The organism is Streptomyces sp. NPDC038213, assembly GCF_055600495.1.
Map to the genome: position 1 here is coordinate 1 of NZ_JBVJYM010000016.1, position 54,992 is coordinate 54,992.

General features: G+C 73.8%; 52 protein-coding genes, 1 tRNA gene and 2 pseudogenes (1 of these 55 running past the window's edge). 30 read left to right on the forward strand and 25 right to left on the reverse strand.

The window, feature by feature from the left end; all coding sequences use genetic code 11:
* Positions 1 to 975: 975 nt before the first annotated feature.
* Positions 976 to 2,001: an AraC-like ligand-binding domain-containing protein gene (locus tag ACZ7JZ_RS21665; RefSeq protein WP_470941578.1), complete on the reverse strand. Its 1,026-nt coding sequence runs from the start codon at positions 1,999 to 2,001 to the stop codon at positions 976 to 978.
* Between the two features lie 189 nt (positions 2,002 to 2,190).
* On the opposite strand from ACZ7JZ_RS21665, the gene ACZ7JZ_RS21670 reads away from it, so the two are divergent.
* From ACZ7JZ_RS21670 to ACZ7JZ_RS21705, 8 genes are all read left to right on the forward strand, one after another.
* A complete protein-coding gene (locus ACZ7JZ_RS21670) occupies positions 2,191 to 3,159 on the forward strand; it encodes an alpha/beta hydrolase (protein WP_470941580.1) in 969 nt (322 codons plus the stop codon).
* An 89-nt stretch (positions 3,160 to 3,248) separates the two neighbouring features.
* The gene (locus tag ACZ7JZ_RS21675) at positions 3,249 to 3,977 is read left to right on the forward strand and encodes a GPR1/FUN34/YaaH family transporter (protein ID WP_470941582.1); all 729 of its coding nucleotides are present in this window, start codon (positions 3,249 to 3,251) and stop codon (positions 3,975 to 3,977) included.
* Between the two features lie 79 nt (positions 3,978 to 4,056).
* Positions 4,057 to 5,946, forward strand: coding sequence for an amidohydrolase (locus tag ACZ7JZ_RS21680; protein ID WP_470941586.1), 1,890 nt, complete (start codon positions 4,057 to 4,059; stop codon positions 5,944 to 5,946).
* A 145-nt stretch (positions 5,947 to 6,091) separates the two neighbouring features.
* The gene (locus ACZ7JZ_RS21685) at positions 6,092 to 6,691 is read left to right on the forward strand and encodes a hydrolase (RefSeq protein WP_470941870.1); all 600 of its coding nucleotides are present in this window, start codon (positions 6,092 to 6,094) and stop codon (positions 6,689 to 6,691) included.
* A 19-nt stretch (positions 6,692 to 6,710) separates the two neighbouring features.
* Positions 6,711 to 7,238, forward strand: coding sequence for a DoxX family protein (locus ACZ7JZ_RS21690; RefSeq protein ID WP_470941588.1), 528 nt, complete (start codon positions 6,711 to 6,713; stop codon positions 7,236 to 7,238).
* Positions 7,235 to 8,083: an alpha/beta fold hydrolase gene (locus tag ACZ7JZ_RS21695; RefSeq protein WP_470941589.1), complete on the forward strand. Its 849-nt coding sequence runs from the start codon at positions 7,235 to 7,237 to the stop codon at positions 8,081 to 8,083. The genes ACZ7JZ_RS21690 and ACZ7JZ_RS21695 overlap by 4 nt, the downstream gene beginning before the upstream one ends.
* 42 nt (positions 8,084 to 8,125) lie before the next feature.
* Entirely contained in the window at positions 8,126 to 8,998 is an 873-nt protein-coding gene (locus ACZ7JZ_RS21700; RefSeq protein WP_470941591.1) for an alpha/beta hydrolase, read from the forward strand.
* Between the two features lie 69 nt (positions 8,999 to 9,067).
* Entirely contained in the window at positions 9,068 to 9,985 is a 918-nt protein-coding gene (locus tag ACZ7JZ_RS21705) for a ribosome-inactivating family protein (RefSeq protein ID WP_470941593.1), read from the forward strand.
* Positions 9,986 to 10,338: 353 nt separating this feature from the next.
* Here ACZ7JZ_RS21705 and ACZ7JZ_RS21710 read toward each other — a convergent pair whose 3' ends face one another.
* A complete protein-coding gene (locus tag ACZ7JZ_RS21710) occupies positions 10,339 to 11,328 on the reverse strand; it encodes an AraC-like ligand-binding domain-containing protein (RefSeq protein ID WP_470941595.1) in 990 nt (329 codons plus the stop codon).
* 157 nt (positions 11,329 to 11,485) lie between these two features.
* Here ACZ7JZ_RS21710 and ACZ7JZ_RS21715 point away from each other — a divergent pair.
* Together ACZ7JZ_RS21715 and ACZ7JZ_RS21720 are read left to right on the forward strand one after the other, a co-directional pair.
* A pseudogene (locus tag ACZ7JZ_RS21715) lies at positions 11,486 to 12,120 on the forward strand (transposase); the annotation flags it as partial.
* A gap of 158 nt (positions 12,121 to 12,278) precedes the next feature.
* Positions 12,279 to 12,872 (forward strand): annotated as a pseudogene (locus tag ACZ7JZ_RS21720) (IS256 family transposase); the annotation flags it as partial.
* 388 nt (positions 12,873 to 13,260) lie between these two features.
* Here the strand turns inward: ACZ7JZ_RS21720 and ACZ7JZ_RS21725 are convergent.
* Genes ACZ7JZ_RS21725 through ACZ7JZ_RS21740 form a run of 4 tightly spaced genes read right to left on the reverse strand, consistent with a single transcriptional unit; the run spans position 13,261 to position 16,124 of the window.
* Positions 13,261 to 13,962 carry an anti-sigma factor gene (locus ACZ7JZ_RS21725; RefSeq protein ID WP_470941597.1) on the reverse strand — a complete coding sequence of 234 codons (702 nt, stop codon included), beginning with the start codon at positions 13,960 to 13,962 and terminating at the stop codon, positions 13,261 to 13,263.
* 13 nt (positions 13,963 to 13,975) lie between these two features.
* Positions 13,976 to 14,533 (reverse strand): sigma-70 family RNA polymerase sigma factor, encoded by a 558-nt coding sequence (locus tag ACZ7JZ_RS21730; RefSeq protein ID WP_470941599.1) that lies wholly within the window; start codon positions 14,531 to 14,533, stop codon positions 13,976 to 13,978.
* A 47-nt stretch (positions 14,534 to 14,580) separates the two neighbouring features.
* Positions 14,581 to 15,255 carry a class F sortase gene (locus ACZ7JZ_RS21735; protein WP_470941601.1) on the reverse strand — a complete coding sequence of 225 codons (675 nt, stop codon included), beginning with the start codon at positions 15,253 to 15,255 and terminating at the stop codon, positions 14,581 to 14,583.
* A gap of 26 nt (positions 15,256 to 15,281) precedes the next feature.
* Entirely contained in the window at positions 15,282 to 16,124 is an 843-nt protein-coding gene (locus tag ACZ7JZ_RS21740) for a DUF4397 domain-containing protein (protein ID WP_470941603.1), read from the reverse strand.
* A gap of 992 nt (positions 16,125 to 17,116) precedes the next feature.
* On the opposite strand from ACZ7JZ_RS21740, the gene ACZ7JZ_RS21745 reads away from it, so the two are divergent.
* Complete coding sequence (locus ACZ7JZ_RS21745) at positions 17,117 to 18,394, forward strand: RHS repeat domain-containing protein (protein WP_470941605.1); 1,278 nt, start codon at positions 17,117 to 17,119, stop codon at positions 18,392 to 18,394.
* A gap of 23 nt (positions 18,395 to 18,417) precedes the next feature.
* Entirely contained in the window at positions 18,418 to 18,615 is a 198-nt protein-coding gene (locus ACZ7JZ_RS21750; protein WP_470941607.1) for a hypothetical protein, read from the forward strand.
* 611 nt (positions 18,616 to 19,226) lie between these two features.
* Here the strand turns inward: ACZ7JZ_RS21750 and ACZ7JZ_RS21755 are convergent.
* Complete coding sequence (locus ACZ7JZ_RS21755; protein WP_470941609.1) at positions 19,227 to 19,490, reverse strand: hypothetical protein; 264 nt, start codon at positions 19,488 to 19,490, stop codon at positions 19,227 to 19,229.
* 354 nt (positions 19,491 to 19,844) lie between these two features.
* Positions 19,845 to 20,108 carry a hypothetical protein gene (locus ACZ7JZ_RS21760; RefSeq protein ID WP_470941611.1) on the reverse strand — a complete coding sequence of 88 codons (264 nt, stop codon included), beginning with the start codon at positions 20,106 to 20,108 and terminating at the stop codon, positions 19,845 to 19,847.
* A 134-nt stretch (positions 20,109 to 20,242) separates the two neighbouring features.
* Here ACZ7JZ_RS21760 and ACZ7JZ_RS21765 point away from each other — a divergent pair, with 134 nt between their 5' ends.
* Positions 20,243 to 21,268, forward strand: coding sequence for a hypothetical protein (locus tag ACZ7JZ_RS21765; protein ID WP_470941612.1), 1,026 nt, complete (start codon positions 20,243 to 20,245; stop codon positions 21,266 to 21,268).
* A gap of 135 nt (positions 21,269 to 21,403) precedes the next feature.
* Here the strand turns inward: ACZ7JZ_RS21765 and ACZ7JZ_RS21770 are convergent, their stop codons facing one another.
* From ACZ7JZ_RS21770 to ACZ7JZ_RS21790, 5 genes are all read right to left on the reverse strand, one after another.
* Positions 21,404 to 21,526 carry a hypothetical protein gene (locus ACZ7JZ_RS21770; protein ID WP_470941614.1) on the reverse strand — a complete coding sequence of 41 codons (123 nt, stop codon included), beginning with the start codon at positions 21,524 to 21,526 and terminating at the stop codon, positions 21,404 to 21,406.
* Positions 21,527 to 21,540: 14 nt separating this feature from the next.
* Positions 21,541 to 21,918: a hypothetical protein gene (locus ACZ7JZ_RS21775; protein WP_470941616.1), complete on the reverse strand. Its 378-nt coding sequence runs from the start codon at positions 21,916 to 21,918 to the stop codon at positions 21,541 to 21,543.
* A 427-nt stretch (positions 21,919 to 22,345) separates the two neighbouring features.
* The gene (locus tag ACZ7JZ_RS21780; RefSeq protein ID WP_470941618.1) at positions 22,346 to 22,519 is read right to left on the reverse strand and encodes a hypothetical protein; all 174 of its coding nucleotides are present in this window, start codon (positions 22,517 to 22,519) and stop codon (positions 22,346 to 22,348) included.
* Entirely contained in the window at positions 22,492 to 22,776 is a 285-nt protein-coding gene (locus ACZ7JZ_RS21785) for an integrase core domain-containing protein (protein ID WP_470941620.1), read from the reverse strand. The genes ACZ7JZ_RS21780 and ACZ7JZ_RS21785 overlap by 28 nt, the downstream gene beginning before the upstream one ends.
* Complete coding sequence (locus ACZ7JZ_RS21790; RefSeq protein ID WP_470941623.1) at positions 22,761 to 23,420, reverse strand: IS3 family transposase; 660 nt, start codon at positions 23,418 to 23,420, stop codon at positions 22,761 to 22,763. The genes ACZ7JZ_RS21785 and ACZ7JZ_RS21790 overlap by 16 nt, the downstream gene beginning before the upstream one ends.
* Positions 23,421 to 23,585: 165 nt before the next feature.
* Here ACZ7JZ_RS21790 and ACZ7JZ_RS21795 point away from each other — a divergent pair, with 165 nt between their 5' ends.
* From ACZ7JZ_RS21795 to secD, 5 genes are all read left to right on the forward strand, one after another.
* On the forward strand, positions 23,586 to 25,079 hold the full coding sequence (locus ACZ7JZ_RS21795; protein WP_470941625.1) for a PP2C family protein-serine/threonine phosphatase: 1,494 nt from the start codon (positions 23,586 to 23,588) through the stop codon (positions 25,077 to 25,079).
* A 592-nt stretch (positions 25,080 to 25,671) separates the two neighbouring features.
* Positions 25,672 to 25,926, forward strand: a complete 255-nt coding sequence (locus ACZ7JZ_RS21800) for a hypothetical protein (protein ID WP_470941627.1) — start codon at positions 25,672 to 25,674, stop codon at positions 25,924 to 25,926.
* A gap of 40 nt (positions 25,927 to 25,966) precedes the next feature.
* Entirely contained in the window at positions 25,967 to 26,176 is a 210-nt protein-coding gene (locus tag ACZ7JZ_RS21805; RefSeq protein ID WP_470941629.1) for a hypothetical protein, read from the forward strand.
* 208 nt (positions 26,177 to 26,384) lie between these two features.
* Positions 26,385 to 26,948 (forward strand): HutD/Ves family protein, encoded by a 564-nt coding sequence (locus tag ACZ7JZ_RS21810; RefSeq protein ID WP_470941872.1) that lies wholly within the window; start codon positions 26,385 to 26,387, stop codon positions 26,946 to 26,948.
* 677 nt (positions 26,949 to 27,625) lie between these two features.
* On the forward strand, positions 27,626 to 29,980 hold the full coding sequence (secD, locus tag ACZ7JZ_RS21815; protein WP_470941630.1) for a protein translocase subunit SecD: 2,355 nt from the start codon (positions 27,626 to 27,628) through the stop codon (positions 29,978 to 29,980).
* Positions 29,981 to 29,993: 13 nt separating this feature from the next.
* On the opposite strand, the gene ACZ7JZ_RS21820 is transcribed toward secD, so the two are convergent.
* The gene (locus ACZ7JZ_RS21820; protein WP_470941632.1) at positions 29,994 to 30,689 is read right to left on the reverse strand and encodes a restriction endonuclease; all 696 of its coding nucleotides are present in this window, start codon (positions 30,687 to 30,689) and stop codon (positions 29,994 to 29,996) included.
* Positions 30,686 to 30,895 carry a hypothetical protein gene (locus ACZ7JZ_RS21825; RefSeq protein ID WP_470941634.1) on the reverse strand — a complete coding sequence of 70 codons (210 nt, stop codon included), beginning with the start codon at positions 30,893 to 30,895 and terminating at the stop codon, positions 30,686 to 30,688. Before ACZ7JZ_RS21825 ends, ACZ7JZ_RS21820 begins: the two co-directional genes overlap by 4 nt.
* Positions 30,896 to 31,304: 409 nt before the next feature.
* Here ACZ7JZ_RS21825 and ACZ7JZ_RS21830 point away from each other — a divergent pair, with 409 nt between their 5' ends.
* On the forward strand, positions 31,305 to 32,876 hold the full coding sequence (locus tag ACZ7JZ_RS21830) for a hypothetical protein (RefSeq protein ID WP_470941636.1): 1,572 nt from the start codon (positions 31,305 to 31,307) through the stop codon (positions 32,874 to 32,876).
* Here ACZ7JZ_RS21830 and ACZ7JZ_RS21835 read toward each other — a convergent pair.
* Positions 32,873 to 33,763 (reverse strand): LysR family transcriptional regulator, encoded by an 891-nt coding sequence (locus tag ACZ7JZ_RS21835; RefSeq protein WP_470941638.1) that lies wholly within the window; start codon positions 33,761 to 33,763, stop codon positions 32,873 to 32,875. The genes ACZ7JZ_RS21830 and ACZ7JZ_RS21835 overlap by 4 nt on opposite strands.
* Positions 33,764 to 33,833: 70 nt before the next feature.
* On the opposite strand from ACZ7JZ_RS21835, the gene ACZ7JZ_RS21840 reads away from it, so the two are divergent.
* The 5 genes from ACZ7JZ_RS21840 (at position 33,834) to ACZ7JZ_RS21860 (ending at position 38,937) form a co-directional block, all read left to right on the forward strand.
* The gene (locus ACZ7JZ_RS21840) at positions 33,834 to 34,445 is read left to right on the forward strand and encodes a short chain dehydrogenase (RefSeq protein ID WP_470941640.1); all 612 of its coding nucleotides are present in this window, start codon (positions 33,834 to 33,836) and stop codon (positions 34,443 to 34,445) included.
* Between the two features lie 212 nt (positions 34,446 to 34,657).
* On the forward strand, positions 34,658 to 35,698 hold the full coding sequence (locus tag ACZ7JZ_RS21845) for a D-alanyl-D-alanine carboxypeptidase family protein (RefSeq protein ID WP_470941874.1): 1,041 nt from the start codon (positions 34,658 to 34,660) through the stop codon (positions 35,696 to 35,698).
* A 149-nt stretch (positions 35,699 to 35,847) separates the two neighbouring features.
* Positions 35,848 to 36,705: an endonuclease/exonuclease/phosphatase family protein gene (locus ACZ7JZ_RS21850; protein ID WP_470941642.1), complete on the forward strand. Its 858-nt coding sequence runs from the start codon at positions 35,848 to 35,850 to the stop codon at positions 36,703 to 36,705.
* Positions 36,706 to 36,836: 131 nt separating this feature from the next.
* Complete coding sequence (gene cseB, locus ACZ7JZ_RS21855; RefSeq protein ID WP_470941644.1) at positions 36,837 to 37,601, forward strand: two-component system response regulator CseB; 765 nt, start codon at positions 36,837 to 36,839, stop codon at positions 37,599 to 37,601.
* Between the two features lies 1 nt (position 37,602).
* The gene (locus tag ACZ7JZ_RS21860; RefSeq protein WP_470941646.1) at positions 37,603 to 38,937 is read left to right on the forward strand and encodes a sensor histidine kinase; all 1,335 of its coding nucleotides are present in this window, start codon (positions 37,603 to 37,605) and stop codon (positions 38,935 to 38,937) included.
* 35 nt (positions 38,938 to 38,972) lie between these two features.
* Here the strand turns inward: ACZ7JZ_RS21860 and ACZ7JZ_RS21865 are convergent, their stop codons facing one another.
* The 4 genes from ACZ7JZ_RS21865 to ACZ7JZ_RS21880 all read right to left on the reverse strand — a co-directional run bounded on the left by ACZ7JZ_RS21865 (position 38,973) and on the right by ACZ7JZ_RS21880 (position 44,123).
* A complete protein-coding gene (locus ACZ7JZ_RS21865) occupies positions 38,973 to 39,653 on the reverse strand; it encodes a hypothetical protein (protein WP_470941648.1) in 681 nt (226 codons plus the stop codon).
* Between the two features lie 137 nt (positions 39,654 to 39,790).
* Positions 39,791 to 40,690: an NAD(P)-dependent oxidoreductase gene (locus ACZ7JZ_RS21870; protein WP_470941650.1), complete on the reverse strand. Its 900-nt coding sequence runs from the start codon at positions 40,688 to 40,690 to the stop codon at positions 39,791 to 39,793.
* Positions 40,691 to 41,216: 526 nt separating this feature from the next.
* Positions 41,217 to 43,490, reverse strand: coding sequence for a helix-turn-helix domain-containing protein (locus tag ACZ7JZ_RS21875; protein WP_470941652.1), 2,274 nt, complete (start codon positions 43,488 to 43,490; stop codon positions 41,217 to 41,219).
* A gap of 153 nt (positions 43,491 to 43,643) precedes the next feature.
* Positions 43,644 to 44,123, reverse strand: coding sequence for a MarR family transcriptional regulator (locus tag ACZ7JZ_RS21880; protein ID WP_470941653.1), 480 nt, complete (start codon positions 44,121 to 44,123; stop codon positions 43,644 to 43,646).
* Positions 44,124 to 44,277: 154 nt separating this feature from the next.
* Here ACZ7JZ_RS21880 and ACZ7JZ_RS21885 point away from each other — a divergent pair, with 154 nt between their 5' ends.
* Positions 44,278 to 44,631: an HGxxPAAW family protein gene (locus ACZ7JZ_RS21885; protein ID WP_470941655.1), complete on the forward strand. Its 354-nt coding sequence runs from the start codon at positions 44,278 to 44,280 to the stop codon at positions 44,629 to 44,631.
* 25 nt (positions 44,632 to 44,656) lie between these two features.
* Here ACZ7JZ_RS21885 and ACZ7JZ_RS21890 read toward each other — a convergent pair whose 3' ends face one another.
* Positions 44,657 to 45,916 (reverse strand): DUF6348 family protein, encoded by a 1,260-nt coding sequence (locus ACZ7JZ_RS21890; protein WP_470941657.1) that lies wholly within the window; start codon positions 45,914 to 45,916, stop codon positions 44,657 to 44,659.
* Positions 45,917 to 46,081: 165 nt separating this feature from the next.
* Positions 46,082 to 47,515 carry a lamin tail domain-containing protein gene (locus ACZ7JZ_RS21895; RefSeq protein WP_470941659.1) on the reverse strand — a complete coding sequence of 478 codons (1,434 nt, stop codon included), beginning with the start codon at positions 47,513 to 47,515 and terminating at the stop codon, positions 46,082 to 46,084.
* 228 nt (positions 47,516 to 47,743) lie between these two features.
* Between ACZ7JZ_RS21895 and ACZ7JZ_RS21900 the strand changes: the two genes are divergently transcribed.
* Positions 47,744 to 48,841: a hypothetical protein gene (locus ACZ7JZ_RS21900; RefSeq protein WP_470941661.1), complete on the forward strand. Its 1,098-nt coding sequence runs from the start codon at positions 47,744 to 47,746 to the stop codon at positions 48,839 to 48,841.
* Between the two features lie 40 nt (positions 48,842 to 48,881).
* Positions 48,882 to 49,745 carry a DUF3592 domain-containing protein gene (locus tag ACZ7JZ_RS21905; protein WP_470941663.1) on the forward strand — a complete coding sequence of 288 codons (864 nt, stop codon included), beginning with the start codon at positions 48,882 to 48,884 and terminating at the stop codon, positions 49,743 to 49,745.
* A gap of 15 nt (positions 49,746 to 49,760) precedes the next feature.
* Here ACZ7JZ_RS21905 and ACZ7JZ_RS21910 read toward each other — a convergent pair whose 3' ends face one another.
* Positions 49,761 to 50,561, reverse strand: a complete 801-nt coding sequence (locus ACZ7JZ_RS21910; protein ID WP_470941665.1) for an SDR family NAD(P)-dependent oxidoreductase — start codon at positions 50,559 to 50,561, stop codon at positions 49,761 to 49,763.
* Positions 50,562 to 51,020: 459 nt separating this feature from the next.
* On the opposite strand from ACZ7JZ_RS21910, the gene fusA reads away from it, so the two are divergent.
* Positions 51,021 to 53,159 carry an elongation factor G gene (gene fusA, locus ACZ7JZ_RS21915; protein WP_470941667.1) on the forward strand — a complete coding sequence of 713 codons (2,139 nt, stop codon included), beginning with the start codon at positions 51,021 to 51,023 and terminating at the stop codon, positions 53,157 to 53,159.
* A 117-nt stretch (positions 53,160 to 53,276) separates the two neighbouring features.
* Positions 53,277 to 53,351 (forward strand) — tRNA-Trp (locus ACZ7JZ_RS21920).
* Between the two features lie 32 nt (positions 53,352 to 53,383).
* Here ACZ7JZ_RS21920 and ACZ7JZ_RS21925 read toward each other — a convergent pair.
* The gene (locus ACZ7JZ_RS21925; RefSeq protein WP_470941669.1) at positions 53,384 to 53,830 is read right to left on the reverse strand and encodes a MerR family transcriptional regulator; all 447 of its coding nucleotides are present in this window, start codon (positions 53,828 to 53,830) and stop codon (positions 53,384 to 53,386) included.
* Positions 53,831 to 53,930: 100 nt separating this feature from the next.
* On the opposite strand from ACZ7JZ_RS21925, the gene ACZ7JZ_RS21930 reads away from it, so the two are divergent.
* Positions 53,931 to 54,758, forward strand: a complete 828-nt coding sequence (locus ACZ7JZ_RS21930; protein ID WP_470941671.1) for an oxidoreductase — start codon at positions 53,931 to 53,933, stop codon at positions 54,756 to 54,758.
* 28 nt (positions 54,759 to 54,786) lie between these two features.
* Here the strand turns inward: ACZ7JZ_RS21930 and ACZ7JZ_RS21935 are convergent, their stop codons facing one another.
* On the reverse strand, positions 54,787 to 54,992 hold the 3' portion of the coding sequence (locus tag ACZ7JZ_RS21935; protein WP_470941673.1) for a DinB family protein. It continues 331 nt past the right edge of the window; 206 of the gene's 537 nt are visible here — the last part of the coding sequence; its start codon lies beyond the right edge, outside the window; the stop codon is at positions 54,787 to 54,789.

Genomic DNA, 54,992 nt, shown 5'->3' on the forward strand with positions numbered 1-54,992 from the left:
CCCGCGGAGCGGGTCCCACAGCGCTGCGCGCTGTGCCAGGGAACCGCCTCGCTGCGCTCGGCGGGGCTCGGCTTCGCCGAGCCATAGCCGGGCCTTCGGCCCGGTAGTCCTGCGCTGCGCTCCGGACTGTTCATGGTTCCGCTGCGCTCCACCATGAACTGCTTCCTTCGCAGGCTTGGATGACCCCGTTTCACGGGGTCCGGGCCTTCGGCCCGTTGGGCGGGTCCGCTCCGCTCACCCGCCCGGTCCCTCCGGCTCCGCCTTCAGGACAAGCCCGCTCCGCGGGCGGCTGGCAACGGAACGCGGTGGCGTCTCTGCTGGCTCTTTGCTTGCGGTCTCCTGGGCTGGTCAGGAGCAGGCTGGACGTCCATGTGGCTGTACCGGTGCTAGCGGATGAGGAAGTTCTGGTGCTGTCAGCCCGGTACCGAGCGGCTGGGGGTGCAAGAGATGAGCGGGGTCGACTGCCGGTTCTGCTTCATTATGGGGTTCGGATTGTCTCTGGAATGGAGGGGGTGCATCGCTGGTGCTTCGGATGACCGTGCCGGTGCCAGTCAGTGCAGCTGCGCACGGAGGTGTCAGCCGCCCAGCTTGCTGAAAGCCCAGCGGAGGACTTCCTGGTCGGGGTGGTCCCGGCCTGTCCGTTCGAGTGCGGTCAGGGTGTGAGCGGTCAGGCGGGCCCAGTTCCGGAAGTGGGTCTGTCCAGTAAACGGCTCTGGCTCACATCCGGTGGTGACGGAAAGTAATCGGAGAATGTGCTGGTCGACCTGGCGGATGTCCATCCGGGCTGGCTTCCACTTCTGCCCGCACACCTGGACCGCCGGGCCCTGAACGGCGCGCTGAACTGGGCGTATTGCTGCACGTGACATTCGTCGCCGTGCGTCACCACCGGATGTGAGACAGAGCCGTTCTCTTTACAGTCCCTACCCACCAAGATCTGGAAGCGCTTGGCCCGTAGCCGAAGGCGCTGCGATAGGGTCATCGGTCGGTGGGGCGGGTCCGGTGGCGGCGCCACTCGCTCGGGGTGGTGCCGTAGGCGGTGCGGAAGCGCCGGGTGAAGTGGCTGGAGCTGGTGAAGCCGCACCGGGCCGCCACGGCGGAGACCGGCAGTGCGGCGTGGCGAGGCGTGGCCAGGAGCCGGCATGCCAATTCCAGCCGCTCGGCGATGAGCCACTGCTCGAGCCGGATGCCCGCGCGTGCCAGCACGACGTACAGCTGTCGTTTGGAGACGGCGTGGGCCGCGGCGATGCGGTCGGGCCCGAGGTCGGGGTCGGTGAGGTGGCGGCGTGTGTACGCCATGATCCGGGTCGTCAGGCAGTCGTTCATGGCTTCTCGGACCCGCGTGTCGCCCTCGTGGTGGGCGGCCGAGGTCAGCAGGGCGCGTACGAGGTCGGTCGTGGCGTTGGCGAGAGCGCCGGCTCCGGGGTCCGTTTCGAGGCGGCCCGGATCCTGGAACAGCGAGCGCAGGTGCCCGAGCAGCAGGTCGTGCACGGGGCTGGAGCGAAGCCGTACGGAGGCCCGGGTCACGGTGTCCACCGGCAGGCCGAGGTGCTCCGTGTCGAAGGTGAGGGCCTGTGAGGCGCCGGGTCCGGACCAGCCGTAGGTGCGTGGGGCCAGTTCGTGGAAGACGCAGATGTCCTGCGGTCCGAGAGTGAGCCGGGTGCCCGCCTGTTCGGCGCGGTGGATGCCCTGGGTCTGGAGCGAGACCGACACCACGGGACGGTCGCGGTGGTGGCGCACGTGTCTGGCCGTGCGCCGGACCTGAAGCCCGGAGCTTCGCATGTCGAAGAGGTCCAGGCCGCCCACGCGCCAGCCTTCGATGCGGGCGCTGATCCCGCTCCCGCCCTCCTCGTGGAGGATCTCGTTCGGCACGGAGTTGTCCGTCATCGCGTGGTGGAACGCGTCCGCCCTGTCGCGTGGCGCGAAGTCCTCCAGGTCCAGCAGCAGCACGAACCAGCCCTCCAGCACGGTCTCCGGGTGCGGCGCCCATCCTCCCGGTGACACCGGGAAGCCGGTTGCCCGCCTGTGCAGAGGTCTGCTCCATCCGTGCCCGCACGGTGGCGCGAGCCCTGCGCCGAGGGGCAGCAGGCCGGCACGCACAGGCAACCCGGCGCCTCGTGCGGCCTCTAGCTTCGGACGTGCGCCGCCTGACCCGTGCGGTGTGCACCCTCGATCCGCAGAAAGGTCCGATCCGTGACTGATCACGCATTCATCGCGCCGGTTCTGGAACCCCAGGCCGCCGCCTTCGCCGAAGCGACCGCCACGCCGCCGTTCCTGTACCAGCTGCCGCCGGCCGAGGGCCGCAAGGCCGTCGAGGACGTGCAGTCCGGCGACGTGGAGCTGCCCGAGGTCGACGAGGAGTGGGTGAGCGTCGCGGGCGGGCCGACCGGCGAGGTCCGCGCCAGGATCGTGCGGCCCGCCGGCGCGCGGGGCGCGCTGCCCGTGGTTGTCTTCGTGCACGGCGCCGGCTGGGTCTTCGGCAGCACCCACACCCACGACCGGCTGGTGCGCGAGCTGGCGGTCGGCACCGGCGCCGCGGTGGTGTTCCCCGAGTACGACCTCTCCCCGGAACACCGCTACCCCATTGCCGTGGAGCAGGTCTGGACGGTGGCCCGCTGGGTCGTCACCGACGGCGCCGCGCACGGGCTGGACGCCACCAGGATCGCAGTGGCCGGCGACTCGGTGGGCGGCAACATGAGCACCGTGCTGACCCTGCTCGCCAAGGAGCGCGGCGGCCTCACCCTCGCCCACCAGGTGCTGTTCTACCCGGTCACCGACGCGAGCTTCGACACCGGCTCCTACCGGCAGTTCGCCGAAGGCTACTTCCTCCGGCGCGAGGGCATGCAGTGGTTCTGGGACCAGTACACCACCGACGAGGCGCAGCGCGCGGAGATCACCGCCTCCCCGCTGCGCGCCTCCGTCGAGCAGCTGACCGGCCTTCCGCCGGCGCTGGTGATCACCGCCGAGGCGGATGTGCTGCGCGACGAGGGCGAGGCGTACGCGGCCAAGCTGCGGAAGGCCGGTGTCGAGGTGACCGCCGTCCGCGTCCAGGGCGTCATCCACGACTTCGTCCTGCTCAACGCGCTGCGCGGCACCCAGGGCGCGGAGGTGGCCATCGCGCTGGCCGTCAGCACCCTGCGCAGGGCCCTCGCCACCCGCTGACACCCCCCGGGCGGGCGGGGGAGCCGTGGCCGCCACTGGCCGGGCCCCGGCCGCCGGCCGCGCCCGTCCCAGCCCAACGGAGTGAGCCCATGGACCCACGAGACACCACCCCCGAGGGGCCCGCGGCCCCTATGCGGCCGGCCCAGGGCCGCCACCACGAGCCCGACCTTCGCGGCATGACCCGCATCACCCTGCGCCCCATCGCCTCGCCGATGCCGCTCGGCTTCTACACCGTGGCGATCGCCTCGACGATCGTCGGCTGCCTCCAGCTCGGCCTGTTCGAGGACGGCGCCGAGCGCGCCGTCGCCCTGGCGATCCTTCCCGCGTTCCTGCTGCAACTGCTGGTGGGGTACCTCGCGTTCGGCGCCCGCGACGTCCTGGCGGCGACCTTGATGGCCTGCTTCTCCGGGATGTGGCTGGCCAGCTCGCTGGTCCTGGCCACCCACCCTCCGGGCGGCACCCGGGTACTGGGCGTGCTGAACCTCTGCTTCGCCCTCTTCGCCCTGCTGATGGCCAGCGTCGCCACGCCCAAGCGGGCGCTGTGGCTGGTGCTGTGCACCGCCGTGCCGCGCTTCGCCCTGGCCGCCGCCGCCAACCTGACCGGCGAGCACTGGCTCGCCGACCTCTCCGGCGCGCTCGGCCTGGTGCTGGCCGCCGTCGCCATGTATGCCGCGTTCGCGCTGATGCTGGAGGACATGCGGGGCCAGGAAGTGCTGCCGATCGGCCGCAGCGGCCCCGCCCACCAGGCCGTGCACGGCGACCTGACGGTCCAGCTGCGCAACCTGGAGCGCCACGCCGGCGTCCGCCGCACCCTCTGAACCAGCCGCACCGGCCGAGAACAGCACCCGGCCCGCGCGCACCCCCCTGCCGCGACTCCCCCGAGAGCGAGACCTCCATATGTCCACGATGCCGGTCGGCGGTGTCACCCCCGAACCCGGGACCGCAGGCGGCGCCGACGTCGTCCTGCGCAACGCCAGGATCCACACCGGCGACCCGTCGCGACCCGCCGCCACGGCCCTCGCCGTCCGCGCGGGCCGCATCACCGCGATCGGCGACGACGCCGAGGTGGCCGACCACGTCGGCCCCGCGACCAGGGTCGTCGACGCCCTGGGCCGCCGCGTCGTCCCCGGCCTCAACGACTCGCACCTGCACGTCATCCGCGGCGGCCTCAACTACGTGCTGGAACTGCGCTGGGACGGTGTGACCTCGCTGCGCCAGGCGCTGGCGATGCTGCGCGAGCAGGCCGGACGCACACCCAAGGGGCAGTGGATCCGGGTGGTCGGCGGCTGGTCGGCCGAGCAGTTCGCCGAGCGGCGGATGCCCACTCCGGCCGAACTGAACGAGGCCGCCCCCGATACCCCGGTGTTCGTGCTGCACCTCTACCAGTCCGCGATCCTCAACCGGGCCGCCGTCCACGCCGCGGGCTTCACCCGCGACACCCCGAACCCGCGCGGCGGCCAGATCGTCCGCGACCGAGACGGCCGGCCCAACGGGATGCTGCTGGCGGCGCCGAGCGCACTGATCCTCTACTCCACCCTCGCCGCCGCGCCGACCCTGGACGCGGCGGACCGCAAGGTCTCCACCCGGTACTTCCTGCGCGAGCTGAACCGCTTCGGCCTCACCTCCGCTGTGGACGCCGCCGGCGGCTTCCAGAGCTTCCCCGACAACTACGCCACCGTCATCGAACTGGCCCGCGACCGCGAGCTGACCGTGCGGATCGGCTACCACCTCTTCCCGCAGACCGCCGGGCAGGAGCTCGCCGACCTCACCCGCTGGGTACAGAGCGTGCGGCCCGGCGACGGCGACGAGTGGCTGCGCCTCAACGGTGCCGGGGAGAACCTGACGTGGGCTGCGGCCGACTTCGAGAACTTTGCCGAACCGCGCCCCGAACTCGGATCATACGAGGGCGAGTTCGAGAAGGCTGTGCGGCTTCTGCTGGAGCACGGCTGGGGGTTCCGGCTGCACGCCACCTACGACGAGACCATCCAGCGCGACCTCGCCGTCTTCGACAAGCTCGCCTCAGAGGGCCACTTTCCCGGCGGCAGCCGCTGGCTCTTCGACCACGCCGAAACGGTCACCCCTGCCAGCCTGGAGCGGATCGCCGCACTCGGAGGCGCGATCAGCGTCCAGAACCGCATGTCCTTCCAGGGCCAGGCCTTCACCGACCGCTACGGCCCGCAGGCCGCCGCCCGCACCCCGCCGCTGAAGGAGATGCTCGCCGGCGGCATCCCGCTCGCGGCGGGCACCGACGCCACCCGCGTCTCCTCCTACAACCCGTGGGTCGCGCTGCACTGGCTGGTCACCGGCCGCACCGTCGGCGACCTCGCGCTCTACCCGCCCGACCGGCTGGTCTCCCGCGAGCGCGCCCTGGAGCTGTACACCCGCGGCGGGGCCCGGATCACCGGCGAGGACGACGTCAAGGGCGTCCTCAAGGAGGGCTGGTACGCCGACTTCGCCGTCCTCAGCCACGACTTCCTCACCGTGCCCGTGGAGGACATCGCGCACATCGAAGCGGTCCTGACCGTCGTCGGCGGCCGGATCGTCTACGCCGCCGCCGAACACGAGGGCCTCGACGAAGCCCTCCCGCCCCTCAGCCCCTCCTGGAGCCCCATCGCCCGCTTCGGCGGCTACCAGGCCAGCCCGCCCCCGTCGGCCGGAGCCCGCCAGGCCGACCTCATGACCCAGGCAGTCGCCGAAGGCGAGCAGCACCGGCAGTGGCGGGCCGCCCGCGGCCTCGCCGCACCCCGGCAGCCGCCGGCCGCCCTCGACCCGTGCTTCGGCCCCTGACCCACTCCAGCAGCGGTCCGCCCGCTGTTCGCCCCACCCACCCACCGTTCACCCCGGGAAAGGAACACCCGTGTCGGACTTCAACTTCGACCTCGACGCCGTCACCGCCGCGCCCAGCCGCGACCTGCTGACCCCCGACAACGCGATGATGCTGTTCGTCGACCACCAGCCGCAGATGTTCTTCGGCGCCGGCAGCACCGACCGGGTCGCGGTCATCAACGCCACGGTGGGCCTGGCCAAGGCCGCCAAGGTCTTCGACGTCCCCGTCGTACTGTCCACCGTCGCCGCCGAATCGTTCTCCGGACCGGTCCTGCCGCAGCTGCGCGAGGTGTTCCCCAAGCACGACATAGTCGACCGGACATCCATGAACGCCTGGGAGGACACCGCACTGGTCGAAGCCGTCAGGGCCACCGGCCGCAGCAAGATCATCCTGTCCGGGCTGTGGACCGAGGTCTGCCTCGTGCTGCCCGCCCTCTCCGCCCTCAACCAGGGCTACGAGGTCTACGTCGTCGCCGACGCCTCCGCCGGAGTCACCCCGGCCGCCCACGAGCACGCCATGCAGCGGATGACGGCCGCCGGAGCCGTCCCCGTCACCTGGCTCCAGGTCCTGCTGGAACTCCAGCGCGACTGGGCCCGCACCGAGACCTACGCCGCGACCACCGACGTGGTCAAGGAGCACGGCGGCGCCTACGGGCTGGGCGTGGTCTACGCCCACACCATGATCGACCCGCACGCCGCCGGCTGAGCGACGGGAGTCCGCATCCATGGACACCGGCCTGCTGATCCTCCGCCTGGTGGCGGGCCTGCTGATCGCCGGGCACGGCGTGCAGAAGGTCAGCTTCCACCTCGGCGGGAACGGGCTCGCGGGCGGGACCGAGGAGTTCCGGCACGACGGCTTCCGCGGCGGGGCGCTCACCGCCCTCGCCGCGGGAGCCGGCCAGATCGGCTCCGGCCTCCTGCTCGCCGCCGGAGCCCTCACCCCGCTCGCCGCCGCCGGCGCGATCGGAGTCATGACCGTCGCCCTCACCGTCAAGTGGTCCAACGGCCTCTGGGTACAGAACGACGGCTACGAGTACCCGCTCGTCCTCATCACCACCGCCGCGGCCCTGGCCCTCGCCGGGCCCGGCCGCTTCTCCGCCGACCACGCCCTGGACCTGCTGCCCTGGCCGGCCGCGTGGGCCCTCGCCGCCGTCGCCGCGGGCGCGGCCGCCGGACTGGCAACACGGGCCGTGCTGCACCGCCCCGCCCCGCCCGCCCCAGCGGCATCCTCCCAAGGAGACTACCCCCGATGACCGCCCACTCCGCCCCCACCCGGCGCACCACCCTGGCCGCAGCCGCAGCGGGCGCCGCCGCGCTGACCCTCGGCACGCCCGCCCCAGCCGCCTACGCAGCGGCCAGCGGAAGCGCCGACAGCACCGGGCACGACAATGCCCGGCCTACGATCGTCCTCGTCCACGGTGCGTTCGCCGACGCCGCGAGCTGGAGCCCGGTCACCGAGCGCCTCCAGCACCGCGGTCACCAGGTGATCGCCGCCGCCAACCCGCTGCGCGGACTGGCCCACGACGCCGCCCAGATCGCGGCCCGCCTGGCCGCCGTGCCCGGCCCCGTCATCCTGGTCGGCCACTCCTACGGCGGGGCCGTCATCACGCAGGCCGCCGCGACCGCCCCCAACGTCAAAGCCCTCGTCTACACCGCGGCGTTCATGCCCGACGCCGGGGAAGTCCTCGGCGAGCTCTCCGGCCGCTTCCCCGGCTCCCAGCTCGAACCCGCCCTGACGCCGGTACCCGTACCGGGTCCCGGCGGCGGCACCGGCACCGACCTGTACATCCGGCCCGACCGCTTCCACGACGTCTTCGCGCAAGACGTGCCGAGGTCCGTCACCGCCGCCCTCGCCGCCGGCCAGCGCCCGCTCAACGCGACCGCCTTCTCCGACCGGTGCACGGCGGCCGCATGGCGGACCCTGCCCTCCTGGGTCCTGGTCTCCGGCCGGGACCGGGGGATCGCGCCGGAACTCCAGCGCTTCCAGGCCCGGCGAGCAGGAGCACGAACCAGCGAGGTGCCCGCCTCCCACCTGCCGATGCACAGCAGACCCGACGCCGTCGTCTCGCTGATCCGGGCCGCCGCCCGCACCATCTGATCCCCGCACCGCCACTTCCGCATCCCGCTGAGGAGTCCACCCGTGGCAACCCCGTCCCCCGGCACCCCGTACGCCCGCGACCTCGCGCAGATCGACGCAGCGAACGCCACCGGCCGGATCCCGGCCGTCTTCATCCACGGCCTCTGGCTGCTGCCCACCAGCTGGCAGCGGTGGGCCGCCGTCTTCGAAGAGGCCGGATACGCCCCCGTCCTGGCCGGCTGGCCCGACGACCCCGACACGGTCGCAGACGCCAACGCCCACCCGGAGGTGTTCGCGGGCAAGCGCGTCGGACAGGTCGCCGACCACTTCTGCGACCTCATCGGCAAACTGGACCGCAAGCCCGTCCTCATCGGCCACTCCTTCGGCGGCCTGATCACCCAGATCAGCGCCGGCCGCGGACTGGCACAGGCATCCGTCGCCATCGACCCCGCGCCCTTCCGAGGGGTACTGCCCCTGCCGCTCTCCTCCCTGCGGGCTGCGAGCGCGGTCCTGGGCAACCCGGCCAACTACCACCGCGCGGTCCCCCTGACCTACGAGCAGTTCCGCTACTCCTTCGCCAACGCCGTCAGCGAGGCGGAAGCACGCGAGCTGTACGACACCTTCGCCGTTCCCGCTCCGGGCGAGCCCCTGTTCCAGGCCGCCGCCGCCAACATCAACCCGTGGACCGAGGCCGCTGTGAATACCACGTCCGCCGACCGCGGCCCCCTCCTGATCATCTCCGGGGAGAAGGACCACACCGTCCCCTGGGCCATCGCCAACGCCTCCTACAAGAAGCAGGCCCGCAACAAGCACGCCGTCACTGAGATCACCGAGATCGCCGGCCGGGGGCACTCCCTCACCATCGACCACGGCTGGCACGAGGTGGCCGACACCGCACTCACCTTCCTGCGGCGGTTCACCGCCCCCGGCGCCTAAGCCGACGGCCCACCCACCCAGTGCGCAGCCGATGCGCGCCTGTCCCTGCTGCATGACATGGAGTTCTGCATGCTCACCACGCTCAACACCGACCTGATCAGACGGGGCTTCCGGCGGATCGCCGGCCTCCTCCTCGCATTCGCTCTCTCGGTCGGGATTCTCGGCGCGGCCACGCCCGCCGCTCACGCCGACCCCGACCGGCCGCTCACCGTCGTCGACTGGGACATCACCGGCCTCGAACATGGCGGCCAAGGCCAGCACGACCGCTACTGGAACATGATTGATCAGGTCCACCGGATCAGCGGCCACGACTTCTACCAGGTCCTGGACGAGACCACGACCACCTACAACCAGCTCATCCAGATCCGGGTGAGCCACGCCGGCCAGCACGTCGTCTCCCTCTACTTCTGGGCCAACACCCTCTACCTCGCCGGGTTCTACCAACCCGGGCAACCCAACGGCACCGGAAACCGCCACTACGTCTTCCCCGACGGCTACCCCGACGCCTTCAACCGCGTCCTGGGCGTCCAGGCTCACCGCCTCCCCTGGAACGGCAGCTACGCCAACCTGCCGAGCGGCAGCAGCCGCGACGAGCGGCGGCTCACCCCGCAGAACCTCCAGAATGCAATGCTGACGCTCGGTAACGCGCAGCAGCTCCTCGGCACGGGAGCCGGCCAGAACACCGTCGGTTCTTACCTGGTCGACGTCATTGGCGCGACCGCCGAAGCCGCCCGCTTCGGGCACCTGTTCGACATCATTCGGGGCAACATCAGAAACCGAACGGAAACGCCGATCGGCCGCTTCGGCGCAGCCCTGCAAACAAGCTGGGGACAGATCTCCACCTGGGTGTACCAACGGCTCAACGACCCCACGGGCGGAGGCATCACCATCGGCGGGCCGGGCTACAGCAGGTACTACCTGACGGTCGCGGCCCTCATCAGAGACCTGGGCTACATCCAGCTCAACGGACACAAGCGCCAGCACTGACGCCGTATCCGCGCGCCGGGCAGGGGGCGCCGCCTGCCGGGCTTGTCGGCACACACCACGGGATCTCCGCCGCCGGGTATCGCGACAGCGCAGTGCCCGGCTACGGACAACGCGAGTCCATGGGCCCGGGCCGCGGCGGCCCGGAGCAGCTGGTCGCCGACCGCAACACTCCGGTCTGGCGGGCGCAGCGGAACGTGACGCTCAGCTGCATCGGCCCCGACGACCACCAGCTCTGCCTCAACCGCCCCACCGACGGCGGCCACGCCTGGCAGGCAGGTGATCCACCCGGGTCACGTCCGCCGCCGGGCGGGACCGGAACCAGCGGCCTCTTCCGAGCCCCGCCGACCCCCTGGTCACGGGTTGAGGAGGCACGGGCTATCACCGTTGCCGGCGTGCAGCGCCCTCCAGTCGCCGGGGGTGATTCCGTAAGCCCTCTTGAAGACGCGGCTGAAGTGGGCGGCGTTCGGGAAACCCCACCGGTACCCGACAGCGGCGATCGGCCGGTGCCGGGCCGAGGGCGACGCGAGTTCCGCACGGCTGCGTTCGAGGCGCTGCGACCGGATCCACTCGCCCAGGTGCACACCGTTTCGAGACAGGACCTTGTACAGCTGGCGAAGCGAGACGTGGTGGCAGGCCGCGACACGAGCCGGCGTCAGATCGTGGTCCCCGAGGTGGGCCCGGACGTAGTCCATGATCCGCAGACACAGGATCTCGTCTTCACCCTGGAACGCTGCGCGGTGATCACCGAGCCGGGCCGTGATGAGAGCACGCAGCAACTCGATGCCCGGCCTGCCCGCCGCCTCCAGGCCGTGGGCGGAAGACGCCGCGGCCCGGGCCTGCTGGCGCGCGATCCGCCGCAGGCACGTGGCGGTGAGGTCCGCCAGCGGGTCCCGCCGGCCGAACGGCACCGCGGTCGCCAGCTTCAACAGCCCTTCCGGTAAGGCGAGCTCGGCACGCGGGATCCGGAAGTAGTGCTGATGGATCCCGTCCCTGTTCAGCAGCGTGTAGGGGCGCGTGGTGTCGTACAGCGCCAGGTCGCCGGGCCGCAGAACAGCCTCCCGGCCGTCCTGCACGACCATGCTGCTGCCTGTGACCTGCAGCCCGACGAACACACTCGGCTCCATATCGTCCCGGGCGAGTACGGGGGTACGCCGGACCACGGTGGCATTGGCCCGGACCGAGCAGACAGTCAACGGCCCGACACGGCTGATCACCCCTGACGTGCGGATGAGCCGTGGGTCGGGCTGATGGGTGATCTCCACCCGCACCACACTGCTCCAGATCACCTCGCGAATCGCCTCCGCCCGATCGCCAGGCGCCATGACCGTACTGTCGATCAACATCTGCTCGTCACCTCCCCCTAGCGCCGCTCGATCAGCAGACACCAGGCCAAGTGAAACGGGTGGCGGCACCGGTGACAAGGCAGAACCCGGCTGATCGCTCCAGCGAGATCCCAGCCGGGGATCTCGTGCTTGCCAAGCTTGGCCGCCAAGATGGCCAGTGCGTGCTGGTCCTGACCTTCTCCGCGCGATGGTCAAGAAGTCCGCCGACGCACTCATGTCCGCCGAGGCCGACGCCCTCTGCGGCGCCGAGTACGGGCAGGTCAGCGACGAGCGCGTCAACCACCGCAACGGCTACCGCCCGCGCGAATGGGACACGAGGGCCGGAACCGTCGAACTCGCCGTCCCCACATTGAGGTCCGGCAGCTACTTCCCGCACTGGCTCCTCGAGCGCCGCCGCCGGGCCGAGCAGGCCCTGATCTCCGAGTCCCTCGGCGTCACGCAGCTGTCGAAGTCCCAGGTCAGTGCGATGGCAAAGCACCTGGACGAGCAGGTCGCAGCGTTCCGCAACCGGCCGCTGGACGCCGGCCCGTACGCGTTCGTCTGGGCCGACGCGCTCACGCAGAAGGTCCGCGAAGGCGGCCGCATCGTCAACGTCCACGCGCTGGTCACGGTCGGCGTCAACGCCGACGGCCACCGCGAGATCCTCGGCATCGACGTCGCCACCGCCGAGGACGGCGCCGGCTGGCTCGCCTTCCTCCGCTCGCTGACCGCCCGCGGTCTGGCAGGTGTCCAGCTCGTCGTCTCCGACGCCACGCCGGCCTCGTCGACGCGATCGGAGCCGTCCTGCCCGGGATGGCGTCCCGTGGAGTGGTGTAACGGATCTTGACTGGGAAGTGCGCCGTTTCCGTGCCCTGGCGTGCGTCGACCGCCGGTGAGTACTCCCTGAGAAAAGGGCGGGCCAACGTGCAACTGTCCTTGTTGAACTGCCAGTTCGCTCCAAGGGGTGCCCGGTGGCCTTGTCCCAGCATGACCTCGTCCGCGAGGTCGCCGAACGGCTGCTGCAGGAGCTGATCGAGGCCGAGGCCACCGCGAGGATCGGTGCCGAGTGGGGAGGGCGGGCCGACACTCGCACCGCCTGGCGCAACGGGCACCGGGAGAAGACCGTGACCACCCAGGCCGGCGACCTGGAACTGGCCATTCCGCGACTGCGCTGCCGGGAGCTTCTTCCCCAGCCTGCCTGCTCCAGCGCCGGCGCCGCATCGACCAGGCTCTCTACGCTGTCGTCATGGAGGCCTACGTCCACGGAGTCTCCACCCGCTCCGTCGACGACCTGGTCCACGCGCTCGGCTCGGACACCGGAATGTCCAGGAGCGAGGTCTCCCGGATCTGCGCCGGCCTGGACGAAACAGCTCGACGCGTTTCGGGCCCGGCCCCTCGATCACACCCGGTTCCCCTACGTCTTCCTCGACGCCACCTACCTCAAGGCCCGCGTCGAGCACCAGATCGTCTCCCAGGCGGTGGTCATCGCCACCGGTGTCACCCAGGACGGCGGCCGCGAAGGCCTGGGCGTCATGGTCGGGGACAGCGAGACGGAAGTCTTCTGGACCGCCTGCTGGGGGGCTCCGGTGCGCCAGGGCTCGCCTTCGATCCGCCCGGGGTGATGGCGTGTCGGCGGCGGACGCGGGGCACGGGCGCGCAGGGCCGGGTGGAGAGCAGCTCCCTCCCTCTGCGGGTCGTGCGGGTCCTCCCCCTCGCGCACGGCCCGCCCCCCACCGCCGTATCGCGGCGTCCGAGCGGGCACCGCTCCGGCCGGAACCCGCTCGCTGCTCCGCGCGTTGATTACGCGGGGGCGGTGTTTCAGGCCGGAAACTCGGACTGCGGGTCCTCGGCAGCGCCGTCGCCGCCCGGCACCGCCGCCCGGACGAGCCGGGCGAGGGCGGCACTTGTGGGCCGGACGGCCTCCTACGCGCCTCCGTGCCCGGGGCGGGATGGTCAGCTGGCGTAGGGGCCGCGCACGATGCTGTTGCCGGAGTGGTCGGGTTTGCCGTTGTAGGGCTGGACGGAGACGTCCACGACGGAGTACTCGCGGAGGTCGACGGTGGCGGGCACCGGGAGGGTGGCGCGCCCGTCGGGTCCCAGGACACCCATGGAGATCAGCCTGGTGTGGGTTCTGTCCATGAGCCAGACCTCGAAGTAGCCGGAGTTCTCGGGGAGGCCCTTGACGGTGATGTCCAGTGACCGGCGGCCGCTTCGGTCCGTCAGGCTGGCGTAGCCGGCGGAGCTGGCGCGGAGCGAGTCGAGGCGTTTTCCCTCTCCGGCGGTCTGGACGGCGGACGTGTCCGTGCGGGTCATCCACCACGTGACTGTGCTTCCCGCAGCGGCTCCCAGGAGCGCAGTGCAGGCTGCGAGGGCCACGGCGCTGCGGCCCAGGCGACGCCGCGTCCCGGGCTGCGGGTCAGCGGGCTGGCTCCTGTGTCGCGGACCGCTCGGGCGCTCGGGGGCGTCGTGGAGCTGGAGTTCTGCGGCGATCGAGTCCCACAGTCCCTCCGGCGGATCGAGGAGGGCCTCGTCTGCGGCGGGGGTCGGCAGGGCGGCAGCGATGCGGCGCAGGGCGTCGTAGTCGCGTCGGCAGGTCTGGCAGTCGTGCACGTGGAGTGCGGCTGAGGGGTCGGTGTCCTCCCCGAGTGCCAGCATCGCCAGAACTTCTTCATCGGTGTGCTTCACCGTCCACCTCCAGCCGCTTCTTGAGACGCAGCAGGCCGCGTCGTGTGTGGGTTTTGACCGTCCCGAGGGGCAGTCCGGTGCGCTCGGAGATCTGTGTCTGGGACAGGTCCTCGTAGAAGGCGAGTTTGAGGACGAGTTGCTGCTGTTCGGTGAGGTGTTCCAGTTCCCGCGCCAGGACCACGTAGTCGACGACCGCTTCGGCGGCAGGGGCCGTGTGCCCGGCGGTGCCGGCGGCGTAGGTGAGAGCCTCGAGGTCGCGCTGGTGGCGCGAGCGTCGCCCGAGGGCGTCCGCGACCTTCTTGTGCGCGATGCCCAGCAGCCACGTTTTGAGGGAGCCGCGCTGCGGGTCGAAGGTCGTGCGGCTCTTCCAGGCTCCGACGAACACCTGCTGGGTGACGTCCTTGGCCTCCTCGTCGTCCCCGAGCTTGCGGGATGCGATGGTGTAGACGAGGGCCCCCCACCGGCGGTAGGCCTCTTTGAGGCAGGGTTCGTCGCCTGCGGCGAACCCTGCGGCCAGTTGGTCTTCGGACACCGTGGTCACGGCGGCCACACTAGCCGCAAGGACCTGTGCGCCGCCCCACCTGTTCGTCACTTCGTTACCTCCACCGCGGTGACGACGAGGTTGTTCTGGTAGCCGCCGGCGTCGCGCAGGTAGGGGCCGGCGCAGGTGACCAGGGTCAGGACCGCCGGGCCTTCCCGGTCGAAGGCGCCGGATGCGGCCAGGGAGTGCTTGGCCACGGTGCGACGGGAGGTGATCGCGTAGGCCGCGGTGGAGCCGTCGCGCCGGATCACCAGGATCCGGTCGCCTCGCCGCACGTCGTTGAGACGGGCCAGTACACCCGCCCCGGAGTCCTCGGAGTCGACGTGCCCCACGATCACGGAGGATCCCCGGCCCGCGCCCGGAGCGGGTGAGAAGCGGTACCAGCCGACCCTGTCGGGGCTTTCCGGGACCTGTACCTGTCCGTCCCGGGCCACACCGACGGGGTCGATGGGGGCGCGCACGTCCAGCCTGGGAATGGTCAGTTCACGGGGTACCGCGGCCGTTCCCCCGGCAGCGGGGGGACGGGGGGACCGTGCCCCGGGCAGCGGCTGCGGGAGGGCGACGGACCCGGAAGGGGAGGCCGAGGGGGAGCCGAAATCGCGGGCGCCGGACGTGCCGTCGGCCCGGGCTGTCACCACGACGGCCGCGGCCGTCAGGACGGTGCCGAGAAACGCCGCTGCGAGTCCGGTGAGGAAGCGGTGCCGTGCGCGGGCTGTGCCCATGTCCAGCCTTTCGGGTGCGGGCGCGGTCAGGCGGCGTCGGAGCGTCGTCGCAGGAGGTAGCCGGCGGCGCCCAGGGCGGTGAGGGCGCCGATCGAGAGGGCGCCGGCGGTCAGGCTGGAGTCACCGGAGGCGGACGGTCCGTTCTGCCCGGCGGGGACGCCGTGGGGAGCGGAGTGCAGACCCGTGACGGTCTGGGTCTTGAGTGCGAGGTTCTTGTCGGCCGCGCTGCCCCAGGCGTAGATGATCGTGTTGCTGCCTTCGGCGAGGTCGAGGCCGGCCGGGCCGATGGCCACGGTGTCGGTACCGGCGAGGACGACGTCGGCCGACAGCGTGCCGGCCGCAACCTCGGCCTTGGCCTCGTCCGGGTTCGCAAGGTTCTTGAACACGGGGCTGCCGCCGGCGCGGATGTCGACGGCCGGCGCCGCAGCCACGTGACGGACGGTCAGTCGGGCTTTGCCGGCGGGTACCTTCGCGGTGTCGTTCACGAAGGCGTCGAGTGCGGGCTTGCCGTCGGCCGACAGGTGCGCGACGAGCGTCGCGTTGGCCCCGGCGGGCACGTCGACCTTCTTCTGGAGGGCGGGTGTGCCCTCGGGGCCCTCGCCGTCCTTGAAGATCTTGATGTCGTAGGAACCCGGGTCCAGCTTGAGGGGGTCGGTGAGCGTGCCGGGCGTGAAGTCGGCCAGCAGTTCCTTGCCGTCCGCGTACACGTCGACGGTGAGGCCCGGTACGGCATGCAGCACGGAAACCGTGGCCTGGCCGTCGGCCGCCTGCGGCTGGGCGTGCGCGGCAGCCCCGGCTGTGACGGCCAGCACGACAGCCGTGCCGACGGCGAGCGCGGCACCGGCAGAACGAACGTTCATTTGAGTCATCCCATCGTCCAGTCGAGAGGGTCGGTCTCGAAACCCTGTGTGCGGACAGGCATTCCGCGGGTTGGGGCCGATCGGTTTCACCCCGGCGGCTTCTTTCGTCCGAAGCCGCTGCGTGGACGCCGCCGCACGGCACGGGGCGGCCGCACCCGGGGCGGGACCGGGAGCTGCGGCGACTCACAGCCGTGCGGGGGCCGTTTCGGCGGTGGCCGGGCAGGCGGCGGTCAGGGCCCGTGCCAGGTCTGCGACGCGTAGCGGACGGCCACGGCTTCCGTGCTGCACGTGCCAGGACCAGGAGTTGCCTGTGGTTGCGTGGTTGCGTCCTGGGAAGTGGTGAACGGATAGGACCTGATCCCGGGGTTTGCTCCGGCATCGGGCTGACGCCCGCATAGAGAACCCAGAGCCCGAGTTTTGGAGTCGCCGGGGTTCTCGCCACGGGAGCATCGGGATGCTCCTGGTGAAAGGGCCTGGTCATGCCGCAGATGTCGAAGATCGAGCTGTACGCTGCGATCCGTCGCGACCATCGCGGCAGTATGAAGATCCGGGAGATCGAGCGCAAGTACAACGCGTCGTGGCGGACGGTTCGCAAGGCTGTCGACTCGGTCTGGCCGGAGCCGAGGAAGCAGCTGCCGCCGCGGCCGACTGCCTTGGATCCGTACAAGTCGGTGATCGACGGGATGCTCCGGGCGGCTCCGCCGGGCCGCGCGGGCGGGCATAACCCGTCATCGACAGCAGCGAGGACTGGCGGCTGCCGTGCCCTTCACCCGGTCATGCCCTGTGCCTCCACTTGTCGTGCTGCAGGATCACCCAGTAGGGAATGCAGCTGATGACGATGACGGCGCGTGTGATGCAGGCCGGCAAGTCTTCCTCTTCCGTCGGTCTTCCTCTTCGTGCCGCTGTGCGGCACGTGACGTAAAAGATCATGGTAGGGGACGGGGCGGACGTCCTCGGCCTTTCGGTTGAGATCGGGAGGACGGGCCTTATCGGACATCCGCTTGATCCGCAGCACACCAGGGGACCGGAATGACAAGGCCGGCAAGCTCTCCGCCACGCGCCAGTACGGTCTGCCCGACGGCTCCACCGTCGTGCGCACGGCGAGCGAAGGCGACGGCACCAGCGGCCGCGGCACGCAGGACATCGTGCTCGCCGACCACCACGGCACCGGACAGACCACCTTCGGCCTGGACACCGCCGGGGCCCCGGTCACCCGCCGCATGCTCAAGCCGTTCGGCCAGGTGCGCGGCGAAGGCGGGCCCACCGCGCTGCCGGGCAAGCGCGGCTGCGTCGGCGGCCGGGAGAACGAGGACACCGGGCTCACCCAGCTCGGGGCCCGCGAGTACGACCCGGGAGCCGGCCGGTTCACCAGCGTCGATCCGGTCATCGACTTCGGCAACCCGCAGCAGATGAACCCGTACGCCTACGCCAACAACGCGCCCGCGACGGAGGAGGACGCGAACGGCCTGTTCTTCCCCGCCCTGGTCGTCGGAGCGGTCTGGGCCTACCGCGGCTACAAGGCCTACAAGGCCGTCAAGAAGATCAAGAAGGCCGTCAAGCCGAAGCAGGCGAAGAAGCCCGCGAAGACAGCCGCCAAGCCCGCGGCCAAGAAGCGCGCGACGGTCAAGCGGGCCCAGACGGTGCGCAAGGCCACCCAGAAGAAGGCCCAGCGCGTCACCCGCAAGGCCAAGCCCCGCACCGCAGCGAAGTCCGCACCGAAGCGGTCCGCCAAGTACCGCTCCGTCAGCAAGCAGCGCCCGAAGGCGAGCCCGCACCCCCGGAGCCGCCCGAAGGCCACTCCCAAGCCGAGGCAGGCGCGCCCCCAGGCGAGCCGGGGCGGCAGCCGGAACGCCGGGGGCAAGGGCCAGAACGCGGGCTCCAAGGCCCGCGAACTGAAGTCCGAGCTGAAGGACCAGGCCCAGGACTCGGTCGTCGAGGCCGTGCAGGAGCAGGCCACGCAGTGCGGCTCCGGCTGCACTGCCGCCGACGGCCCCCAGCTCAACGCCCAGCTCGTGGGCGAGGAGCTGTCGGGCGCGGACGGCCACGCCTTCGACAAGCACGTGCTGAAGCAGGGCGAGTCCCCGGGCATCAGGACCCGCAAGCAGTTCGCCGCGATGATCGAGGGGTGGTCCTGTTCGGCGACTGCCGCGTCGCGGGCAACGGGCGCAGCGCCTACTGGCGCAGGGGTGTCATCGTATCCGGAACCCGAAATCCCGGGATGGCGGTACCGTTTTCGCCCCCAAGGGGGGATATGGGCACTTCACGGAGAACTTCCGTGAGGAATAGAGAAAGGAAACCCGCCATGCAGGTGGAGGACAACGGACCCGAGATCAACGTCACCATGTCCCGGGAAGAGTTCTTCCTCGTGGTCTCGCTCATGAGCGAGGCACTGGAGACCGCCGACGAAGTGGACTTCGAAACGCGCACCGGCGCGTCGACGGAGGAGGTCCGGGCCCTGCTCGCCAGCATCCCCGAACTTCCGCTGAACAGCCGCAGCTGAACCCTGCGGTAGCGCCGTTCCCGACCCGGCTGTCCCACCCCGCAAGCGTGGGGACAGCCGGGCCGGGCCCCTCCCGGGCGGCTTTGCGGTTGACGGCCGCACGAAAGGAGTTGGTCCGCGAGGCACTCATGTTCCATGCGGATCGTCTTGATGGGGATGCTGCTTCAATCGTGCGCCTCGGTGTCGATCGCCTAAGCGCTGCACGGGTGATGGTGAAATTCGCCGGGCCCGATGCGGAGTTCCGGCTGGATGAGATTCACGTACTGTTTTGGGCATTGGTCTCAGCTCCGGTCATGATCCCTTCTGAAGAGGTGCTCCACGAAAGGAATTCGTTCCGATGGCGGAACTCGTCGCGTTCGAGGACCTTGCCCAGGTCGAGGTCCTGCTCCGCGCGCGCATGGAGTTCAAGTTCGAGACGCCGGACGTCGAGGGGGTGCTCCTCGGGAGCCCCGTCTACGCGGCGGCGCTGGCCCGGCTGCGCGAGGCGCTGCGTACGGGACCCCTCCAGGGCAGGGTGAAGGCGCACGACGGGTGGTACCGGCTGGCCGCGCACCCGCACCGGTGGGCCGTGCTCGCCGAGCAGGCCGCAGCCCACCCCCGCTGGCACGGCCTCACCGGGGCCGAAGCCGCAGCACTTCGCGGGTCTTCTTTAGGTAGTCGCCCGCGTGCGCCTGGTACCGGAAGTCCGGCTGCGTCAGCAGCGGCAGCTGCCGGGTGTGCCCGTCGGCGAACGGCACGACCTCGCGCAGGCCGATCCGCTCCTTGGCGTAGTCCTGGTTCGCCTGGATCAGGTGCACCGGGCGCGGGATGCTCCCGATCGGCTCGGTCGGCAACGAGACCTCGCCGCGGCCCCGGGCCGCGTCCGCCTGCCGCACCTGTGCGGCCGCGCTCCAGGTCCCGGCCCGGCCGATGACCGCCCCGGCCCCACGGCGGCGAACCCGGCGGACTTCAGAAACCCGCGCCGACCACTGCCACCACCGGCGGAACCCGGCTTCCCTTCCTTGAACGTGCCCACTGTCTGCTCCTTCGCAGAGATCCAGACGACCCCCGCTGCGGGGGTCGAAACGGGAACGCGTGCAGGAAACTGCGTTCAATGGAAGGTGAGTTGACGTCTATATCCGGTGTGGACAACTGGCTTGGATCATGGGGGGCCTGGCCGATATCCATACGGCAACCGCTGCGAAGGGGCGGGCGACGCCCCGGCGCTGCCGTTGCCGCGTCCCGGACGCTCAGCTGATCCAGTGCCGCCAGCGCGCGAGAGGCGGTGCGCAGGCCCCACTGTCCACCTGCGCCCAGTAGGTGCGCTCCGCGAGCTCGTCCGCGGTCCACCGCTTCCCGTTCTCGTCGGGCCGGGGGTCACCGCTGCCGTCGACGAGGTACCCGACGGCGAACCTGCACTCGGGGCGCACGGTCTGGGTGGCGAACCAGCCGCCGCCGGCCAGACACGCAGCAGCGCAGCACAGGGCCAGCACGCGGGCGTTGATCCGTCTCATGAGGGCGCATCGTACATACGTCCGCCCGCCGCCCCCGCGAGGCCCCGGCGCGCCCGCCCGGGCGGGCGTCGGGCCGTGTCGGTGGCCGGTGGTAGACAAGTGACTTCGACCAGCGGTGTTACGGGGGAAGAACGGTGTCCGAAGAGCTCGAGCTCGATCACGAACAGGTGCGCATCCACGGATTCGAGCCGTACGAGGGGACTCCGCTCGACGTACGCGCGGTGATCGCGGGGATGCCGCAGGAGCTCAAGGACGGGTTCCGTGTGCACGAAGTGCCCTTCGGCCGGTTCCGGCACGCCCACGGCGGCACGGCCGACGATGTGCCCGATCTGCTGACCCGGCTGCGGTCCGAGACGGCCGAGGTGTCCGGGCAGGCGCTGGCCAGTCTGTGGGACAGCCTGGTGCACCAGGGCACGGTCGGCTCCGCCGCTCCGCTGACCGTACCGTTCCTCCTGCGCGCCGCTGCCGACCCGGCAGTGCACCACCGGGCAGACACGATTCGCCTCGCCAACGCGGTGGCTAGGCAGCAGCACTGGGGATTCGGCACCCGCGACACCTTCCTCCAGGTGGCAGCTCCGGGCTGGACAGTCGACTGCAGTGGCTACGCGATGAACTGGACCATCGAGGCATCACGCAACGCCCTCGCTGCCGATGCCGATCTACTCCTCCCGCACCTCGACCACCCGGCCCCCGAGGTCCGCTCCTCTGCCTGCTACGCCCTGGCCACCGCCTTGGGCGGGGCCGGACGCATCACCGCAGCCCTCCGTACCCGGCTGGCCGCCGAACAGGATGCCGTGGTCCGCGCCTGCCTCGTCCTGGCCGCAGCCGAACTCGCCGTCGGGAATGCCGACCCCCGCACCGCACCGTGGACCCGCGCCCTGTGGACCGAGCCCGCACAACCTGCGGATGTCCGGATGTCCGCCGCGCTTGCCTGGCTCTGCCTCGTAGACGGTCCCGTCCCGGACGAACTGCGCGCGACGGTCGAGGCCTTGGCCACCGACGACGACCTGGTCGAGATGTTCGACAGCGTTCCCTGGACCGCACACGTCGACGACAAGGGCCTCGTCCGCACCCTCGACCAGATGCTCCGCAACGCGGCACCGGGCGTCATCGATCCCTGGGACGACGAGTCCTGGGCCTGGCCGCCTGATGTGGCCTGATGTCATCGGCGGCCCTCCGAGTACGGGGTCCGGGCAGGCCCCGGGAAGCGGGCAGGGATCGGAGGTGGCGGAGGCAGTGGCCGCCCTGTCCGTTCCAGCCGCTGGGCCAGTAACGAGCCGCGCGTCAGCCGCCCGTCACCGGAAGGCTTCGTAGGCCTGCCGGATGAGTGGGGGCAGGGTGCTGCCGCGTTCCGTGGCGGGGCCGCCGACTCCCGTCATGGGGAGCAGGTGGGTGACGTCCGGCTTGGTGCGGAACATGCCGATCGCGGTGCTCAGGTCCGGGGTTCGCGCCGATGTACCAGGCGGACTCCATGCGGTCGTTCGGGCCGGTGCGGCCGGCCCAGGACGGCCGGTCGGACCCGGGGGTCTTCCTTCTGCCACAGCTCGTGGATGAAGTCGTAGTCGCTCAGGACCACGACGTCCGCCGTGGGGTCCAGCCGGACCACGGCGGCGGCCGCGACGCGCTCGGCGTCGCTGGTGCCGATGCCTGCCGCCCGCACCTCCTGGTGCGCAGACGCTGGCGCGGCGAACACCGCGCTCTCGGCGCCCAGGGCCAGGACCGCTGTGATCGCGGTGGTCCCCAGGACCGCTCGTACGGCGGCTCCCCGGCGATGCGTGAGCCCGCCGGTGACTGCCGAAGGTGTCCTCATGATTCGTTCCGCCTCGGAACTTCTCTTGGAATCAGTGGCAGCGGGTGGCATACCGGCCATCACGCGGCGTTTCGTGGCTGGTCGTGCCACGGGTCCAGGTAGCTGGTCAGGCCACCTATCGCGACCCTAACAGTGCCCGAAAGGCAGCCCAGGCCGTTTTCAGTCAGCCTCTGAACTGCAGTTACTCGCTCGCCGTGCCGTGTGTCCGGTAGTGGGGCCGTGTCCTCGCGTGCGTTGCTGCCGTGCGGAGTGCACACACCCCGGCGGTGACAGCCCTGTGGCTGGCCGGAAAATGAGCTTCCGTGGGAGGCGAGCCTCGGTCTCGGTGAGGGCGCGGTGAAGTGCGCTCTCTGCTGGCGGAGTTCATCCGCCCGGGCCGTGGCCTCGTTCTCCTGGAGCTGAAGATCCACCAAGAGTTCGGTGATGGTCACGCGCCCAGCCCGATGGTGTCGCGCCCGGCCGGCGTGGGCGTGGTGAGGCGGCGGGCCATGTTGGCGGTGGAGGCCCAGTAGACGCGCGAGGCGGAGGTGTCGGGACGGTGGTCGTACTCACGGGTCGGGCGCCGGTGGAGCATCAGCGTGCCCTTCGTCTGCTCGACCACCCACCGCTTTGAGCTGTCCCGAGTTTCGTAGAGTCCGATCTCGACTGGTTCAGGCGGACTGCGGGGTTGCTCCTGGCTGTGCCAGAAGGCTTCCTCGTACTCGGTCGGCGGCGCGTAGCCGAGCCCGGAGTGCGGCGTTCTTCGTTGTACCAGGTGATCCACTGGAAGATCGCCCGCTCGATCTGGTCGACGTCCTTCCAGGGACCCTGCATCTCGATCAGCTCGGCCTTGAAGGTCCCGTTCAGCGCCTCGGCCATCGCGTTGTCATACGAGTCCGCGACGGAGGCGGAGGCGCCGATGTCGGTGAGCCGGCGGTATACCGAATTGACGCGTATTGCGACCCGCGATCGCTGTGGTGTATCAGTCCGGAGTCCTTCTTGATCCGGCGCCGCCAGAGTGCCGTCTCCAATGCATCCAGGGGGAGTTCGGTCCGCATGTGGTTCGCGACCTGCCAGCCGACGATCATCCGTGAGTACACGTCCAGGAGATACGTCATGTCCGCGACCCACAGCTGATCGCGCCGGGAGGCTGTGAAGTCGCGGTCGACCAGGTCCGGCGGACGCGGCGCCGACGGTGTCGCAATCGTGGTCCGACGCCGCCGGCCACGGATGACGCCCTGCAGGTCCAGCTCGGCCATCAGCCGCCCGACGGTGCAGCGGGCCACGACGACGCCTTTGCGCCGAAGCGCGCGGGTGATCCGGCGGGCGCCGTAGGTACCGCCTCCACAAACCTCAGTACAGCTCAGCGGCTCCTCGTGGTCCAGCGGGTCTTCGCACTGGGGCGTTCGATGCCGGAGGCGGTCGTGATCGGTGTCGGGCGCGCGGCCTGGGCGCCTGCTGGCGTGCTGCCGGCGCCGGGTCGGGTGCGCCGTACTGCCCGCGGGGGGTGCGTGGTGTGCCATGCTCGGTTCATGACGGGGCCTTCGGTGCCGGGACCGGGGGGCGCCCGCCAGGATAGGGAGCCCCACGGCGACTCGGTCTTCTCTTCCCGCCGGTACCTGCCCAGGCGGCCGCGTGGCACCGGCGAACCGGTTGGCGAGGGGTTGCCGCTGGCGGCGGTGCAGGACATGCTGGACGGCCTTCCCGGGTCGGTGATCTTCCTGGTCCCGGTGTACGGGCCCGACGGCGGGGTCGAGGACTTCCGCATCCGGGCCGCGTCCCCCGAAGCCGTCGACATCGGCGGCCGCCGGGGCGGCGAGCTCGTCGGGCTGAGCGTCGTGGACACCTATCCGACGGTCGTCGGCTCCCCGCTGTGGCAGGGCTATCTGGAGGCCCTGCGGACGGGGCGCCGGTACGAGGGCGAGCCCTTCGCGTACGAGGAGGTACTGGCGGGCATCCCGCGGTACTCCCGCTTCGCAGTCCGGGCCTCGGCCTGCCAGGGCGGCCTGACCGTCTCCTGGGTCCGCCTGGACAGCGGTGAGCGCGAACAGCGCCGACTGACCGTCATGCAGCGCCTGGGCGGCATGGGATGGGCGGACTGGGACCTGGTGCGGGACACCATCACCTGGTCCGACGAGGCCTTCACCGTCTTCGGCCGCGACCCCTCCCTGGGGCCGATGACCCTGGAAGAGCTGCCCCGCCACGTGGTCCCCGACGACCTGCCCGCCCTCGGCCGGGTCGTCCCGCGCCTGCTCGCAGAGGGCAGGCCCATCGACCACACCTTCCGCATCACCACACCCGCGGGGAAGGTCCGCCACGTGCGCATCGTCGCGGAGGCCGAGACCGACGTCGACGGCCGCCCCGTGGAAGTCCACGGCTTCTTCCAGGACCTCACGGCCGCGAAGGACGCCGAAGCCAGGCTCCTGGATTCCCAGAAGGCCACCGTGGTCCAGAGCACCCTCCTGGAAGCCGAACGCGACCTCGCCGCCCGCCTCCAGCACGCCCTCCTCCCGCCGGCCCGGCAGACCCTCGACCTGGCCGGGCTGACGGTGGACGTCGCCTACCAGCCGCTCCAGGAAGGACTCGAGGTCGGCGGCGACTGGTACAGCGCCACCGAACTGCCCGACGGAAACGCCCTGATCATCGTCGGAGACGTCGCCGGCCACGGGCTCGACGCCGTGGGCACCATGGCGCAGCTCCGCTTCACCGCCAAGGGCATGGCCGTGACCGGCATGCCGCTGCCGGACATCCTCAGCCGCCTGAACACCCTGCTGCTCCACACCGGCGGCAGCGACTTCGCCACCGCCACCCTGATCATGGCCCGCTACGACCCCGCCGCCGCCGCCGTCACCTGGGTCCAGGCCGGACACCTCCCGCCTCTGCTCCTGCGCCGCGGCGAAGCCCACTACCTCACCCCGCCGGAGGGCATCCTGCTCGGCGCCGCCCCCGCCTCCCGCTACGAAGCCGCCACCGTCCCCCTCCTGCCCGGCGACCAGCTCCTGCTGTACACCGACGGGCTGATCGAGAGCCCGCTCGAAGACCTCGACGCCGGCTTCGACCGCCTCGCCCGCGCCGCCCTGCACCCGGACCCAGGCACCACGCTTCTGCACAGCATCCTCAACGCCCTCGTCGACCCGCACGCCCGCCGCGACGACGTCTGCGCCGTCCACATCAGCCGGTAGGCACCCGGGCCGCACCCCGCGCAGCCGCCACGGGCGGTCGGCGCCTCCCGCTGCGCCGCGACCACCCGGTCGGCCCCACACCCTCGTAGCGCGTGAGGCCACCGCGCGCCCGTGCCCGCGGGGCGACGTCCTGCGCAAGCTGGGGCGTGGCCCTGGATCCGCCGGCGTGTTTGCGGCTGGGGGTTCGGGGCACGAGCGCGCAGGGCCGGGCGGAGAGCGGCTGCCTCCCCGGCGGGCCGTGCGCGTCATCCCCCTCGCGCACGGCCCGCCCTCTCGCGGATCTGCTGCGCGCCGCGGAGTCCCGCCCGCCCCGGCCGGGATCGGGACCACCACACGGGGTTCAGGGCAGGGCCCGCGGTCTGGCCCAGAGGCTCCTCGACGAGACGGGCGTCCCGCTGGAGCGCGCCGGGGACGTCCTGGTCGTCGTCACGGGGCTGGTCGGCACGCCAGCGGCATCACCGGCTTCCGCATCGCACCCCGGCCCGGAGCCGTGCTCATCGAGGTCTCCGAGGCCTCCACGCACCCGCCGCAGACCCAGCCTTGTTTCCCCGCCGAACCGGGGGGGCGCGGCTTCCCTCACGGAGCCCTACGGATGGAAGAGGCCCTGGCATCGCCCACCGGCCTCCCCGACCGGCTCCCCCGAAGCAGCCGCGTGCCGGATACCGCCATGGCGGTATCCGGCACGGTACTCCTCGCATGCGCGGTGCGGATCGAGGCGCTGGCCGCACAGGACACAGCACCAGCCCTTGACCTGCACGAAGGACAGCACGGCCAGCTGGTCGTTGGCCGCTGTGGAAGGTCACGCTCCTGCACCGGCTTCATGACCTGCCGGTATACGCAGCGCTGAACCGTGTCGTCCGCCCGGCCCCGCTGCGAGCATCTCGGCCATGACTTCTCTCGCCGCCCGCACCGCGGCCGCCTTCGCCCTGACCGCCGCCCTCGGCGCCGTCGCCCTGCCGACCGCGACCGCCGCCAACTGCGCCACCTGCATCGTCAGGGCTCCCTCTGCCGCGAACGGCTGGGGCGCCGATTCGACCACCGCCGCCGCCCCGAACAACTGGGGTTCCGACTGGCCGACCGGCTTCGCCGCCGCCTAGGGCGAGGACTGCCCCGACAGCGGGACCACCACGGCGGGCTGGGGCCAGGGCTTCCCGGACAGCATCTGGAACTGACACCCGTCCGCTCGTCCGTGGCGCCGTGGCCTGAAGGGCCTGCCGGCAGCCCGGGACGGGGCGTCGGTGCCGGGGCAGGGGTGGGCGTGCCGGTGGTCGTTACTCTGGGGTCGTGGACAGTACGGGGCGGGGAATGCGGGTTCTGCGGGCGGCCGGTCGGGTGGGCGTTGCGTGGAAGAACGGCGGGGGGCTGACCCGTGAGGTCGCTGCCGGGCCCGAGGGGGCCGGTACGGGTGACTTCGCCTGGCGGGTCAGTTTGGCCGACGTGGGTGCCGACGGGCCGTTCTCGGTCTTTCCCGGAGTCGACCGTACGCTCGTGCTGGCCGAGGGGGCCGGGATGGAGCTGGAGGTGGCGGGCGTACGGCGGGTCGTGGACGCGCGGTATGCGCCGCAGCAGTTCCCCGGTGACGTCCCCACCGGTTGCAGGCTCCTGGGCGGGCCGGTGGTGAACTTCAACGTGATGTACCGCCGGGACCTCGTGCGGGCCGACACCGCCGTGGTGCGCGGCTCGGTCACGCTGGCAGCCGCTCCGGAGGGGGCTTTGCTGGTGGTGGCCCTCCAGGGGGAGGCCGAAGTGTCCTGCGAGACCGGATCCGTGGTGCTCGGCACCTACGATGCCGCCTTGGCCACGGGGGCGGACAGCGTCTGCGTCCGCACTCCGGGCCGCGTGGCGGTTGTGAGGACCGGGCCGGCCTGAACTGTCGCACTGGGGGGCGGGGTCGTGAGCGGTAAGGGGTGACGGCGGCTGGCGGGTCGTCAGGCCTGCCGCGTGAGGAGCGGTCACTTCGGATCCCCGCGTTGCCCGAAGAAGAGGGAACGGACCGGGGTGCCCCGTGCGTTGAGCCGGGCGGGGCCGTGTGGTGCGTGCCCGGTGGGCGGCGAAGGGGCGGGGGACGCGTGACGCAGCAGAGCCGGGCCGCGCGGCTGGCCGCTTCGGCGCTGGGCCTTGTCGTCGCTGTGCTGGCGCTGTTCGTGCCTGTGGCCGGGGCGCGGGGTGTGCCCCTGCCCGCTGACGGGCTGCTCGTGCGCCACGTGGTGGCGGGCAGTGCCGGGCAGGCGGCCGGGCCGGATGACCTTCCGGCGCTGCACGTGGTGGTCTCCCACCGACCTGACGGCCATATTCCGGACCCTCAGCCTGGGGGACCTGCGCGTACGGCAGTGGATGCGGCACCGCGCGGGGCCCTGGGCGGGCCCGCGGCGGGGCCGGGCAGTGCGTTCGCGCCTGCGGGGAGGCCGGTCGAGTCGGCCGGTCCGCGCGGGCCGCCCCATCGATGAGTACTGCAGATCGTCATCGACGCCTGACCTTGTGACCCGGCGCGCACCGCGCGGGGTCGGTCACGCGTTTCTCCGTCCTGCCCTCATCGTGGAGTACGTATGTCTCGCGCACCTTGGTCGCGCCCACCCGTGTGGAGGGCGGTCGTCGCGCTGGCGGCCGTCGCCCTGTCCCTCTACATCGCCCTCACCCAGTCCCCCCGCCTCGGTCTCGACCTGCGCGGCGGTACCCAGATCGTCCTGGAGAGCCGGGACTCCCCCACCGTCAAGGCCGATGCCGCGGCCACCGACCGCGCCCTGGAGGTGCTCAGGCAGCGCGTCGACGCCCTCGGCGTGTCCGAGCCCGGTATCGCCCGCTCCGGCGAGAACCGGATCATCGTCGAACTGCCCGGAGTGCAGGACCCGCGCGAGGCCGCCGAGGTGATCGGCCGTACGGCAGAGCTCACGGTCCATCCGGTGAAGGGGGAGACGGCCGACAAGGGCACCGCGAAGCCTGCGGCTGACGGGTCGCGCACGCTGCCCGATCCCGGGCGGCCGGGCAGCTACCTGGAGCTGGGCCCCACCGCCTTCACCGGCGAGGGGGTCGAGGACGCCGAGGCGGTCCTGGACCAGCAGGCGCTGGGCGGCTGGATGGTCTCGCTCGACTTCCGCAAGGGTGCCGGCGGCATCTGGGCGGGGATCACCTCGGATGCGGCCTGCGCACCTCAGGGTGCTCCTCAGCGCCGCGTCGCCATCACCCTCGACAACAAGATCATCTCGGCGCCCGGCGTCAACGCGGACGTGGTGTGCGGGACCGGTATCACCGGCGGCTCCACGCAGATCAGCGGCGGCTTCGCGCGGGCCGAGGCGCACGAGCTGGCGGCGCTCGTGAAGGGCGGGGCGCTGCCGGTGCCCCTGGACGTGGTCGAGCAGCGGACGGTCGGTGCGACGCTCGGCGCCGACGCGATCGAGGCGAGTGCCGAGGCCGCGCTCATCGGGATCGCGCTGACCGCACTGTTCATCACGTTCGTCTACCGGCTCCTCGGCGCGCTCGCCTCCGTGGCCCTCGCGCTGTACGGGCTGATCTCGTACGCCGCCCTGGTCGCGCTCGGCGCGACGCTCACGCTGCCGGGGCTGGCCGGGTTCGTCCTGGCGGTCGGCATGGCGGTGGACGCGAACGTCCTCGTCTTCGAACGGGCCCGGGAGGAGTACCTGGGCGTCCGCTCCAAGGACCTGGCGAAGCCGGTGCGGACCGGCTTCGCGAAGGCGTGGAGCGCGGTCATCGACTCGAACGTGACGACGCTGCTGGCCGCGGGGCTGCTGTTCCTCTTCGCCACGGGCCCGGTCAAGGGCTTCGGTGTCACCCTGTCCGTCGGCGTCCTCGCGTCGATGCTCACGGCGCTCGTGATCACCCGGGCGCTCGCGGACTTCGCCGTCGCCCGCAGCTCCGTCCGCAGGCGCCCCGGCCTGACGGGCATCGCCACGACGGGGCGGGTCCGCGCATGGCTGTCGCGGCGCAAGCCGGATGTGGTCCGCCACCGGCGCCGCTGGCTCGGCGCGAGCGCCCTGCTGGTCGCGGTCGCCGTCGCGGGGATCCTCGTCCGCGGCCTGGACTTCGGCGTGGAGTTCACCGGCGGCCGCCTCGTCGAGTACAGCACCAGCAGGCCCGTCGACGCGGACACCGCGAGGAGGGCGGTCTCCGATGCGGGCTTCCCGCGTGCGGTGGTGCAGGAGTCCGGCGACGGCGACATCACCGTACGCACGGAGAAGCTGACCGACGACGAGCAGCAGCGCGTCAGGGCGGCTCTGGAGGAGCCGGGCGGAACGGTCGTCGTGGAGCGTGACGAGCAGATCGGCCCGAGCCTCGGGAGCGAACTGCGCCAGAAGGCGCTGCTGGCCCTGGGGATCGCGGTGGCCGCCCAGCTGCTGTACCTCAGCGTGCGGTTCCGCTGGACCCTGGCGGCCGCGGCGGTCTCCGCGATGGTCCACGACGTCCTCCTCGTGGTGGGCCTGTTCGCCTGGCTGGGGAGGCCGGTGGACAGCGTCTTCCTCGCGGCGCTGCTCACGGTGATCGGCTACTCCGTGAACGACACGGTGGTCGTCTTCGACCGCGTCCGCGAAACGCGCCGCCGGGACCCGCGGGGCGGCCTGGCGGAAGCGGCCAACCACGCGGTGGTCCAGACGCTCCCGCGGACGGTCAACACGGGCATGGGAGCCCTGTTCATCCTGACCGCGCTGGCCGTACTGGGCGGCGACTCGCTCGCGGACTTCTCCGTGGCCCTGATCGCGGGCGTCCTGGTCGGTACGGCCTCGACCGTCTTCACGGCCGTCCCGGTCGCGATCGCCCTGGAACACCGCAACCCGCCGGCGCCGCCGGCGGCGGCGCGGGGACACCGCGCCGAGGAGCAGGGCCCCGGCGGGCGCAGCCCGCTGGAGGCGCGGAAGGGGAGGGAGGGGCGGACGGGCGCGGTCGTCTGAGGCGGCCGGGGCTTCAGGAGGCCTCTCGGCGGCCGGCGGGGGGAAGGGCGCGCAGGAGGTCCCAGAGGGGGCGGGAGCCGGTGGCCCATTCGGCGAGGAGGTGGCGGTCGACCAGGTGGAGGTGCTGGGACGCGGCGAAGTCGGCGGCGTTGGAGGTGATGCGGCCGTTGGTGAGCATGACCAGGACGTCGCCGCCGTGGACCTGGCGGCCGGTGCCGTTGAGGACGTGGAGGTTGGGGGTGCCGACGGGCTTCCCCGACCAGCCCGCCTTCCTGTGCTTGCACTGGATGACCCAGCGCCGGCCGTACGGGTCGGTGGCCTTGACGTCGGCGCCGTTGTCGCCCCGGCCGCCGACCTGCTGTGCGTCCGGGCAGCCGTCGCGGCGCATCAGGTCGCGTACCGCGTACTCGAACGCCCGGTGGTGGAGGGCGTCGAGCTGTGCGAGGGCGTAGCGCAGGCTGCTCGCCCGGACCTGCTCCCACCGGGCCGCCTCCCGTCGCCGGCGCGTCCAGGCCCAGGCCCCGGCGGCGGCCGCCAGTGCGAGGGCGGCAGCGGTCCAGGGGTGCGCGGCCAGCCACCGGAGGGCGCCTGCGACCAGGCTGATCACGGCGACTGCGCCGAGTACGGCGAGGGCCGCAGCGGGTTCCGCGTGCTGCTCCTTGCGCCGCCGGGCCCTGCCGGAGCGCCGGGGGCGGGATCGCCCGGTCACAGGGTGACCCCGGAGACGCCGTCGACCAGCCGGCCGAGGAAGCGGGCGATGCCCTGGCCGTGGTCGGTGGGGGCCAGCATGATGCCCAGGGCCAGGACGATGACCACGGTCGTCTTCTCGTCGGACCTGCTCCGGGCTTCGGTACGGCGGCGCAGCCGTACGAACACGATGACCGCCAGCAGTACCGCCACGTTGATCGTGAGCACGTCGTCCCGTCCCCCTCGTCTGTGCCGTCCCGGGGCGGTGGACGGCAGTCCCCATGGCTCCCTGTGTAGTCGGAGACGGGCGGGGCGGGTGACGTATTGCCGGGGATTGACGGCAAGACGGGTGCGCGTTGGCCGGATCGGCCAGCAGGCGTGTTCGAGGGGCGTGGGGCGGGGGATGCCCCGGCCGTGCAGGACGGCGTAGGAGCCCTCCTGGTCCGTGCCGCTGCTCCGCAGGGTCTGGGTGCCCCGGGTGGCTCGGGCCTCGGGGAGGGGGTGTGAGAGCCTGCCCGGGGCGTTGCAGCCGGTCAGGGCGGCGAGGGAGTCGCCGCGGAGGCGTCGGAAGGGGTGGGGTGTGGGAGGGGTGCGGGGCGTGGTGGGCCGGTGGGGTGCCCGGGGGCCGGCTCGGGCGGTGGCCGTGGCGCTGGTCGCGTCGGTGCTGGCGGTCGTACCGGTGGCAGGGGTGGCTCCGGCGGCGCGGGCCGCGGCGACGCCGCCGCCCGGGCCCGAGGCCTCGTGGCCGACGGCGGTGTTCGTGCCGGTGGAGGGGACGCCGGCCGCCGAGCTGGGCGGGAGGCGCTTCCCCGAGCTGTCCCCCGTGCCCGGTGGTCAGCGGGTCGCCGGGATCGTCGTCACCTACGACCTGTCCGGGGTCGACGATGCAGTACGGGTCGTACGGCTGGACCCCGGCTGCACGGAGTCCGGCGACGTCGTCACCTGCCGGGCCACCGGCGAGTACACGCTGTCGCCCACGGCCTTCTCGCTGATCGCCCCCGCCTCCGCCGCACTCGGCGACGCCGGGACCGTCACGGTCCGCTTCACCGGCAGGGCGGGGCTCCCGCCCGACTGGAAGGTGCGGCTGTACGTCGGACCGCCGGAGTTCCGCGTACGTCCCTTCCCCGAGCGGGAGCTGGTGCCCGCCTCGTCCCGCGGCACGCCGCCCCCGCTGCGGCCCGCGTTCGTCAACACCGGCGGGCCCGTTCCCACGAGCGTCGTGCTGACCGTTTCCGTGCACGACTCGCTGCCCGCGCGGAAGCGGGTCGACGACCCGACGAGGCGCAGCAGCCCGGTCGTCGAGGCGAACCTGAAACTCCCCCGCACCTTCCGCAACTGCCACTACGGTCCCCACGGGGACAGCGCCACCTGCGAGATCCCCGGCAGCTCCGTGCGCCCGGGCCGCGGGTACGAGACGGACGCGGAGGTCCGGGCCGCGAACGGCAGCTGCTGCCGGACCGAGGGCTCGTACCAGTACCACGTCTCCGCCGTCGAGGACCTCTCCCCCGGCGAGGTCGCCGCCTACCGGGCGCTCCCCACGGGATCCGGGCCGGTCCTGGGGCTGAACGAGACCGGGGCCTCCGGGCTGACCCTCAAGGGCACGGGGTCGCTGTCGTTCCGGTCGGCGGACCTGTCCGTCGTAACCCGCTTCTACGCGAAGTCGGCGGTGATCGAGGGGCTGGTCGGCGCCGCCGCCTCGCTCGAACTCCCGCAGCCCTCGGCGACGGACGGGTTCACCGCGGCGGGACCGGGAGAGGAGGTGACGGTGGCCCTGCCGGAGGGGGTGTCCTTCGCACCGGCTCCGGAGCCCGGCTCCTTCCCCTCGGAGGAGGGGTGGTGCGCGCCCGACGACCTGTCCGCGCGGAGCGTGACCTGCGCTGCGGGCGGATTCCGGACCATGATCGCGGTGCGGATCGACCGGGCCGTGCCCGGCGCCCGGGGCAGGGTGTCGGTCGCCGTTCCCCCCGGTGACACCGACCCGTCCGACAACGAGCTGCCGATCGGGGTGGTGGTCACGGGTACTGCGCCGCCGGTCCCGCCGAAGGCTTCGGCCGGGGCCGCGGTCCCCGCCTCCGCGGACGGCGCGGTCCCCGGGGGGCCGGCCGTGTGGACGGCGGCCGGTGTGCTGGCGGCCGCGGCAGGTGGGGCCGCGCTGCTCGTGGTCCGCCGGCGGCGCGCCGCGGCCCGCACCCGGACCGACGTCTCCTAGGAGGGGCGGGGTCGCCCCTCAGGGTCGGCCGGGGCGGGGAGTACCGCGCGGGCGTGGGTGCGGAAGGCGGCCGTCGCGGGGTGGCTGGGGGTGGCCGGGGCCGCGAAGTGGACCGTGACGGGGTCGGCGTCGGTGAGGGCGAGGTAGCGGACCCCGGGATGGGGGTGGCTGTGGCGGGTGGCCTCGGCGGTGACGCCGACGGCCTCGCCGGTGGCGATGGAGGTGAGCCACTCGTCCACGTTGGAGACGACCCGGGTGGCCTCCGGCCCGCTGCCTGCGGGCCACAGGGCGCTGGTGGTCGCGGCCGTCGCGCACAGCACGACCGTACGGCCGGCCAAGTCGCGCAGGGCGGCGCCGGGGCGGGCGGCCAGGGGGTCGTCCGCGCTCACGGCGGCGATGCGGGGTTCGCTGTAGAGCGGGAGGACGGCAAGGCCGGGGGGCGTTCTGCCGGGCAGGGACCGCAGGAACACGGCGTCGACGGAGCCGCGTACCAGGGCGGCGCAGGGGTCCGGCAGGTGGTGGACCTCGACCGGGGTGCGGGGGTGGTCCCGGCGCCAGCTCCGCAGCAGCTCCACGGTGTGCTCGCCGAGGGCGCCCCAGGCGAAGCCGATGCGCAGGGGGCGGGTGGCGCCGGAGGCCTCGGCGAGGGCGTCGTCGAGTGCGCCCAGGATCCGGTGGGCGCGGTCCTTGAGCCGGGCGCCCTCGGCGGTGAGGGCGAGGCGGCGCGTGGTCCGCTCCACGAGGCGGGTGCCCACGCGGTCCTCCAGCTGGTCGAGCGTCCTCGACAGGGCGGGCTGGCTGATGCGCAGGACCGCTGCGGCGCCGGTGATGGAACCCTCGTCGCCGATGGCGGTCAGGGCCCTCAGGTGCCTCAGCTCCACATTCATAACCCGGAAGCATAACTGCTGTACGGAAGGTATTTCCCTGCCCGCGGGAAGGGTGCCTAGCATCGGCGTCATGCGAATCCTCCTCATCGGCGCGGGCGGCCGCCTCGGCTCGGCCGTGCACCACGCGCTCACCGGACGCGGCCACGAGGTCGTCACCGCCGGGCGCTCCGGCGGCGACCTGCGCTGCGACATCACGGATCCGGCGCAGATCGGCGCCCTGTACGAGGCCGCCGGGCGGGACGGGCAGCTGGACGCGGTGGCGAGCGCCGCCGGTTCGGTCCCGTACCGGCCGGTCGCCGAGATGACCCCGCAGGACTGGACCGCCGCCTTCCGGGGCAAGGTGCTCAGCCAGGTCGAGCTGGTCCGCCAGGGCCTGGGCCGGCTGTCGCCGCGCGGCTCCTTCACGCTGGTCACCGGGGTCCTCGCGCGCAGCCCGATCGTGACGGGGACGGCGGCCTCGCTGGCGAACGGCGCGGTGGAGGCCTTCGTCAGGGCCGCGGCGGTCGAGATCGCGCCGCAGCGGATCAACGCGGTCAGTCCGACCGTGTTCACCGAGGCCCTGGACGTGTACGGGGAGTCCTTCCCCGGGTTCGCGCCGGTGGGCCTCGCCGAGGTGGCGCAGGCGTACGTGCGGTCCGTCGAGGGCGCGGAGACGGGGCGGGTCTTCGAGCTCGGCTCGTAGCGCCCGACCTCCCGGGCGTCAGGCCCGCAGCCGGGCTGCCGGCGGCTCCGCCCGCCACTCCCCCGGGGCGCCTCGTCCGCGGCCGATACAGGATCGACACAAGCCCGAGCGGCGCCGGATGCAGGGTCCTCATCGTCGTGATGCGGCGCCCGCCCAGTCTGTGGCCAGTGCACGGAATCCCGTGCGGCCGGCAGTGGAGGGGCGAAGTGGCGATGGATGTGGCGAAGGCTGCGGCGAGGGCCGTGCGGGCACGGGCGCGCGGTGGGCGCCTGGTGTGCGGTGCGGTGGCCGCGGTGGTGGTGCTCGGCGGCGGTACGTACGCGGGGCTCGGGCAGTTCGGCGGCCGGGACACCTCGGCCGCCTCCGCCTTCGGGAGCGGCGCCGCGGTGGCCGGCGGGCTGCGCCTCCCCTGGCCGGGCGAGGGGCAGACGAGCATCTCCGTGGACGGGCTCGGCCCGCTCGGCAGCAGGGGCGGGGACGAGCCCGTTCCGATCGCCAGCGTCGCGAAGGTCATGACCGCGTACGTGATCCTCAAGGAGCATCCGCTCCGGAAGGGCGAGCAGGGGCCGCGGATCACCGTGGATGCGGCGGCGGCCCGGGAGTCGCACTCGCTGAGCGAGTCGACCGTACCGCTGCGCGAGGGGCAGGACTTCACGCAGCGGCAGCTGCTGGAGCTGCTGATGCTGCGCTCGGGCAACAACGTCGCCCGGCTCCTGGCCCGCTGGGACGGCGGCTCGCAGGAGGCCTTCGTCCGGAAGATGAACCGGGCCGCGGAGGACCTCGGGATGGCGGCCACGACGTACACCGGCGCCAGCGGGATCGAGCAGAGCACCCGCAGCACCGCCGACGACCAGCTGAAGCTGGCCGCGGCGGCCATGGGCCAGCCGGCGCTGCGCGAGGTGGTCGGCCTGCGCGAGACCACCGTCCCCGGCATCCCCGGCCCGGTCGTCAACACCAACAGGCTGCTGGGGCGGCCCGGGGTGGTCGGCCTGAAGACCGGCTCGACCACCCCCGCGGGCGGCAACCTGATGTGGGCGGCCGAGGTGAAGGCCGGCGGCAGGCACCGCCTCGCGGTCGGGGTGACGCTGGCCCAGCGGGCGAACACCACCCCGGACGAGGGCATGACGGCCGCCCTGGAGCGCAGCGGCGAGCTCATCGAGGCGCTGCGCGAGCAGCTGCCCGCCGTACTCGACGGCCCGGGGCGGGCCCCGGGCGGGCAGGACCGCCCGGTCCGCGAGGGGGTGCTGTCGTGAGCGGGCCGCGGACGTGCGAGCGCGCCGGGGCGCCGGCCGCTCCGGTACCCCCCGCTCCGGCGGCGGGGCGGCCCCGCGGGTGGCGCAGGTTCGGCTTCCCGCGGCGCGGGCGGCTGACCGCCGCGGCCGCCGCGGCGAGTGCACTGCTCATGGCCGGGCACTCCCTCGTGCCCAACAGCCCCGGCAACCTCGGCAGCCTCCTGGAGACCTTCCTGCCCTGGCTCGGCCTGGGCGTGCCCGTGCTGCTGGCCCTCGCGGCGCTGCGCCGCTCGAAGGCGGCCGCCGCGGCGGTGCTGCTCCCGGCGCTGGTGTGGACCTCGATGTTCGGCGGCGCGCTCCTGGACAAGACCGGTCCCGGCGGGGACCTCACCGTGATCAGCCACAACACCGACGCGGACAACAGGGACCCGCGCGGCACGGCCCGGACGCTGGCCGCCTCGGGCGCGGACGTCATCGCCCTCCAGGAGATGTCGTACACGGCCGGGGTCTACGCGGAGGAGCTGGCCGCCGCCTACCCGCACCACTCCGTGCAGGGCACCGTCGGGGTGTGGAGCCGCTACCCGCTGCGCGACGCGCACCCGGTCGAGATCATGCCGTGGAACCGGGCCATGCGGGCCACCGTGGACACCCCCCGGGGCCCCGTGGCCCTCTACACCGCGCACCTGGCCTCCGTACGCGTCCACCCGGCGTCCGGATTCGGCACCGGGCGGCGCAACGACGCGGCCGGGAAGCTGGCGGGCGCGCTCCGCGCGGAGCGGCTGGAGCGGGTGCTGGTCGTCGGAGACTTCAACGGCAGTACGGACGACCGGGCGCTGGCCGCCGTCGTCTCCGGGATGCGCTCGGCCCAGGCCGAGGCGGGCGCGGGCCTGGGCCTGAGCTGGCCGGCGGCGTTCCCGCTGGTCCGGATCGACCAGATCCTCGTCAAGGGCGTCACCCCCGTCTCGGCCCGGACCCTGCCGCGCACCGGCAGCGACCACCTGCCCGTCTCGGCGTCGGTGCGGCTGTGAGCCCCGGCCGCACCGGGCGGGCGCCGGACCCGGGGTTTCGTGCCCGCCGCGCCGAGCGGCTACCGTCGGTGCCGGTGGGACGCCCACCTGCGGCGGAGCAACCCCGTACGGAACGATCTTCAGGTGAGACCATGCACGAGCACGCCCCCGCATCCGACCCGGCCCCGGCTCCGGCCGCGGGGAGGCCGGCCGGGCGCGGGGCCCGGGGCCCCGAGCCCGTACACGTCCTGCTGGTGGAGGACGACGAGGTGATCCGCCGGTCCGTGGGCCTGGTCCTCGAGCGGTACGGCTACCGGGTCTCGACCGCACCCGACGGGCTGTCGGGTCTGGAGGCCTTCCGCGAGGGCGGGCACGACCTGCTGGTCCTGGACGTCATGCTGCCGCACCTGGACGGCATCGGGCTGTGCCGCCGCATCCGCGAGACCAGCCAGGCACCGATCCTGATGATGTCGGCGCGCGGCGACTCCCTGGACGTGGTGTCGGGGCTGGAAGCGGGCGCGGACGACTACGTGGTCAAGCCCGTCGACACCACCGTCCTGGTCGCCCGTATCCGCACCCTGCTGCGGCGCGCCGAGTTCGCGGCGGACCCGGGCGCACCCGCGGCGCAGGACCACGTGCGCACCTTCCGCGACCTGACCGTGGACACCCGGGGCCTGGAAGTGCACCGGGCCGGGGAGCCGGTCGCGCTCACCCCGACCGAGCTGCGCCTGCTCCTGGTGTTCGCGGCCGAGCCGGGGGTGGCGCTGTCGCGGCAGAAGCTGCTGCGCGAGGTGTGGGACTACGGCTGGGAGGGCGACTCCCGCGTCGTCGACCTGACCGTGCAGCGGCTGCGCAGGAAGATCGGCGCGGACCACGTCGAGACCGTGCGCGGGCACGGCTACCGGTTCCGGCGCTGACGTGGGCCGCCGACGGGGCAGCGGCCCCGATCCCTCTCGCGCGGCCCGTACCGCGCTGCGCCTGGCCGACCCGCGCTCGCTGCGCTGGAAGGTCGCGGCGGCCGTCGCGCTGGCCATGCTCACGATGGCGCTCGGGATGGGCGTCCTGGTGCACCGGACGACGGAGGCGCGGTCGATGGGGATCGCGCGCAGCGACGCGGTGCGCGAACTCGGCGTGGCGGAGGACCGGCTGCGCGAGGCCGCGGCCGGCGGTGGCGCCCACGGCGGGGACAGCGGGTACTCCGTGGGCAACGAGCTGCCCGGGCCGCTGCTGGACCTGCTCGGTACGGGTACCGACCCCGTGACCTGGTACGACGACCGGAACCCGGTGCGGGTGCGGATGTGGGCCGCGCGCACGGTGGACGGGCAGCCGCTGGGGGTGGCCGTCGAGATGGTCCTCGACGAGCTGAGCCGCAAGGCCCTGGACCGGCACATGCGCTACGCCGCCCTGGCCACCCTCGCCGTCGTGGTCCCGGTCACGCTGCTCGCCGCCGAGCTGGTCCTGCGCAGACTGCGCCGCGTCGCGGGCACGGCGCGGCGCATCCGCCGCGGCGAGCTGGACGCGCGCAGCGGCGGGCGGGCCGGGAGGGACGAGATCGGGGAGATCTCCGCGGCCGTCGACCACATGGCGGACGCCCTCCAGGAGCGGCTGCACACCGAGCAGCGCTTCACCGCCGACGTGGCGCACGAGCTGCGGACCCCGCTGGCCGGCCTGGTCGCCGCGGCCTCGCTGCTGCCCGGGGGCGAGGCGACCGACATGGTGCAGGACCGGGTGCGGGTGCTGCGGGGCCTGGTCGACGACCTCCTGGAGGTCTCCCGGCTGGACGCCGGCGCGGAGGAGCTCGCGGCGTATCCGGTGCCGCTCGGCGAGCTGGTCGCGGACTCGGTGCGGCGGGCCGGGGCGGACGCGCAGGTGGAGGTGGTGGGTGATCCGGTGGTGCGGACGGACCCCCGCCGGCTGGACCGCATCGTCACCAACCTGGTCGTCAACGCCCTGCGGCACGGCGGCGCCCCGGTGCACGTCGCGGTCGAGGGCACGCGGGTGGTCGTACGGGACGGGGGGCCGGGGTTCCCGGCGGGGATCCTGGAACACGGCCCGCAGCGCTTCCGCACCGGCGCGGCGGAGCGCGGGCACGGGCACGGCCTGGGCCTGACCATCGCCGCGGGCCAGGCCCGCGTGATCGGAGCCCGCCTGGACCTGGCGAACGCCCCGGAGGGCGGGGCGGTGGCCACCCTGACCCTGCCGGAGGACACCGGGCCGGAGGCGGCCGGGCCCGGGGACGCCTCGGGGGCGTAGGCCTCGCGGGCTTGGCCGAGCCGGCCCGGGCCCGGTTACGGGCGGTGGAGGCGGAGCCAGGCGCTGAGGGCGGTGTGGAGGGCGGCGGCCTCGGTGCGGGTGAGGGTTTCGCCCTCGGGGCCGACGTGCAGGCGCACCGAGTCGGCGGTGACCGTCCACCCGACCCCGCGGCGCGGGGGCGGGGCGAGCGGCTGCCCGGCGGCCAGGGCGGCCATGGCGCGGCGTACGTTCGGCGGGGCTCCCGCGTAGCCGGGCGGGACGGGGCCCCGGGGGCGGGGCGGGAGGCCGACGGCCCGGTAGAAGGCGTCGAGGGCGTCGTCCAGGGTGTCGGTGACGGGAGGGGCCGGGGAGGGTTCGGGGGCGGCTCTGGCGGTGAACTCGGTGAGGAGCTCCGGGTGCACCGGGGGCGCGTGGTCGCCGTAGGGGCGCGGGTGGAGGGGGTGTTCGTCGAGGTCGAGGCGGATGCAGACGGGCGGGATGAGGACGCGGGGGTAGTCCGTGCGCAGCAGCTCCGCGTGGAGTCTGCGCAGTGCGGCCGCCTGCCGGGGTACGGGGTGCGGGTCCGGGGCGACCGGGACCGAGGGGCGCCGGGGCCTGGGGGTGCGGCCGGGCAGTTCGTAGCTGCGGTGGAGGACTCCGGCGGCGGTCAGGAGCACGGTGGCCCGGCGTGCCGTCGTCTCGCAGCCGAGCCGGAATCCGACCACGGTCGTCGCCATTGCCCCTGCCCCTCCGCGGCGCCGTCGGTGCGGCCGCTCGTCCCTCCACGGTAGGAGGAGGGGCCGGCCGGCGGGGCCCGTGCGACCCATCAGGTGGGGTTGTTGGGTCGCCGGGCCGGGCCCTGCCGGTCCGGTGGTCAGTGCGTGAGGGTCTCCGTGAGGGCGGTCAGGCTGTCGTGTCCGCGGCCGGCGGCGACGCCCCGGCGGAACAGGCCGAGTACGGCGGCGGGCAGCGCCGTGTCGACACCCGAGTCGCCGGTCGTGTGCAGGACGTGGGTGAGGCTGGCGACGGCCATGGCGAGGTTGTCCACGTCCCCCTCGTGGTTGCGGGCGTCGATGCGCGGTGCGTAGAACTCCAGGAAGTACGTGAAGTCGAGTGTTTTGACGGCATGTTGGAGGAACTGCTCGGCCGGGATGCCGTTGGCGAGGGCGACGGACTGGCCGTGCAGGTAGCCCGCCAGTCCGGTCCAGAACATGTCGATGCCGATCTGGTAGTACAGGGCCGCGAGGCCGGGGTCCTCGCCGAGGTACTCGATGCCGGTGAGCACTTCGAGGGCGGTCCGGTGCCGTTCGACCGCGTCGGCCGGGCCGCTGTAGTACGCGGCGGCGTCGGGGCTGCCGATGCCGGGCGGGGGGACCTGGACTCCGCCGGTGAGGTGGACCGCGCCGTGCCCGGCGAGCCAGTCGGCGGTCTCGCGGGCCCTGGCGGGGGTGTCCGAGGTGAGGTTGGCGACGGTGCGGCCGTCGAGGGCGTGCGGTGCCCGTCCGAGGATCGCGTGCACGGCGTCGTAGTCGGTGAGGCTGAGCACGATCAGGTCGTTGGCCGTCAGGGCGGCTTCCACGGTGGCGGCGAGGCGGGCGCCGCGGGCCACGAGGGCGTCGGCGCGGGCGGCGGTCCGGTTCCACAGGGTCACCTCGTATCCGCGGTCGAGGTAGGCGGCCACCATGGCCTGGCCCATGGGGCCGAGGCCGATCACGGTGACTGCGGGGGCGGCAGGTGCGCCATGGGTGGTGGGGGTGGCGGAAGATGCGGACATGACGGCTCCTCAGCACTAGAGCGAACGTTCTAGCCAGTGGGGTCGACCCTAGCAGGGAACTAGAACGAACGCTCTATCTAATGTGAGGTCGCGAGGATCCGGGTGCCGGGCGGTCGGCTTACGGACCGCCGGCTGACGGGTCAGCAGGCGCGGTGTCGGCCTCCGGGGCCGCAGTCGATTGGCCGCAGTCGGCCGGGACGGCGTTCCCGGCTGACGGGCGGCGGAGCACCTGGTCTCGCAGGGCCGGTGAGGTTCCCTGCCCGGCGCGGCGGCGGCCGGAGCCTGCGGGGGCACGTCGGCGGCGGAGGCCTGAAGTTCCCTCGGATCCGCCGCGCCGTCGCCGGGGGGCGGCGCGGCGGACCGGTACCGGCGGGGGCTTGCGGGACCCCGGCGGACCGCCTTCCAGACAACCCTGCGGCAGCGGAGGCGCACCAGGCAGTTCCGCCCGCAGAACTGCGGCGCGGCGCAGTTCTGCGGGCCGGGCCGGGCGGGCAGCGCCCGTCTCGGGCGGGTCAGGCCCCCGGGGTCACGTGCGCGTCGTCAGGCGGGCGAGGGCCGCCTCGTAGCGCGCCCGGTGGTCCGGGTCCGCCGAGGCCTTCACCAGGGCGCCGAGGGCCCGTACCGCACCGTCGTCGTAGCCGGAGGACTCCGCCTCCCGGGCCGCCAGGTCGAGTTGCCCGATGCCCCCGGCTTCGTCGCCGAGGCCCAGCAGGGCCTCGCCCCGCACCATGAGGAGCAGGATGCGGGGGATGTCGACCGTGCCGGGCCCGCCGCCGGCTCCGGGTACGGCTGCGGCGGGGTCGAAGGCCAGGGCCTCGTCCGCCGCGCCGAGGGCCCGGCGCCACTCTCCCGCGTCGGCCCAGTGCCGGGCGAGGTGCTGCAGGGCCAGCCTCTCGATGGTCCGGTCGCCGGCGCCGCGGGCCAGCCCGACCGCCCGGCCGCAGGCCTGCGCGGCCTCGGCCAGGCCGCCGTGCGCCGCCTGCGCCATGGCGAGGACGATCAGGGCGTTGGCCTCGGCCACGGCGTCCCCCGCCCGGGACGCGAGCGCGGAGGCGGCCCCCAGCCGGGCCACCGCCTCCCCGGTGCGGCCCTCCTCGATCAGCACCCAGCCGAGCACGTTCAGCACCCGCGACTCGCCGTACCCGTCGCCGACCGCACCGTCGGCGCGCGCCGAGGCGAGCGCGGTCTCCAGGAGCGGGACCCAGCCGTCCCGCACGCGCCACACGATCAGCGGCCACAGCGTCAGGACGATCCGCCAGGCCCTGCCGTGCAGTCCGGCGGCGTGCGCCGCGGCGGCCGCCAGGGCGAGGTCGTCCCGTTCGGCCGCGTACCAGGCCACGGCGGCGGACCGGTCGGCGAACTCCCGTACGGCGGCGGGCGGCAGGTGGTCCGCGGGCAGCGGGAAGCACTGCTCGTTGCCCGGCTCGGCCGCGGCCACGGCGGCGACGCCCGTGGCCACGTAGTGGTCGAGGACGCGCACGAGCGCCCCGGGGCCGGCGTCCAGGCTGCGGGCGTAGAGCCGTACGAGGTCGTGCAGGGTCCACCGGCCGGGCGCCGCCTCGGTGACGAGGTGCGCGACGGCCAGCCGCTCCAGGGCGGCCTCGGCGGCGGCCGGGCCGGTGCCCGCCAGGGCAGCGGCCGCATACCGGTCGATGTGTGTGCCGGGGTGGCGGCCGAGGTGGGCGAACAGCCCGGCGACGTCCTGCGGGAGCTGCTGGAGCGTCACCCGCAGCGCCGCCCGGACGCCGGTGTCCTCCACGTCGAGCAGGCCCAGGCGGCGCGTCTCGTCGGACATCTCGGCGGCCATGGCCTCCAGCGACCATCCGGGGCGCTGCGCCAGCCGGGCGGCCGCCACGCGCAGGGCGAGGGGCAGTCCCCCGCAGAGTCCGGCGAGGCGCCGGGCGGCGGCCGGTTCCGCACGGACGCGTTCGGCGCCGAGCACCTCGGCGAGGAGCTCCGTGCCGTCTTCCGGGCCGAGTACGTCGACGGCGACGGGACGGGCGGTGTCAGTGACGATGAGGCCGGACAGGCGGTGCCTGCTGGTGACGACGGTGACGCAGTGGCGGCCGCCGGGGAGCAGCGGCCTGACCTGCTCGGAGTCCCGCGCGTTGTCGAGTACGACGAGCAGGCGGCGGTCGGCGGCGAGCGAGCGGAACAGCGCGGCGGCGGCGTTCGCCGACTCCGGTACCCCGCCGGGCGGTACGCCGAGCGCCGCCAGGAACTCGCGCAGCACCTCGAGGGGGGCGGGTTCGCCCGTGCCGCCGAAACCGCGCAGGTCGGCGTGGAGCAGCCCGTCGGGGAACCCGGCGCGGCCGCGGTGGGCCCAGTGCAGGACGAGGGCCGTCTTGCCGACCCCGGCGGGCCCGGTGACCAGGCAGACCGGCGCCTCGCCGACCGCGGCCCGGGACAGGGCGTCCAGTTCGGCCGCCCGGCCGTGGAAACCGCGCGGGGCGCGCGGCAGCAGGTCGGGGGCGGCGGCCGGCGCGGCGGGGGGCGCCGCGCCGTCCGGTGCGGCGGGGGCGAGCGGCGGGGCTTCCGCCCTGGGGGCCCGGCGGGGGCGGCCCAGGCTCGCGGCGTGCTCCAGCTGCCCGGCGGCGGCCGCGTCGAGGTCCAGGGCCGCGGCCAGCGCCTGTACGGTGCGGCGCTGCGGCCCCCGGGAGTGGCCGCGCTCCATGTACGACAGGGCCCGCACGCTCACGCCCGCGGCGTGGGCCAGCTGCTCCTGGCTGAGTCCGGCGGCCGTGCGCAGGCCGTGCAGAAGCGCGCCGAAGCCGCCGGTGGCCGGCGTACCGGTGTCCATCGTGGATATCCCCTGGTCAGTGCGGACCAGCCGGAACGCCGTACTCCGCCCGCAAAAGTATGCACGACGTACTTTTGCAGGCGGCTCCCGCCGTCGGACGGCGGGCCGGGGGCGGTGGCCCAGGGGCGGCTCGGGCGGGGGTGCCGGGCGGGGTCAGAGGCGGCCCGGCCTCAGGGACTCCAGATGCTCGCGGGCCGCCTCCGCCGCCCGCGTGAACCAGTCCGCGATCACGGCGGTCTCCTGCGGCGTGTATGCGGCGAACACCGCGCCGAGCCGCTCGTAGAAGGGCTGGTAGAGCGCCACGACCCGGCCCGCCGCCTCGGGTACGGCCACCACCCGGACGCGGCGCCGGTCCGCCGGGTCGGGGCGGCGCTCGGCGTACCCGGCCCTCTCCAGGCGGTTGAGCACGCCGGTGACGGCGCCGGTGGTGAGGTTCACGCGCTCGGCCAGGTCCCCGGCCGAGAGCGGGGTCTCGCCCGCTCCCAGGATGTGGCCGAGGCACGTGAGGTCGGTGACGTTCAGCCCGAGGGCCTGGGCCACCTCCTGCTGCCCCACGATCCCGAGGGCCACGAACGCGTCCATGCGCTGGATCGCCTCGGCGGCCGTGGCCGGCGGGCGGGTCTTGCCCTGCACCCAAAAACTCCTTAGCATCTAAGTTACTTAGCTCGTGAGATAAAAGGTCTCGCGATGAGCGGCCTGGCACCGACACCGCTCCGGGCGCCGCGCACCCCGCCGCGCCCGGATCCCCTCATCCTGCCCGGCCGCCCCTGCGAACGGGAGTCACACCATGAGTGCACACGGCCACGTCGACCTCGGCCACACGGTGGCGGGCTGGACCGGAACCGCCGTCGGCGTCCTCGCCGCGGCGGTCGGCGGGGCCTCCCTCTGCCTGGCGTGGACCCCCGGCCTCTGGCTCGGCGCCGCCCTCGCCGCCGGGGCCCTCCTGACGACCTGGGCCCTGCACCTCGCGGGCTGGGGCAAGCCCAGCGGGCCGCGCCCGGAGGCGCAGTGGTCCTGGCGGGTGCGGGACACGGCCGCCCGCACCGGCCACCCCGGCTGCACGGGCTGCCGGGCCGCGGGGCGCCGGGTCCCCGCGGGCTCCCCGGCCCCGGTGGCGGTCACGGTCGCGGCCGCGGGCTGACCTGCGGGACCGCCCGCGGCCGGTTTCAGGAGGCGGCAGCCGGGCCGGGGGCGGGGAGGACGGCGGCTGCGGGCCAGGTTTCGCCCAGGACCCGGGACATCAGGGGGTGGGGCGAGTCCAGGACCTCGGTCATGCGGATCGAGGCGTCGGGGTTGCCGCGCTGGCCGCCGAGGAGGACGGGGGCCTTCAGGAGCTCCTCGCCCCAGGGCTCGACGGCGTTGCAGAACAGGCCCTCGAAGCGGTGGCCTTCGAGAGTGCCGTCGTGGACGCGGCGGGTGTAGTCCTCGATGACCTCGGCGCGCAGGTACACCCAGACGAGGTGGACCAGGGTGCGTCCGTCGTCGAGGCGGACCGGCAGGCGGACCTTCAGGAAGTTGCCGAGGTCCCGGGCGATCATGACCGCGCCCGAGTCGTGGGTCACGCGCTCCGCCCGCTCGGCCGGGGGGAGTTCGGCGATCAGGTGGGGCAGGGGGTGGGCGAAGCCGGGGTGGCGGGGGTCGAGACCGCCTCCGCACGCGCAGCCGCAGCCGTCGGGCGCGTGGCCGTGCCCGCCTTCGGGATCGGGGGGCAGGAGGAGGGTGAAGGACCGGACGGCGGTGAAGACGGCGGGTTCGGGCAGGCCGAGGGCGGCCAGGGCCGCGGAGGCGGCCTCGTGGCGCTCGCCGTTGACCCGGACCTCGGCCTCGACGGCGCCCGGTGCGCCTCCGTAGAAGATGCGGACCCCGTTGAACCAGGGGGACTCCAGGTCCTCGGCGAGGACGGGGGCGAGCCTGCGCAGCGCGCCCGACTCCGCGAGGGCCTTCTGCAGGCGGAGGTTCTCCCCGTCGGAGAGCCCGTAGGCCACGGCGCCCGAGCTGAGGGAGCGCCACCCCGGTACACCGTCCTCCTCGTCCGGGTCCACGTGCTCGGCGAGGTCGCCGTAGCCGTCGAGGGCGAGCAGGCAGGCGCCCGCGGTACGGGCCCAGAGTGCGGCGGCGTCGCGCGGGGTGGTGACGACCACGGCCCGGTCCGTGAAGCAGGGGACGTCGGGCTGGACGGACACGTCGGGGAAGACGACCAGGTCGTACTGGCGGCCGTCCTGCTCGTACCCGGGCGCGGCCGGGGCGAGGGCCACGGCCCAGCCCCGCGGGCTGAGGAGGGAGTCGCCCCGGAGTTCGGCGCCCGCCGTGCAGCCCGGGGCGAGCACCTCCAGGGCTTCGCGGACGAGGGCGAGGAACTCGGGGGCGGTCAGCCGGCCCCCGGCCGGCTCGGGGGCGGGCCTGCTGCGGCGGCGTATCCAGGGCATGCGGGTGATCACACGGAGGACCGGGGCGCCGGCCCGGCGTCGGCCGCGGCCACGGACCGGCCCCGCGGCCGGGCCGCGCGAGTCGGCCCCGGCACCGGCCCCGCCCCGCGGCCGGGGCCGTGGGAGTGGCAGTCGGGGCGGGGCCGGGTCCGGGTCGGCAGCGGGTCAGCAGGCCACGGTGCCGCGGCGCAGGGCGTGCCCGCCGTCGTTGGTGTCGTCCGCCCAGTAGACCGGCTTCGTGCCGGCGGTGCACTCCCCGGCGGGGGCGAGGGAGAAGCCCTCGTTGTTGTAGTCGGGCATTCCGGCGGGGCGGTTGTGCACGGCGGTGACCGCGAAGGCCCCGCCAGCGCCGACCTTCAGGGTGGTGTGCCGGCCGCCGCAGGTGTTGTCGCAGACGGCCCACAGGCGGGCGGCCTGCGGCTCCCACTGGAGCTCCATCACCCCGGACATGCCGGTGGCGACGGTCGCGACGCGGGTGAAGGCGCCGGAGTCCTCCAGGACGTAGCCGTGGACCGCGCCGGTGCCCTCCACGCCGACGAAGAACACGCCGTCGGCGTGGGCCCCGTAGCGCGAGGGGTCGTACGCCGCCCCCGTCGACGCGTCCGTGAAGCCGGCCGGGGCGAGCGCGGTGTCCGGCACCCAGGTCACGGCCTCGAAGCCGAGGTTGGAGCCGACCGCGGGGAGGTCGGAGGTCAGGTTCCACTCGCGGGCGGCCGTGAGCGAGGTGCCGGTGCCCGAGACGTCGTACTTCAGGACGGACAGGCGGCTGGTCCCCGAGGCGTCGCCGTTGCGCTCGGAGGCCACGTACACGCCGGCCGCGGAGCCCGCGCCGGGCACGGTGACGCCCTCGCCGTCGGGGCTGCCCGTACCGCCGGGGAAGCGCAGGGACTTGCCCGCCGCCCAGCCGGCGGCCGTATCGGGCTTCCAGCCGCCGGAGCCGTCGCGGACCAGGCGCCACAGCTTCCCGCTGTTCTGCGCCGCCCACATCACGGAGCCCTCCTGGTGGAGGCCGCTGAGGTCCTGGCCGAACACGTTCGCCGCGTCGGCCGTCGCCACCGCGCTGCCGCCGGGCCAGGCGGTCGGGGAGGTGCCCCCGCCGCCGGTGCCGCAGCCGTTGGCCGCGCCGAGGGTGACGGCGGCGGGCTGGAAGGCGCCGGTGCCGTCGGGGCAGCGGGACCAGGACGGAGCCGAGTGGCTGCTCCAGGAGAAGGCGTCCACCAGGGTGCTGCCGTCCGGCAGGTACAGGCGGGCCTTGTCGGAGGACCCGAGGCCGAACTTGCCGTGCACGTCGAAGGCGCGGAAGGCGCCGGGGGCCAGGACCGTACCGGCGGCGATCGTGTAGCGGGAGCTGTTGGCGTCGTCCTTGAGGATCCAGCCCGACACGTCGACGGCGGCGGCGCCCTTGTTGTGGAGCTCGACCGAGTCCTCGGTGCTTCCGGTGGTCACCACCTCGTTGATGCGGATGTCGTCGGCCGGTGCGGCCTGCGCGGGCGCGGCGGCGAGCACGCCGGTGGCGAGGGCCGGTACGAGGCCGAGGGTCAGGGCGGCGGCAAGGGAGCGGCCGGGGATGGTTCGGCGGCGGGGGCGCGGTGCGGTCACGAGGGGCAGTCCGTTCCGGAAGGTCGGCAGGGGGGCGACTGGTGGGAGCGCCGACGGTCGCGGCCCGGCCCGAACTGCGGGCCGCGGGGAGGGGATCGCCCCGTGAACTCCGGCCCAACCGTTCGTGTCCGGGGTCCTCGGGGCCGGCCGCCGGGGCCGTCCGCTCCGACAGGGACCGCGGGTGCGGGGGCCTGTCGGCGGACAGCCGGGCCGTGCAGAATCGGCCCCATGGACGAGACCGCGGGCGCGCCGCCGACGCACAGCAGGCCTGCGGAGCTCGCGCGGGGGTTCCTGACCGGCGGGGTGCTCGGCGCCTCGCTGGCCGCCCTGGTCGGCGGCTGCGTCGCCGGGCGGGCTCCGCTGATCGTCGCGGGGGTGGGGCTGCCCGTGGCGTACGGGCTCCTGCTGCTGCTCGTGTCCCTGCCGCGGCGGCGCCGGGAGGCGGGCACCGCGCCGCTGACGGCGCTCGCGGTCGTCGGGTCCCGGGAGCCGGCGCAGACCGAGGCGACGGACGTCCCGGTGCGCTTCGAGCTGTCCGTCGCACCGGAAGGGGCGGCCGCCTTCCGGGTGGAGGTGCGGCAGGAGGTCCACGTCAGCGAGCTGCCGGACTACCGGACGGGCGGGGTCGTGGTCGTGTCGTACCCGCCGGACCGGCCGTGGAAGGCGCGGATCGTGCGGCGGCCGACGCCGGAGTGGGAGGAGCGGGCGGCCGGGGCGCGGCTGGACCAGGTGCCCGGTCCGGCCTTGAAGGACGGGTCCCCGGGCGCGGCGGCGGGCGGATTCCTCACGCTTGCCGGGGTGTTGCTCGGAGCTGCCGCCGTACTCCTGTTTTTCCGCGGCGAGTTGTTCGCCCCGGACCGGTCCGGGGCGGCGCCCGCGCCATCCGTCTCCTCCTCGATTTCCTCCACGACGTCCGCGACCGTGACCGTGACCGTCACCTCCGCGACGGGTACGGTCACGCTCGGTCCGGGCAGGTCCATGCTCGACGCCGGTGAACTGCGTTCAGCCGTCGAGTCGTTGACGCGGGAGCCAAACCAGCGGCGGGCGCTGACCGTGGTCGTGCAGGAGGGCCGGGTGACGGTCGCCTTCGCCCCGGAAGCCGTACGGGCCGCCGCGTTCGACCCGCGGCCGCTGCCCTACGGGCGCATCCCCGCACTGGTGGAGGAGGCCCGGGACCTGATCGGCGACGGGTCCCGGCAGGAGGGCTGGCAGCTCGTCGCACACGGCGCCGCGGGTCCGCTGAGGCTCGTGGTCGCGGCCGGGGGCGGTACGGGCGTCCTGGAGGCGGACGGCAAGGGCAACGTCACGCGGCGCAGCGGTAGTTGACGGTCCGTACGGAGCAGAGACGGCAGCGGGAGCAGGGCGCATGGGGTGGGACGAGGGTCTGGCGCTGTGGTGCGCCGTGTGGGGCGCCGCGGCCGCGGTCGGGTTCGCCACGGCGCTGGCCGGGGTGACGGGGGCGCAGCGGGCGGTACGGGTGACGGGGCGGATCGAGCAGGTGCGCGAGCCCCGGCACGGCGGGTCCAAGGCGGGCGGGATAGGGGTGGTCGTCTCCTACCGCGACCCGGACTCCGGCCGGCAGGTGACGGTGACGAACGACGGCGACTGCGGAGCGCCGATCACGGCCGCCTGGGTGGGCCGGGAGGTCGGGATCCGCCATCCGCGGGGCAGGCCGCACGCGTACCGGTTCACCGCCGCCGCGGAGCGGGCCGGCCGCGGGCTGGGACGGCCCGCCTGCGCCCTCTTCCTCGTGTACGCCGGGCTGGTGGCCCTGGCCGCGGTCGCGTGGGGGTGGCCGTGGGCGCTGATCGGCTCCGGCGGGCCGGGGGCCCTCTACGCCGCCGCGCACCTCCCCGCCACCCTACGCGCCAAGAGGAGCCGCATCGCGCGGCTGGCCGCCATGGACACCGTGCCGGGGCGGATCTCCGCGGTCCTCAAAGACGTCACCGTCGACCAGGGCGAGGGCAGCACGATGACCTCGATCACCCCGGTCGTGTCGTTCACCACGGGTGCGGGGCAGGCCGTCACGGCGCACTGCACGGAGCACGTGCCGGACCCCGCACGCGCGTACGGGCGCGGGGTCGCGGTCTCCTACGACCGCGCCGACCCGGCCGTGTTCACCCTGGACCGGGATGCCGACCGCCGGTCGGAGGGGCTGGACACGGCCGTCAACACCGCGGTCCTCGTCGTGTTCCTGGCCGCGGCGGTGGCGGGAGCGGTGCTGCTCTGAGGGCCGCGGACCCGGTCAGTGGACGGAGAAGCCGCCGTCCACGAAGAGGGACTGGCCCGTGACGTACGCCGAGGCGGGGCTCGCGAGGAAGACGGCGGCGCCCTCGAAGTCCCCCGGCAGGCCGTTGCGGCCGGTCATCGTGCGCTCGGCCAGGGCCGCCACGCGCGCGGGGTCCGAGGAGAGCCGGGCGTTCAGCGGGGTCATCACGAAGCCGGGTACGAGGGTGTTGCAGGTGACCCCGTACGGGGACCAGGCCTCGGCCTGGGAGCGGGCCAGGGACTCCAGTGCCCCCTTCGAGACCCCGTACGCGCCGCTCTGCACGAAGGCGCGGTGGGCCTGCTGGGAGGTGATGTGGATGATGCGGCCGAAGCCGCGTTCGGCCATGCCGGGGCCGAAGCGGCGGCCCAGCAGGAAGGGGGCGTCCAGGTTGACGGCCATGGTGGCGTCCCAGACGTCCTCGTCCAGTTCGCCCATCGGGGGGCGCAGGTTGATCCCGGCGCAGTTCACGAGGATGTCGGGCTCGCCGAAGGCCTCGACGGCCTGCTCGGCCGCGGTGCGCACGCCCTCGCGGGTGCCGAGGTCCGCGCCGACCCAGGCGGCCCGGCCGCCCTCGGCCGTCAACTCGTCTGCTGCGAGCTTCAGTTGGTCGCGGCCGCGGGCCACGAGCACCACGCTCGCACCGGCGCGGGCCAGCGCGCCGGCGATGGCCCGTCCGATGCCGGAGCTGCCGCCGGTCACGAGGGCCACGCGGCCCTCGAGGGAGAACAGTCCGGCGAGGTAGGCGGCGTGCGGGCTCGGGCGGGGCGCAGTGCTCATGGGCGCACCTTACCGGCCGGGGAAAACCGCGTGCCGGGCGCCGGGTCCCCTCCCTAGACTCGCCCTGTGCACCGCCCGCGGCCGTCGGCCGGGGACTGCGTGCACCCGTGGTCGTACGAGCCGGAGTCGAAGGAGGGAACGGGACATGTGCCGCCAGCGCGCCAGCGTCTTCGTTCCCCTGTCGCGGTACGACGTGATCCCGGTGTCCCGGGCCGCGCGGTTCCGGCTGCGCGGCCGGTCCCGCACGTAGTCCCGACGGGTCCGCGGCGGCTGTGGGTGCAGCCGCCTGCGCTGATGCGTCCGGCCCCGCCCCCGCAGTCCCTCCGGTCCCCCGTTCCTCCCGTACGTGCGCGTGCGCACGCCGGGGTGCGGGGCGGGGGGCGTGCGGGAGGCCGCCGCCCGGTCGGGGAATCGCGCCGTCCCGTACGTGCACCACCCTGTTCCGAAAGGCCTCCGGCCATGCGATCCGTCCAGCGATCCCTCGCCTCCGTCCGCAACCTGGGCATCCTCGCCCACGTAGACGCGGGCAAGACCACCCTCACCGAACGCGTCCTGTACGCCGCGGGCGCCGTCCACAAGCGGGGCGAGGTGCACGAGGGCACCACCGTCACCGACTTCGACGCCCAGGAGCGGGACCGCGGCATCACCATCTTCGCCGCGGCCGTCAGCTGCGCCTGGGCGGGGCACCGGCTCAACCTCATCGACACCCCGGGGCACGTCGACTTCGCCGACGAGGTCGAGCGCTCCCTGCGGGTCCTGGACGGGGCCGTCGCCGTGTTCGACGCCGTCGCGGGCGTGGAACCGCAGAGCGAGGCGGTGTGGCGGCAGGCAGACCGGCACGGCGTGCCGCGGATCGCGTTCGTCAACAAGATGGACCGGGCCGGGGCCGACCTCGACGCGGCCGTCGCCTCCCTGCGGGACCGGCTGGGCGCCGTACCCCTGGTCGTCCAGCTGCCCATCGGCCGGGAGGACTCCTTCACCGGGGTCGTGGACCTGCTGCGCATGCAGGCCCTGACCTGGGACGGGGCCGGACGCACCGCCCCGCCGGGGGACTGCGCGCACTCCGCCGGACCGGTCCCCGCGGAGCTGCTCGACGAGGCGGGGCGCCGGCGGCGGCTGCTCGAAGAGACGGTGGCGGGCCTGCACCCCGAGGCCCTGGAGGAGTACTGCACGCGCGGGGAGCTCGGCGAGGAGGTGCTGACCCGGGCGCTGCGCGCGCTCACCCTGAGCGGGGAGGGCCTGGTCGTGCTGTGCGGCTCGGCGTACCGCAACCGCGGGGTGGAGCCGCTGCTCGACGCCGTGGTCTCCTGGCTGCCCTCGCCCGCCGACGTGCCGCCGGTGCGCGGTGCGGCGGACGGCGGCGGGCAGGAGGAGCGGGCGGCCGATCCCGACGGCCCGTTCACGGCGCTCGCGTTCAAGGTGGCGGCCAGCGCCACGGGCCGCCTCACCTACCTGCGGGTGTACGCGGGGACGGTCCGCAGGGGCGACCAGGTGCTCGATGCGGGCACCGGGCGCACGGAGCGGATCGCGCGGATCCTGCGCGTCCAGGCCGACCGGCACACGGAGCGGGAGGAGGCGGTGGCCGGCGACATCGTGGCCGTGGTCGGCCCCCGGGCCGCCCGGGCCGGCAGCACCCTGTGCGCGCCGCGGTCCCCGCTGGTGCTCGAACCGCCGCAGGTGGCCGAGCCGGTGGTGACGGTGGCGGTCGAGGCCGTGCGCAGCAGCGACACGGGCCGGCTGGCGACGGCACTGGCGCGGCTCGCGGAGGAGGACCCCTCCCTCGTGGTCCGCACCGATCCGGATACCGGCCAGACGGTGCTGTCGGGGCTGGGCGAACTGCACCTGGAGGTCGCGGTGGAGAAGGTCCGCCGCGGGTACGGGGTGGAGGTGTCGGTGGGCCGGCCGCGGGTGACGTACCGCGAGACGGTCGTGCGCGGGGTGTCGGGGCTGGTGTACCGGCACGTCAAACAGGACGGCGGGGCGGGCCAGTTCGCCCATGTCGTCATCGACGTCGAACCGCTGGAGGAGGCGGACGGGATGCCGTACGGGGCCGCGGGGCGCGGTGGTCGCGACGGGCGGGACGGCGGCGGTTTCGAGTTCCGCTCCGCCGTGACCGGCGGGCGGGTTCCGCAGGAGTACGCGCGTGCGGTGGAGGCCGGCTGCCGGGACGCACTGGCGGAGGGTCCGCTGGGCGGGCACCCGGTGACGGGCCTGCGGGTGGTCCTGACCGACGGGGCGACGCACTCCAAGGACTCCTCGGAGCTCGCGTTCCGCGCCGCGGGCAGGTTCGCGCTGCGTGCGGCGCTGCGCTCCTGCGGGATGCAGCTGCTGGAGCCGGTGGCGGAGGTCTGCGCGACCGTGCCGGAGGAAGCGGTCGGCGGGGTCCTCGGGGACCTCGCGGCCCGCCGCGGCCGGGTCACCGGCTCCACCGTGCAGGCGGGTACGACCGTGGTCACGGCCGCAGTCCCGCTGGCGGAGCTGTTCGGCTACGCGTCCCGGCTGCGCAGCCGTACGCAGGGCCGCGGCACGTTCACGGCCCGCCCGGCGGCGTACGCGCCGGTGCCGGACGCGGTGGCCGGGGGCCTCCTCGACCGCTGACCGGTCGCCGCTACCCGGCCGGGTCCCGCCCGCTCCCCAGGATCCCGGGGTCCCGCGCGGGGTCCCGGGATCCGGGCTGCCGCGGGCGGTCCTGCGGTGCGTAGGGTGGCGGCGGGCGGGTCCGTAGCGCAGCGGTCGACGCGCGCGGTCTCCAACACCGCGAGGACGCCGGTTCGACTCCGGCCGGGCCCGCCCGCCCCTCGTCGCCCCCGCCCTGGTTCGGATCAGGGCGTGTCGTCCGCCTGCCCCTGCGGGATGTCCTGCGGGGCGTCCGTGCGGGACGGGTTCCAGAGCCGGTCGGCCTCGCCGCGGGCCAGGTGCTCCTCGTAGATCCGCACCTTGTGGCGTATGACGTCCAGGGTCTCGTGCAGGGCCCGGATCCGGTCCTCCACGTGCTGCTCGTGCCGGCGGAGCAGGGCGAGCCGCTCGTGCTCGTTGCCCGGTCCGCGGCGGGCGAGTGCGACGTACTCCCGGATCTCGGCCAGGGGCATGCCGGAGGCGCGCAGCCGCGTGCACACCGCCAGCCACGCGAGGTCCTCCTCGTGGTAGACCCGGCGTCCGCTGGACAGCCGGCGCACCGGGTTGGCGAACAGGCCCTCCCGCTCGTAGAAGCGCAGGGTGTGCACGCTCAGCCCGCTGCGCTGCGCGACCTCCCCGATACCCAGGTCCATGGGTGACCCCCGTCACACGGCTCTTGATCTAGAGCCGACTCTAGCTCCTAGCGTCTTCCCGTCGGCCGCAGGGGCTGGCACGGGCAGAGCAGGAGAGATCATGGGCGTGTGGTTCGTCACGGGTGCGTCGCGCGGGCTGGGTGCGGGGATCACCCGCGAGGCTCTGGAGCGCGGGCACCGGGTGGTCGCCACGGCGCGGTCCGCGGCGGCGGTGCAGGAGGCGTACCCGGAGCGGCCCGCGGGGCTGCTGGCCGTGACCGCGGACGTGACCGAGCCCGCGCAGCTCGCGGCCGCGGTGGAGGCCGGGCTGGCGGCGTTCGGCCGGATCGACGTCGTGGTGAACAACGCCGGGTACGGGCTCGTGGGAGCGGTGGAGGAGGTCTCCGACGCGGCGGCGCGGGAGCTGTTCGACGTGAACGTCTTCGGGGTGCTGAACACCCTGCGGGCCACGCTGCCGGTGCTGCGCTCCCAGCGGTCCGGGCACGTCCTGAACATCGGCTCCGTGGGCGGCTTCGCCACCGCCCCGGGCGTGGGCCTGTACGGCGCGTCGAAGTTCGCGGTCGAGGGGATCTCCGAGGCGCTGCACGGCGAACTGGCGCCGCTGGGGATCCGGGTGACGGTCGTGGAGCCCGGGGGGCTGCGCACCGACTTCCTCGACGGTACGAGCCTGCGCGGGGAGCCCGCCTCCATCGCCGACTACGCCGCCGGGGCGGGTCCGGTGCGCGAGGCCCTCGCGGGTGGCAACGGGCGCCAGCCGGGCGATCCCGCGAAGGCCGCCAAGGCCGTCGTCGACGTCACGGAGGCCGCGGAGCCGCCGCTGCGCCTGCAGTTGGGGGCGGATGCGGTGGAGCGCGTCGAGGCGAAGCTCGCGCTCGTACGCCGCGAACTCGACGCGTGGCGCAGCGAAGCGCTCTCCACCGGCATCTGAGGGCCCGCCCCCGCACTGCGGCGGGCCCCTACGCCCGCTCTGCCGCGACGAGTTCGAAGGCTGTCTTGCCGTCGAGGGACTCGCGGACGATGTCCGCGTGGCCGGCGTGCCGGGCGAGTTCCTCGACCAGGTGGAGGACCAGCCAGCGCACGGAGACCTTGCCCTCCGCGGGGAACCACGGGGCCTCGGGCAGCGGGAAGGTGTCGTCCAGGCTGGGTGCGGAGCGTACGAACT

Bases quoted from the DNA above. Each gene is read 5' to 3' on its own strand.
- ACZ7JZ_RS21675 (WP_470941582.1), top strand. From the start codon at position 3,249: ATGGACCCACGAGACACCACCCCCGAGGGGCCCGCGGCCCCTATGCGG.
- ACZ7JZ_RS21680 (WP_470941586.1), top strand. From the start codon at position 4,057: ATGTCCACGATGCCGGTCGGCGGTGTCACCCCCGAACCCGGGACCGCA.
- ACZ7JZ_RS21685 (WP_470941870.1), top strand. From the start codon at position 6,092: ATGATGCTGTTCGTCGACCACCAGCCGCAGATGTTCTTCGGCGCCGGC.
- ACZ7JZ_RS21690 (WP_470941588.1), top strand. From the start codon at position 6,711: ATGGACACCGGCCTGCTGATCCTCCGCCTGGTGGCGGGCCTGCTGATC.
- ACZ7JZ_RS21695 (WP_470941589.1), top strand. From the start codon at position 7,235: ATGACCGCCCACTCCGCCCCCACCCGGCGCACCACCCTGGCCGCAGCC.
- ACZ7JZ_RS21705 (WP_470941593.1), top strand. From the start codon at position 9,068: ATGCTCACCACGCTCAACACCGACCTGATCAGACGGGGCTTCCGGCGG.
- ACZ7JZ_RS21710 (WP_470941595.1), bottom strand. From the start codon at position 11,328: ATGTTGATCGACAGTACGGTCATGGCGCCTGGCGATCGGGCGGAGGCG.
- ACZ7JZ_RS21725 (WP_470941597.1), bottom strand. From the start codon at position 13,962: ATGCTGGCACTCGGGGAGGACACCGACCCCTCAGCCGCACTCCACGTG.
- ACZ7JZ_RS21735 (WP_470941601.1), bottom strand. From the start codon at position 15,255: ATGGGCACAGCCCGCGCACGGCACCGCTTCCTCACCGGACTCGCAGCG.
- ACZ7JZ_RS21740 (WP_470941603.1), bottom strand. From the start codon at position 16,124: ATGACTCAAATGAACGTTCGTTCTGCCGGTGCCGCGCTCGCCGTCGGC.
- ACZ7JZ_RS21750 (WP_470941607.1), top strand. From the start codon at position 18,418: ATGCAGGTGGAGGACAACGGACCCGAGATCAACGTCACCATGTCCCGG.
- ACZ7JZ_RS21760 (WP_470941611.1), bottom strand. From the start codon at position 20,108: ATGAGACGGATCAACGCCCGCGTGCTGGCCCTGTGCTGCGCTGCTGCG.
- ACZ7JZ_RS21770 (WP_470941614.1), bottom strand. From the start codon at position 21,526: ATGTTCCGCACCAAGCCGGACGTCACCCACCTGCTCCCCATGACGGGA.
- ACZ7JZ_RS21775 (WP_470941616.1), bottom strand. From the start codon at position 21,918: ATGAGGACACCTTCGGCAGTCACCGGCGGGCTCACGCATCGCCGGGGA.
- ACZ7JZ_RS21785 (WP_470941620.1), bottom strand. From the start codon at position 22,776: ATGGCCGAGGCGCTGAACGGGACCTTCAAGGCCGAGCTGATCGAGATG.
- ACZ7JZ_RS21790 (WP_470941623.1), bottom strand. From the start codon at position 23,420: ATGGCACACCACGCACCCCCCGCGGGCAGTACGGCGCACCCGACCCGG.
- ACZ7JZ_RS21795 (WP_470941625.1), top strand. From the start codon at position 23,586: ATGCTGGACGGCCTTCCCGGGTCGGTGATCTTCCTGGTCCCGGTGTAC.
- ACZ7JZ_RS21800 (WP_470941627.1), top strand. From the start codon at position 25,672: ATGGAAGAGGCCCTGGCATCGCCCACCGGCCTCCCCGACCGGCTCCCC.
- ACZ7JZ_RS21805 (WP_470941629.1), top strand. From the start codon at position 25,967: ATGACTTCTCTCGCCGCCCGCACCGCGGCCGCCTTCGCCCTGACCGCC.
- ACZ7JZ_RS21810 (WP_470941872.1), top strand. From the start codon at position 26,385: ATGCGGGTTCTGCGGGCGGCCGGTCGGGTGGGCGTTGCGTGGAAGAAC.
- secD (WP_470941630.1), top strand. From the start codon at position 27,626: ATGTCTCGCGCACCTTGGTCGCGCCCACCCGTGTGGAGGGCGGTCGTC.
- ACZ7JZ_RS21835 (WP_470941638.1), bottom strand. From the start codon at position 33,763: ATGAATGTGGAGCTGAGGCACCTGAGGGCCCTGACCGCCATCGGCGAC.
- ACZ7JZ_RS21840 (WP_470941640.1), top strand. From the start codon at position 33,834: ATGCGAATCCTCCTCATCGGCGCGGGCGGCCGCCTCGGCTCGGCCGTG.
- ACZ7JZ_RS21845 (WP_470941874.1), top strand. From the start codon at position 34,658: ATGGATGTGGCGAAGGCTGCGGCGAGGGCCGTGCGGGCACGGGCGCGC.
- ACZ7JZ_RS21850 (WP_470941642.1), top strand. From the start codon at position 35,848: ATGGCCGGGCACTCCCTCGTGCCCAACAGCCCCGGCAACCTCGGCAGC.
- cseB (WP_470941644.1), top strand. From the start codon at position 36,837: ATGCACGAGCACGCCCCCGCATCCGACCCGGCCCCGGCTCCGGCCGCG.
- ACZ7JZ_RS21865 (WP_470941648.1), bottom strand. From the start codon at position 39,653: ATGGCGACGACCGTGGTCGGATTCCGGCTCGGCTGCGAGACGACGGCA.
- ACZ7JZ_RS21870 (WP_470941650.1), bottom strand. From the start codon at position 40,690: ATGTCCGCATCTTCCGCCACCCCCACCACCCATGGCGCACCTGCCGCC.
- ACZ7JZ_RS21875 (WP_470941652.1), bottom strand. From the start codon at position 43,490: ATGGACACCGGTACGCCGGCCACCGGCGGCTTCGGCGCGCTTCTGCAC.
- ACZ7JZ_RS21885 (WP_470941655.1), top strand. From the start codon at position 44,278: ATGAGTGCACACGGCCACGTCGACCTCGGCCACACGGTGGCGGGCTGG.
- ACZ7JZ_RS21890 (WP_470941657.1), bottom strand. From the start codon at position 45,916: ATGCCCTGGATACGCCGCCGCAGCAGGCCCGCCCCCGAGCCGGCCGGG.
- ACZ7JZ_RS21900 (WP_470941661.1), top strand. From the start codon at position 47,744: ATGGACGAGACCGCGGGCGCGCCGCCGACGCACAGCAGGCCTGCGGAG.
- ACZ7JZ_RS21905 (WP_470941663.1), top strand. From the start codon at position 48,882: ATGGGGTGGGACGAGGGTCTGGCGCTGTGGTGCGCCGTGTGGGGCGCC.
- ACZ7JZ_RS21910 (WP_470941665.1), bottom strand. From the start codon at position 50,561: ATGAGCACTGCGCCCCGCCCGAGCCCGCACGCCGCCTACCTCGCCGGA.
- fusA (WP_470941667.1), top strand. From the start codon at position 51,021: ATGCGATCCGTCCAGCGATCCCTCGCCTCCGTCCGCAACCTGGGCATC.
- ACZ7JZ_RS21925 (WP_470941669.1), bottom strand. From the start codon at position 53,830: ATGGACCTGGGTATCGGGGAGGTCGCGCAGCGCAGCGGGCTGAGCGTG.
- ACZ7JZ_RS21930 (WP_470941671.1), top strand. From the start codon at position 53,931: ATGGGCGTGTGGTTCGTCACGGGTGCGTCGCGCGGGCTGGGTGCGGGG.